Origin of the sequence: Pseudonocardia cypriaca, assembly GCF_006717045.1 — a bacterium.
In the GTDB taxonomy this organism is placed as follows: Bacteria; Actinomycetota; Actinomycetes; order Mycobacteriales; family Pseudonocardiaceae; genus Pseudonocardia; species Pseudonocardia cypriaca.
In genome coordinates this window covers 2,386,427-2,442,529 of sequence record NZ_VFPH01000001.1, presented here as the reverse complement: position 1 = coordinate 2,442,529, position 56,103 = coordinate 2,386,427, and the positions used below count along the sequence as shown (strand labels likewise).

Annotated in this window: 56 protein-coding genes and 2 pseudogenes (2 of these 58 only partly in view); 19 read left to right on the top strand and 39 right to left on the bottom strand. The window is 72.5% G+C overall.

Annotation, left to right across the window (positions count from 1 at the left end; translation table 11 throughout):
- From FB388_RS11695 to FB388_RS11685, 3 genes are all read right to left on the bottom strand, one after another.
- A protein-coding gene (locus tag FB388_RS11695; RefSeq protein ID WP_142100254.1) for an ABC transporter ATP-binding protein crosses the window boundary here: on the bottom strand, positions 1-1,111 show its 5' portion. Its footprint begins 680 nt before the window's first position; 1,111 of the gene's 1,791 nt are visible here — the first part of the coding sequence; the start codon lies at positions 1,109-1,111; the stop codon falls past the left edge of the window.
- Positions 1,112-1,181: 70 nt separating this feature from the next.
- Positions 1,182-1,847, bottom strand: coding sequence for a 3-oxoacid CoA-transferase subunit B (locus FB388_RS11690; protein ID WP_142100252.1), 666 nt, complete (start codon positions 1,845-1,847; stop codon positions 1,182-1,184).
- On the bottom strand, positions 1,844-2,512 hold the full coding sequence (locus FB388_RS11685) for a CoA transferase subunit A (RefSeq protein ID WP_142100251.1): 669 nt from the start codon (positions 2,510-2,512) through the stop codon (positions 1,844-1,846). Before FB388_RS11685 ends, FB388_RS11690 begins: the two co-directional genes overlap by 4 nt.
- Positions 2,513-2,594: 82 nt before the next feature.
- Between FB388_RS11685 and FB388_RS11680 the strand changes: the two genes are divergently transcribed.
- Complete coding sequence (locus FB388_RS11680; protein ID WP_211361859.1) at positions 2,595-3,470, top strand: LysR family transcriptional regulator; 876 nt, start codon at positions 2,595-2,597, stop codon at positions 3,468-3,470.
- 22 nt (positions 3,471-3,492) lie between these two features.
- Here FB388_RS11680 and FB388_RS11675 read toward each other — a convergent pair whose 3' ends face one another.
- A complete protein-coding gene (locus tag FB388_RS11675; RefSeq protein WP_246121840.1) occupies positions 3,493-4,440 on the bottom strand; it encodes an EamA family transporter in 948 nt (315 codons plus the stop codon).
- A gap of 62 nt (positions 4,441-4,502) precedes the next feature.
- Here FB388_RS11675 and FB388_RS11670 point away from each other — a divergent pair, with 62 nt between their 5' ends.
- Positions 4,503-5,681: an aminotransferase gene (locus FB388_RS11670; RefSeq protein ID WP_142100246.1), complete on the top strand. Its 1,179-nt coding sequence runs from the start codon at positions 4,503-4,505 to the stop codon at positions 5,679-5,681.
- A gap of 70 nt (positions 5,682-5,751) precedes the next feature.
- Entirely contained in the window at positions 5,752-6,228 is a 477-nt protein-coding gene (locus FB388_RS11665; RefSeq protein WP_142100244.1) for a CAP domain-containing protein, read from the top strand.
- Positions 6,229-6,261: 33 nt separating this feature from the next.
- Here the strand turns inward: FB388_RS11665 and FB388_RS11660 are convergent, their stop codons facing one another.
- Both FB388_RS11660 and FB388_RS11655 read right to left on the bottom strand, forming a co-directional pair.
- On the bottom strand, positions 6,262-6,828 hold the full coding sequence (locus FB388_RS11660) for a YdeI/OmpD-associated family protein (protein ID WP_246121838.1): 567 nt from the start codon (positions 6,826-6,828) through the stop codon (positions 6,262-6,264).
- Entirely contained in the window at positions 6,825-7,265 is a 441-nt protein-coding gene (locus FB388_RS11655) for a VOC family protein (RefSeq protein WP_142100242.1), read from the bottom strand. The genes FB388_RS11660 and FB388_RS11655 overlap by 4 nt, the downstream gene beginning before the upstream one ends.
- A gap of 94 nt (positions 7,266-7,359) precedes the next feature.
- On the opposite strand from FB388_RS11655, the gene FB388_RS11650 reads away from it, so the two are divergent.
- The gene (locus FB388_RS11650) at positions 7,360-7,947 is read left to right on the top strand and encodes a CGNR zinc finger domain-containing protein (RefSeq protein ID WP_170225578.1); all 588 of its coding nucleotides are present in this window, start codon (positions 7,360-7,362) and stop codon (positions 7,945-7,947) included.
- 10 nt (positions 7,948-7,957) lie between these two features.
- Here FB388_RS11650 and FB388_RS11645 read toward each other — a convergent pair whose 3' ends face one another.
- Entirely contained in the window at positions 7,958-8,254 is a 297-nt protein-coding gene (locus tag FB388_RS11645) for a YciI family protein (protein ID WP_142100238.1), read from the bottom strand.
- A 95-nt stretch (positions 8,255-8,349) separates the two neighbouring features.
- On the opposite strand from FB388_RS11645, the gene FB388_RS11640 reads away from it, so the two are divergent.
- The 3 genes from FB388_RS11640 (at position 8,350) to FB388_RS11630 (ending at position 10,771) form a co-directional block, all read left to right on the top strand.
- Positions 8,350-8,685 carry a YciI family protein gene (locus FB388_RS11640; protein ID WP_142100236.1) on the top strand — a complete coding sequence of 112 codons (336 nt, stop codon included), beginning with the start codon at positions 8,350-8,352 and terminating at the stop codon, positions 8,683-8,685.
- Positions 8,682-9,902, top strand: coding sequence for an RNA polymerase sigma factor (locus FB388_RS11635; RefSeq protein ID WP_170225577.1), 1,221 nt, complete (start codon positions 8,682-8,684; stop codon positions 9,900-9,902). The genes FB388_RS11640 and FB388_RS11635 overlap by 4 nt, the downstream gene beginning before the upstream one ends.
- Before the next feature lie 80 nt (positions 9,903-9,982).
- Complete coding sequence (locus tag FB388_RS11630) at positions 9,983-10,771, top strand: DUF899 family protein (protein WP_142100234.1); 789 nt, start codon at positions 9,983-9,985, stop codon at positions 10,769-10,771.
- 47 nt (positions 10,772-10,818) lie between these two features.
- On the opposite strand, the gene FB388_RS11625 is transcribed toward FB388_RS11630, so the two are convergent.
- Together FB388_RS11625 and FB388_RS11620 are read right to left on the bottom strand one after the other, a co-directional pair.
- The gene (locus FB388_RS11625) at positions 10,819-11,172 is read right to left on the bottom strand and encodes a VOC family protein (RefSeq protein ID WP_142100232.1); all 354 of its coding nucleotides are present in this window, start codon (positions 11,170-11,172) and stop codon (positions 10,819-10,821) included.
- A gap of 417 nt (positions 11,173-11,589) precedes the next feature.
- Positions 11,590-12,168 carry a VOC family protein gene (locus tag FB388_RS11620; RefSeq protein ID WP_142100230.1) on the bottom strand — a complete coding sequence of 193 codons (579 nt, stop codon included), beginning with the start codon at positions 12,166-12,168 and terminating at the stop codon, positions 11,590-11,592.
- A 200-nt stretch (positions 12,169-12,368) separates the two neighbouring features.
- On the opposite strand from FB388_RS11620, the pseudogene FB388_RS41195 reads away from it, so the two are divergent.
- Positions 12,369-12,596 (top strand): annotated as a pseudogene (locus FB388_RS41195) (transposase family protein); the annotation flags it as partial.
- Positions 12,597-12,801: 205 nt separating this feature from the next.
- Here the strand turns inward: FB388_RS41195 and map are convergent.
- The gene (gene map / locus FB388_RS11610) at positions 12,802-13,554 is read right to left on the bottom strand and encodes a type I methionyl aminopeptidase (RefSeq protein WP_246121836.1); all 753 of its coding nucleotides are present in this window, start codon (positions 13,552-13,554) and stop codon (positions 12,802-12,804) included.
- Between map and FB388_RS11605 the strand changes: the two genes are divergently transcribed.
- Positions 13,462-15,660, top strand: coding sequence for an MFS transporter (locus tag FB388_RS11605; protein WP_246121834.1), 2,199 nt, complete (start codon positions 13,462-13,464; stop codon positions 15,658-15,660). The genes map and FB388_RS11605 overlap by 93 nt on opposite strands.
- A 3-nt stretch (positions 15,661-15,663) precedes the next feature.
- Positions 15,664-16,101, top strand: a complete 438-nt coding sequence (locus FB388_RS11600) for a universal stress protein (RefSeq protein WP_142100221.1) — start codon at positions 15,664-15,666, stop codon at positions 16,099-16,101.
- A gap of 32 nt (positions 16,102-16,133) precedes the next feature.
- On the opposite strand, the pseudogene FB388_RS11595 reads toward FB388_RS11600, so the two are convergent.
- The 3 genes and pseudogenes from FB388_RS11595 to FB388_RS11580 form a co-directional block, all read right to left on the bottom strand.
- Positions 16,134-16,813, bottom strand: a pseudogene (locus tag FB388_RS11595) (SDR family NAD(P)-dependent oxidoreductase).
- Between the two features lie 89 nt (positions 16,814-16,902).
- The gene (locus FB388_RS11585) at positions 16,903-17,973 is read right to left on the bottom strand and encodes a class I SAM-dependent methyltransferase (protein WP_142100215.1); all 1,071 of its coding nucleotides are present in this window, start codon (positions 17,971-17,973) and stop codon (positions 16,903-16,905) included.
- Between the two features lie 96 nt (positions 17,974-18,069).
- Complete coding sequence (locus FB388_RS11580) at positions 18,070-18,822, bottom strand: AfsR/SARP family transcriptional regulator (protein WP_142100213.1); 753 nt, start codon at positions 18,820-18,822, stop codon at positions 18,070-18,072.
- A gap of 49 nt (positions 18,823-18,871) precedes the next feature.
- On the opposite strand from FB388_RS11580, the gene FB388_RS11575 reads away from it, so the two are divergent.
- Positions 18,872-19,036 (top strand): DUF1059 domain-containing protein, encoded by a 165-nt coding sequence (locus FB388_RS11575; RefSeq protein WP_142100211.1) that lies wholly within the window; start codon positions 18,872-18,874, stop codon positions 19,034-19,036.
- A gap of 40 nt (positions 19,037-19,076) precedes the next feature.
- Here FB388_RS11575 and FB388_RS11570 read toward each other — a convergent pair whose 3' ends face one another.
- The gene (locus FB388_RS11570; protein ID WP_142100209.1) at positions 19,077-19,712 is read right to left on the bottom strand and encodes a TetR/AcrR family transcriptional regulator; all 636 of its coding nucleotides are present in this window, start codon (positions 19,710-19,712) and stop codon (positions 19,077-19,079) included.
- An 80-nt stretch (positions 19,713-19,792) separates the two neighbouring features.
- Between FB388_RS11570 and FB388_RS11565 the strand changes: the two genes are divergently transcribed.
- Complete coding sequence (locus tag FB388_RS11565; protein WP_142100207.1) at positions 19,793-21,244, top strand: MFS transporter; 1,452 nt, start codon at positions 19,793-19,795, stop codon at positions 21,242-21,244.
- Positions 21,245-21,252: 8 nt separating this feature from the next.
- Positions 21,253-22,440, top strand: a complete 1,188-nt coding sequence (locus FB388_RS11560) for an FAD-dependent monooxygenase (RefSeq protein ID WP_142100205.1) — start codon at positions 21,253-21,255, stop codon at positions 22,438-22,440.
- A gap of 51 nt (positions 22,441-22,491) precedes the next feature.
- Here the strand turns inward: FB388_RS11560 and FB388_RS11555 are convergent, their stop codons facing one another.
- Both FB388_RS11555 and FB388_RS11550 read right to left on the bottom strand, forming a co-directional pair.
- On the bottom strand, positions 22,492-22,875 hold the full coding sequence (locus tag FB388_RS11555; RefSeq protein WP_142100203.1) for a VOC family protein: 384 nt from the start codon (positions 22,873-22,875) through the stop codon (positions 22,492-22,494).
- A 58-nt stretch (positions 22,876-22,933) separates the two neighbouring features.
- Entirely contained in the window at positions 22,934-23,494 is a 561-nt protein-coding gene (locus FB388_RS11550) for a TetR/AcrR family transcriptional regulator (RefSeq protein ID WP_246121832.1), read from the bottom strand.
- A 60-nt stretch (positions 23,495-23,554) separates the two neighbouring features.
- Here FB388_RS11550 and FB388_RS11545 point away from each other — a divergent pair, with 60 nt between their 5' ends.
- Positions 23,555-24,295 (top strand): SDR family oxidoreductase, encoded by a 741-nt coding sequence (locus FB388_RS11545; RefSeq protein ID WP_142100199.1) that lies wholly within the window; start codon positions 23,555-23,557, stop codon positions 24,293-24,295.
- A 12-nt stretch (positions 24,296-24,307) separates the two neighbouring features.
- On the opposite strand, the gene FB388_RS11540 is transcribed toward FB388_RS11545, so the two are convergent.
- Entirely contained in the window at positions 24,308-24,796 is a 489-nt protein-coding gene (locus FB388_RS11540; protein WP_142100198.1) for a MarR family winged helix-turn-helix transcriptional regulator, read from the bottom strand.
- 78 nt (positions 24,797-24,874) lie between these two features.
- Between FB388_RS11540 and FB388_RS11535 the strand changes: the two genes are divergently transcribed.
- Positions 24,875-25,225: an antibiotic biosynthesis monooxygenase family protein gene (locus FB388_RS11535; protein ID WP_142100195.1), complete on the top strand. Its 351-nt coding sequence runs from the start codon at positions 24,875-24,877 to the stop codon at positions 25,223-25,225.
- A gap of 272 nt (positions 25,226-25,497) precedes the next feature.
- On the top strand, positions 25,498-27,261 hold the full coding sequence (locus FB388_RS11530; RefSeq protein ID WP_142100193.1) for a dihydroxy-acid dehydratase domain-containing protein: 1,764 nt from the start codon (positions 25,498-25,500) through the stop codon (positions 27,259-27,261).
- A gap of 26 nt (positions 27,262-27,287) precedes the next feature.
- On the opposite strand, the gene FB388_RS11525 is transcribed toward FB388_RS11530, so the two are convergent.
- The 11 genes from FB388_RS11525 to FB388_RS11475 form a co-directional block, all read right to left on the bottom strand.
- Entirely contained in the window at positions 27,288-28,403 is a 1,116-nt protein-coding gene (locus FB388_RS11525; protein ID WP_142100191.1) for an MSMEG_0565 family glycosyltransferase, read from the bottom strand.
- Between the two features lie 9 nt (positions 28,404-28,412).
- A complete protein-coding gene (locus FB388_RS11520; RefSeq protein ID WP_142100189.1) occupies positions 28,413-29,228 on the bottom strand; it encodes a carbon-nitrogen hydrolase family protein in 816 nt (271 codons plus the stop codon).
- Entirely contained in the window at positions 29,225-30,511 is a 1,287-nt protein-coding gene (locus tag FB388_RS11515) for an MSMEG_0569 family flavin-dependent oxidoreductase (protein WP_246121830.1), read from the bottom strand. The genes FB388_RS11520 and FB388_RS11515 overlap by 4 nt, the downstream gene beginning before the upstream one ends.
- Positions 30,504-31,523 carry a carbon-nitrogen hydrolase family protein gene (locus FB388_RS11510; protein ID WP_142100185.1) on the bottom strand — a complete coding sequence of 340 codons (1,020 nt, stop codon included), beginning with the start codon at positions 31,521-31,523 and terminating at the stop codon, positions 30,504-30,506. The genes FB388_RS11515 and FB388_RS11510 overlap by 8 nt, the downstream gene beginning before the upstream one ends.
- Positions 31,520-32,989, bottom strand: coding sequence for an MSMEG_0567/sll0787 family protein (locus FB388_RS11505; RefSeq protein WP_246121829.1), 1,470 nt, complete (start codon positions 32,987-32,989; stop codon positions 31,520-31,522). The genes FB388_RS11510 and FB388_RS11505 overlap by 4 nt, the downstream gene beginning before the upstream one ends.
- Positions 32,986-34,077 (bottom strand): MSMEG_0568 family radical SAM protein, encoded by a 1,092-nt coding sequence (locus FB388_RS11500; RefSeq protein ID WP_142100183.1) that lies wholly within the window; start codon positions 34,075-34,077, stop codon positions 32,986-32,988. The genes FB388_RS11505 and FB388_RS11500 overlap by 4 nt, the downstream gene beginning before the upstream one ends.
- Before the next feature lie 7 nt (positions 34,078-34,084).
- Positions 34,085-34,642 (bottom strand): MSMEG_0572/Sll0783 family nitrogen starvation response protein, encoded by a 558-nt coding sequence (locus FB388_RS11495; RefSeq protein ID WP_142100181.1) that lies wholly within the window; start codon positions 34,640-34,642, stop codon positions 34,085-34,087.
- Positions 34,639-35,508: an amidohydrolase family protein gene (locus FB388_RS11490; protein ID WP_142100179.1), complete on the bottom strand. Its 870-nt coding sequence runs from the start codon at positions 35,506-35,508 to the stop codon at positions 34,639-34,641. The genes FB388_RS11495 and FB388_RS11490 overlap by 4 nt, the downstream gene beginning before the upstream one ends.
- 271 nt (positions 35,509-35,779) lie before the next feature.
- Positions 35,780-36,838 (bottom strand): ferritin-like domain-containing protein, encoded by a 1,059-nt coding sequence (locus FB388_RS11485; protein ID WP_142100177.1) that lies wholly within the window; start codon positions 36,836-36,838, stop codon positions 35,780-35,782.
- A gap of 106 nt (positions 36,839-36,944) precedes the next feature.
- Positions 36,945-37,868 carry an RNA polymerase sigma-70 factor gene (locus tag FB388_RS11480; RefSeq protein WP_246121828.1) on the bottom strand — a complete coding sequence of 308 codons (924 nt, stop codon included), beginning with the start codon at positions 37,866-37,868 and terminating at the stop codon, positions 36,945-36,947.
- Complete coding sequence (locus tag FB388_RS11475; RefSeq protein WP_170225409.1) at positions 37,799-38,242, bottom strand: hypothetical protein; 444 nt, start codon at positions 38,240-38,242, stop codon at positions 37,799-37,801. The genes FB388_RS11480 and FB388_RS11475 overlap by 70 nt, the downstream gene beginning before the upstream one ends.
- A 103-nt stretch (positions 38,243-38,345) precedes the next feature.
- Here FB388_RS11475 and FB388_RS11470 point away from each other — a divergent pair, with 103 nt between their 5' ends.
- Positions 38,346-41,741: an AfsR/SARP family transcriptional regulator gene (locus tag FB388_RS11470; RefSeq protein WP_170225575.1), complete on the top strand. Its 3,396-nt coding sequence runs from the start codon at positions 38,346-38,348 to the stop codon at positions 41,739-41,741.
- On the opposite strand, the gene FB388_RS11465 is transcribed toward FB388_RS11470, so the two are convergent.
- From FB388_RS11465 to FB388_RS11445, 5 genes are all read right to left on the bottom strand, one after another.
- Positions 41,722-42,561: a class I SAM-dependent methyltransferase gene (locus tag FB388_RS11465; protein WP_142100171.1), complete on the bottom strand. Its 840-nt coding sequence runs from the start codon at positions 42,559-42,561 to the stop codon at positions 41,722-41,724. The genes FB388_RS11470 and FB388_RS11465 overlap by 20 nt on opposite strands.
- 190 nt (positions 42,562-42,751) lie before the next feature.
- Positions 42,752-43,084 (bottom strand): YkvA family protein, encoded by a 333-nt coding sequence (locus FB388_RS11460; RefSeq protein ID WP_142100169.1) that lies wholly within the window; start codon positions 43,082-43,084, stop codon positions 42,752-42,754.
- Between the two features lie 254 nt (positions 43,085-43,338).
- Positions 43,339-43,749 carry an ester cyclase gene (locus tag FB388_RS11455; protein ID WP_170225574.1) on the bottom strand — a complete coding sequence of 137 codons (411 nt, stop codon included), beginning with the start codon at positions 43,747-43,749 and terminating at the stop codon, positions 43,339-43,341.
- Between the two features lie 20 nt (positions 43,750-43,769).
- The gene (locus FB388_RS11450; protein ID WP_142100166.1) at positions 43,770-44,132 is read right to left on the bottom strand and encodes a cupin domain-containing protein; all 363 of its coding nucleotides are present in this window, start codon (positions 44,130-44,132) and stop codon (positions 43,770-43,772) included.
- Between the two features lie 79 nt (positions 44,133-44,211).
- Positions 44,212-47,691, bottom strand: a complete 3,480-nt coding sequence (locus FB388_RS11445) for an ATP-binding protein (RefSeq protein WP_170225573.1) — start codon at positions 47,689-47,691, stop codon at positions 44,212-44,214.
- 56 nt (positions 47,692-47,747) lie between these two features.
- Between FB388_RS11445 and FB388_RS40850 the strand changes: the two genes are divergently transcribed.
- Positions 47,748-47,882, top strand: coding sequence for a hypothetical protein (locus FB388_RS40850; protein ID WP_281290394.1), 135 nt, complete (start codon positions 47,748-47,750; stop codon positions 47,880-47,882).
- On the opposite strand, the gene FB388_RS11440 is transcribed toward FB388_RS40850, so the two are convergent.
- Positions 47,855-48,814: a DUF5996 family protein gene (locus tag FB388_RS11440; protein ID WP_142100162.1), complete on the bottom strand. Its 960-nt coding sequence runs from the start codon at positions 48,812-48,814 to the stop codon at positions 47,855-47,857. The genes FB388_RS40850 and FB388_RS11440 overlap by 28 nt on opposite strands.
- 322 nt (positions 48,815-49,136) lie before the next feature.
- Complete coding sequence (locus FB388_RS11435; RefSeq protein ID WP_246121827.1) at positions 49,137-50,441, bottom strand: serine hydrolase domain-containing protein; 1,305 nt, start codon at positions 50,439-50,441, stop codon at positions 49,137-49,139.
- A 141-nt stretch (positions 50,442-50,582) separates the two neighbouring features.
- On the opposite strand from FB388_RS11435, the gene FB388_RS11430 reads away from it, so the two are divergent.
- Positions 50,583-51,485, top strand: coding sequence for an alpha/beta hydrolase (locus FB388_RS11430; protein ID WP_142100160.1), 903 nt, complete (start codon positions 50,583-50,585; stop codon positions 51,483-51,485).
- A 163-nt stretch (positions 51,486-51,648) separates the two neighbouring features.
- On the opposite strand, the gene FB388_RS11425 is transcribed toward FB388_RS11430, so the two are convergent.
- From FB388_RS11425 to FB388_RS11410, 4 genes are all read right to left on the bottom strand, one after another.
- Complete coding sequence (locus FB388_RS11425) at positions 51,649-52,659, bottom strand: PDR/VanB family oxidoreductase (protein WP_142100158.1); 1,011 nt, start codon at positions 52,657-52,659, stop codon at positions 51,649-51,651.
- 11 nt (positions 52,660-52,670) lie between these two features.
- Positions 52,671-53,927 carry an aromatic ring-hydroxylating dioxygenase subunit alpha gene (locus FB388_RS11420; protein ID WP_142100156.1) on the bottom strand — a complete coding sequence of 419 codons (1,257 nt, stop codon included), beginning with the start codon at positions 53,925-53,927 and terminating at the stop codon, positions 52,671-52,673.
- Positions 53,928-53,983: 56 nt separating this feature from the next.
- Entirely contained in the window at positions 53,984-55,477 is a 1,494-nt protein-coding gene (locus FB388_RS11415; protein ID WP_142100153.1) for an MFS transporter, read from the bottom strand.
- A 302-nt stretch (positions 55,478-55,779) separates the two neighbouring features.
- A protein-coding gene (locus FB388_RS11410) for an LLM class flavin-dependent oxidoreductase (protein WP_142100150.1) crosses the window boundary here: on the bottom strand, positions 55,780-56,103 show its end. The gene runs 660 nt beyond the window's last position; 324 of the gene's 984 nt are visible here — the last part of the coding sequence; its start codon lies beyond the right edge, outside the window; its stop codon occupies positions 55,780-55,782.

Genomic DNA, 56,103 nt, shown 5'->3' with positions numbered 1-56,103 from the left:
CGGTCAGGTCGAGGCCCGCGAAGAGCGGCGGAGCGCCGTCGTGGGCGAACGTCACGTGCTCGAACCGCACGTCGGCCGCCGTGGCGCGCAGCGGCTCCGGGGAGAGCGGGTCACGCACCGTCGGCGGGGTGAGCAGCAGCTCGGTGAACTGGGCGGCCTCGGTCATCGAGCTCTCCAGCTGCCGGTAGATCTGGTTGAACTCGAACATCACGCGGGTGGCACTCCAGTAGTAGGTGACCGTCACGACGATGGCCTCCACGCCGAGCTGCCCACCGCCGACGCCGATGGCGACGAACAGACCGAGCGCGTTGGTGAGCACGTACATCGGCGCGACAACCGTGTCGATGCGCAGGTTGGCGTAGTCCCACGACCGGATGGACAGCCTGCGCTGCTCGGCGACGCGGGTCTTGTGCTCGGCGGCCTCGCGCTCCTCGGCGGCGAAGGCACGCACCGTCTCCATGTTCATCAAGCTGTCGGCGACGTGGCCGGACACCCGAGCGATCGCCGCTTCCCGCTGGTCGACGAGCGCCTGGCGACGCCGCACGAGCGGGGCGATGAGCACACCGGTCGTCACCATGAGGCTCACCAGGACGACGACCAGCATCGGGTCGTACTGCCAGAGCACCGCCGACGCGAACACCAGCGGCACGAGGCTGGCGATGACGGAGAACGCGAGCGTGTCGACGAACTCCTCGAACCGCGTGGCGAAGCTGAGCACCCGTTTCGTCAGCGACCCCGCGAAGTTGTCGTGGAAGAACGCCGCGTCCTTCGCGAGCAGCTCGTTCATGCCGATCACGTACAGGTTCTCGATCCCGCGACCGTCGGTCCGGTTCAGGCAGTGCACGCCGACGCGCCACAGCGCCTCGGCCAGCAGCAGCACGGCGGCGAACCCGAGCACGTGGAGCAGCACGGTGTCCGGGCCGACGTCCTGTCCCCCGGCGATGCGGCCTGCGAGCGCCGCGACGATCAGCGGGCCGACGTAGGCCTGGCAGGTGTTCCCCACCGCCGGCAGCAGCAGGGCGGGAGCAGCTATCAGCCGGTTGCGGGCGAGCTCACGCCCGTAGTAGCGCAGCGCGAGCAGCACCGCCGTTTTGCGCCGCGGCGCAGCCATTGGATTTCCCCCTCACGCGAGGGGTTTCATGCTCGCGAGGCGGATGGCGGAATGCGACCGAATTAGGCGTTCAGTGACCTGCCTGCGGCAGCAGGGCGTCCTCCAGCTCGACGCGGAACGGGGCCGCGGTGTGCTCGTGGACCCAGTCGAGGGTGATCCCCGCGGCCAGGTCGACGAGGACCAGGCCGGCCGAGTCGGTGCGGAACGTCGCCGCCTCGGTGACGACCACGTCGACCGGCCGCTGAGCGGTGAGCGGGAACGTGCACTCCGGCACGATCTTGGGCGAGCCGTCCTTCGCGGTGTGCGTGGTGGCCACCACGACGGTGCGGGCCCCGACGAGCAGGTCCATCGCACCGCCGACGCCGAGCACCGGCTTGCCGGGGATGGCCCAGTTCGCGATCCGGCCGGTGGCGTCGATCTGGAGGGCGCCGAGCACCGCGACCTCGACGTGGCCGCCCCGGATCATCCCGAAGGACGCCGAGCTGGCGAAGTAGGAGGCGCCCGGCTGCGCGGTGACCGGCTGCTTGCCGGCGTGCACGAGGTCGGGGTCGATCTGGTCCGGCGCCGGGGTCGGGCCGACGCCGAGCAGGCCGTTCTCGGTCTGGAGGTGCGCGCCGTGGCCGTCGGGCAGGTGGTCGGCCACCAGCGTGGGGATCCCGATGCCGAGGTTGACGACCGCGCCGGGCGGGATGTGCGGGACCACGCGGGCGGCGATCCGGTGCTGGATGCCGCTCACCGCCTCACCACCACAGCGTCGACGAACAGGTGCGGGGTCACGATGGCCTCCGGGTCGAGGGCGCCGACCGGCACCACCTCGTCGACCTCGGCGATGACGAGGTCGGCGGCGGTGGCCATGTCCGGGTTGAAGTTGCGGGCGGTCTTGGAGTACACGAGGTTGCCCAGCTCGTCGGCCGCGCGCGCCCGCACGAGCGCGACGTCGGCCCGCAGGCTCTCCTGGTAGATGTGCGGCTCGCCGCGGATCGTCCGCTCCTCACGGCCCTCGCCCAGCGCGGTGCCCCACCCGGTGCGGCTGTAGAAGCCGCCGATCCCGGCGCCGCCGGCACGGATCGCCTCGGCGAGGGTGCCCTGCGGCATGAGGTCGATCTCCAGCCGCCCGGCCTGGTACGCCGCGACGACGTCGGGGTTGCTGGTGAAGTAGGACCCGACCGCCTTGCGGACCCGGCCTTCGAGGAGCAGCCGGCCGAGGCCGCGCCCCGGCTCGCCGAGGTTGTTGCTGATGACCGTCAGGTTGCCGACGGCCGTGTGCGCTAGCAGGCCCTCGATCAACGTGAGCGGCGCGCCGACCAGGCCGAACCCGCCGACCATGAGCGTGGCGCCGTCCTCGATCCGCGAGACCGCCGCGGCGACGTCGACGGTGACTCGCTCGACGAGAGTGGACATGTGTCGAGGTGACCACGGCCCGGCCCATACGTCCAACATCTGGTTCGTCTGTACCAAGACGAACCGCATATAGGATCGGCTCGTGCGGTACCGGCGGCTCGGCTACTTCGTGGCGGTCGCGGAGGAGCTGAGCTTCACCCGAGCCGCGCAGCGCCTGCACATGGCCCAGCCCCCGCTCAGCCAGCAGATCGCGCTGCTGGAGAAGGAGATCGGCACCCCGCTCTTCGACCGCTCCCGCCGCAGCATCCGGCTCACCGCCGCAGGCGCGGCGCTCCTGCCCGAGGCCCGCCGGTTGCTCACCGACCTCGACGAGACGGTCCGGATGGTGCGCGGCGTCGGGGACGGCACGGTCGGCAGCCTCACGGTCGGGTTCGTCCCGTCGGCGATGGGTGGGGTACTGCCCGACCTGTTGCGCGAGTTCCGCGCCACGCACCCGGTGGTCGAGCTGACCCTGCGCGAGATGGCCCCCGACGCCCTGCTGCGCGCCGTGCACGAGCGGCGCCTCGACGTCGCCGTGCTCTACCTGCCGATCAGCGAACCCGATCTCGCGCACCGCCGCCTGGCCTCCGAGGACCTCCTGCTCGCACTCCCGGAGGCCCACCCGGCCGCCACGGCGTCCGCGATCGCCCTCGCCGACGTCGCCGGGGAACCGTTCGTCCTCCCCGAACGGCACGACGTGCCCGGCCTGCACGCCGCGATCACCGCCTTGTTCGCCGACGCAGGCGTCACGCCCCGCATCGCCCAGCGCGGGGTGTGGCTGGTCCAGACCGTGCTGGGTCTGGTGGCCGCCGGCATCGGGTTGGCGGTGGTCCCGTCCTCCGCCGCGGCGCTCCACCGGAAGGGGGTGGCGCTCCGGCGGTTGACGGACGCGACCCAGCGGCTGGAGCTCGCGGCGATCTGGCGGCCCGACGCGATGTCGGCGCCCTTGGACGGCCTTCTCGACCTCGTGCAGCCGTAGCGCGGGCCGGGGAAACCGCGGCTCACGCCGCCGGCATGACCTCGGGCTCGACGGCGGCAGGTCGCCGGGTGGTGATCGTCAGGGCGACGCCACCGAGGATCAGCGCCCCGCCCACCGCTTGCACCGGCGTGGGCACCTGGTCCAGCAGCAACCACGACGCCACCGCGGAAGCGATGACCTCGAGCAGCGCCACGAGCGACCCGCGGGATGCGCCGATGCGCCTGATCGCGGCCACGCCGGCCAGGTAGGCGATCACCGACGAGACGAGCACCAGCAGCGCCGCCGTAACCGGCCAGCCGACGTCCACGCCGGCGAGGAACACGCCGGTGGCAGCGGTGTCGATCACGACCGGCAGCACGCCGACGAGCCCGAGCAACGCCACGACGACCGTGCCCAGCGTCATCCCGACCCCCGCGAGCACGAGCGGTGGCGTGGAGCTGCCGGCGCGGTCGGCGAGCAGGAAGTACGAGGCCTGGCACACCGCGGCGGCGAGGCCCCATGCGATGCCCTCCCAGCGCAGCTCCACCCCGGTCCAGACCTGCACCACCAGCGACAGCCCGAAGAGCGCCACCACGGCGCCGAAGATCGTGCGCGCTCCGAGCGGCTCCCGCCGCACCAGCCACACCCAGGCGAGCACCAGGATCGGGCCGAGGAACTCCAGCAGGAGGGCGATCGCGACCGGCACGTACAGCAGCGCGTTGAAGAACGCCACCTGCACGCCTGCCACCGCGAGGGCTCCGTACAGAACCAGCGCGGGAGCGTCGGCGCGGATCGCCGCGAGCACGCCGGGGCGGGTGAGCGCGAGGATCACCAGCAGGACGGCCGCGGCCCCGCCCATCCGGACGAGCACGGCTCCACTGGCCGACCAGCCCGCATCCGTCAACGCCTTCGCGAAGGGCCCCGACAGCCCGAACGTGGCGGCGGAAACCACCGCGAGCGCAAGGCCGACCCCCGTCCGTCCCCCTGTCACCACACGCACAACTCGGACTGCAGCAGCGGCATTCCGCCGGGCGCCCATGTAGGAAGGAGCGCGTGCGACTCAACCACTGGACGGTCCAGGCGACGGACTCGCCGATCGGCATGGCGTACGCGCTCCTCGACCGCCGGGCGAAGGAGCGCGAGCTGCTCGACCTGGCCCAGGCGGCGCCCCAGTACCCCGCCGCGCCGGAGGTGCTCGAGCACGTCGTCGCAACCGCCCGCCATCCCCGCGGCGCCGACTACGTCGAGATCGCCGGGCTCCCGCACCTGCGAGAGGCGTTCGCGGCCGAGCTGTCCGCCTCGTACCGCGGGCGGGTGCGGGCCGAGCACGTGATCGTCACCGCCGGCTGCAACCAGGCGTTCTGCCTCGTCGCGTCGGCGCTCGCCGCGCCAGGCGACGAGGTGGTGCTGACGCTGCCGTACTACTTCAACCACGACATGTGGCTGCGGATGTCCGGGATCGTGCCGGTGCACCTCGAGCCGGGCCCCGACCTGGTGCCCACCCCGGAGGCCGCGGAGGCCGTGATCACCCCGCGGACCCGGGCCATCGTCCTGGTGACGCCGGGCAACCCGAGTGGCGCCACCGCCTCGCCGGAGCGGATCGCGGCGCTGGCCGACGTGGCGGCGCGGCACGACGTCGCGCTGATCCTCGACGAGACCTACCGGTCGTTCCGCGACACCGACGAGCCGCCGCACGCCCTCTTCGCCGACCCGGAGTGGTCCAGCACCGTCGTCAGCCTGCACAGCTTCTCCAAGGACTTCGCCATCCCGGGCTACCGGGTCGGCGCCCTCGTCGCGTCCCCCGACCTGGGCCGGGAGGTCACCAAGCTGCTCGACTGCGTCGCGATCTGCGCGCCGCGGATCGGCCAGGAGGCCGCGTGGGCCGGCCTCACCAAGGCCCAAGACTGGCGGCGCGAGAAGGCGGGCGAGATCGCCCACCGCCGGCACTGGTTCCGGACGGTGATGGCCGACCGGCCCGGCGGCTTCGAACTGCTGTCCGCGGGCGGCATGTTCGGCTGGCTCCGGCACCCGTTCCCCGGGCGTCCCACCGAGGACGTGGTGCGCGAGCTCGTCGTCGACCACGACACGCTCGTCATCCCGGGCACCGCCTTCCTCCCGGACGACCGCGGCACGTTCCGCGTCAGTCTCAGCAACGCCGACCAGGACGCGCTCAGCGACTTCGCCGACCGCCTCACAGCGGCCGGAGAGCGTGCCGACCGTCACGCGCAGTGACCACCGGCGCTCCTTTCCGGATGACGCCCGATTCTCTTTCGGGTCGGAACGCCGCTGCTAGCTTTCCGCCATGGCCAGCCTCGGTCGCCGAACCGTTATCGGCATCGCGCTCGTTCCGCTGCTCTTCTGCGGGGCCGCCGCGGCCGCCGTTCCCGCCGCCCACGCCGCGAGCTCGGCCGGGAACGCCGCAGCAGACGTCATCGCGCGCACCAACGCGATCCGCCAGGAGGCGGGATGCGCCCCGGTGAAGGTCGATGAACGGCTGCGCTCCATCGCCCAGGAACACGCCACCGACATGGCGCGCCACGGCTACCTCGAGCACGAAGACCGCGACGGGACGTCGTCGGACGAGCGGATCGGATCGGCGGGCTACGACACCGTCACGGGCGAGAACCTTGCGCACGGTTATGCGAGTGCCGCCGAGGTCATGAATGTGTGGATGCGTTCCGCGGGGCATCGCGAGAACCTCGAGGACTGCGCATTCACCCACATCGGCGTCGGTTACTCGCCGAACGGCCATTACTGGGTGCAGGACTTCGGCGGCTGATCGTTCGCACGCCGCAAACCGGGCGCAACGCCCTCAGACGGCCCTCGCCCTGGCGACGGTCGCGGCTACCCTCCGTTGCCGGGTCTGCGGGCGTACCGCCCGCGCGATCGACTCCAGCGCCGCCCGACGCACCGATGGGGACAGAGCGGCGAAGCCGGCGGCCGCCGCCGGATCGGCGTCGAGCGCGGCCCGCAGGTCGTCGGGAACCACCCCGTCCTGTGCGTCGGCGAGCATCGACCAGGTGCCGGTCCGCTTCGCCAGGTCGACCATGGCCTGTCCGGCGGGCGTCATCCGGCCCTGCGCGGTGAGCTGCTCGACCAACTCACGGTTGACCTTGCTCCAGGCGGCGGTCGGCCGCCGCGGGCTGAACCGCTGCCGCCACGAGGAGTCGTCGTGGCGGCGGGCCAGGCTGTCGATCCAGCCGAAGCAGATGGCCTCCTCGATCGCCTCCCGGTGGCTGATGCCCGGCCGGCCGCTACGGGCGTGGGGGATGACGAGCCATACCTCCGCCGCCGATGCGGCGTGGGTCGAGAGCCACTCCCGCCACTGCTCGCACGAAGCCGGCTCGATGACGTCCGCTCCCATGACGGCGGCGCTCACGACAACGAGGCCGTTGCCTGCTCGCGACGCGCGAACACCTCGAGGTAGTGCGGGTTGTGCATCACCCCGAGCACGTTCCCGAACGGGTCGACCACCGACGCCGTGACGAAGCCGGAGCCGTCGCCGTGCTCGGTGATCGGCTGGTGCTCGGTGGCACCCAACGCGAGCAGGCGGTCGACGGCGCCCTGCAGGTCGTCGACGTGCCAGTGCATGACCGCGCCGCCGGGCGACCCGGGCTCCCCGGGCGGGGCGTAGCGGCGGTCGATGAAGCCGATCTCGTCCCCGTCGTCGCCGATGCGGAACTCGACGTATGCCGGCTCGGCCGGGGCGGGCGGGTAGGCGTAGTAGGCCTCGACGCCGAAGAGCTGGGCGTACCAGTCGCGAGCCGCGGCGATGTCGTCGGCGTAGAGGTTCAGGGTGGCGAATCCACGGAACATCGGTTCTCTCCCGGCTCGGACGGTGTTACCAGTGAAGGACGTTAGCCGGTCACAGTGTGACCAGTCAATAACAAACACTGGTAACATCGGCGACGTGAGCAGACCAGACGCCCCCGCCCCACTCGTCCTCGTCCAGGCACTCGTCAACACCTGGTTCGGGCGGCTCGCGGGCGGCGGAGACGAGGGCCTGCAGACCCCGGCCGACCTCGCCCGCTGGTGCCGCGAGCACGGCGCGCCGGTCGCCGACGAGGCCGTCACGGCGACCGAGCTGGCGCTCGCGCTCACCGTCCGCGAGGGCCTGCGCGCAGCTCTGGCGCGCCACAACGACGCCGAGCAGCCCGTCGACGACGCCGCACTCCAGCGGCTGGAACAGGTCGCACCCGAGCTCGCCGTGCACGTGTCCTTCACCGACGGCGAGCCGGAGCTACGGCCTCGGGACGAGTCCCCGGTGCGGCGGATGCTGGCGAGCATGCTGGCCGCGACCGTCCCCGCGAGCCGGGACCGGACGTGGCAGCGGCTGAAGGTGTGCCGGGAGCCGCGCTGCCGCGCCGCCTTCTACGACGGCTCCCGCAACGGTTCCGGCGTGTGGTGCTCGATGAGCGCCTGCGGGGCCGCGGCCAAGCAGCGCGCGTTCGTCGAACGGCGGCGCGCCCGCAACGCCGCGCGCCGTGCGAGCGCCTAGCGGCCCGGCGTCACGAGATGCCGGAGACCAGCGGACCGATCAGCGGAGTCCACTCCGCGATCTCGGCGGAGGTGATCACGCCGGTGATCTTGAACGGGTCCTTCTCGATCAACCCGGCCACCTCGGCCTCGTCCTCGCCGCGGAAGATCAGCAGTGCGCCGGCGGGCTCGTCGGGGCCGAACGGGCCGGACAGCAGGATGACACCGCGGTCGGCGAGCCCGCGGAGGTACTCGCGGTGCTCGGGACGCACCCGGTCGCGCGTGGCGACGTCGTCGGAGTACCGGTAGGTGACCGCGTAGATCGTCATTCCCCCATTCTGGTTCGCCGGCACGCGGTGGGACAGCCCGCGGGCACGAGCATCTTCGACCTGCCCTGCCGATGGCTTCTGGGCAGACTCGCGTCATGAAGTACGTGCTGCTGATATGCGACGACGAGTCGGACCCGCCGTCGAACGAGGAGCTGCGGGCCGATCCGGTGCACCAGGCGTGGTGGGAGGACGTGCAGCGGCGCGGCGGCATGCTCGCCGGTCAGCGGCTGCGGCCGGTGGTGGACGCCACCACCGTGCGGGTCCGCGACGGCGAGACGCTCGTGTCGGACGGCCCGTTCGCCGAGACCAAGGACTTCGTGGGCGGCTTCGTGGTGGTCGACTGCGACAACCTGGACGACGCCATCGCGATCGCGGCCGGTCACCCCTTCGCGCGCCGGGGCGGCGTCGAGATCCGCCCGGTCTGGGAGTGAGCGGGCCCGGCGGGCCCGTCGGCGCGGCGGTCGAGGCGGCGTACCGGGACGAGTGGGGCCAGGTGGTCGCCACCCTGATCGGGCTGACCGGCGACTGGGACCTCGCCGAGGACTGCGCGCAGGAGGCGTTCGCCGCCGCCGTGGCGACGTGGCCGCGCGACGGCGTGCCGCGCCGTCCGGGCGCCTGGCTCACGACGACCGCGCGCAACCGGGCGACCGACCGGCTCCGTCGGGCCGCGGCCGCTGCGGCGAAGCTGCGCGAGGCCGCGGTCCTGGAGCGCGATCCCGGCGACGAGCCGCAGGCGGAGGAGATCCCCGACGACCGGCTGCGGCTGATGTTCACCTGCTGCCATCCCGCGCTGCCGTTCCCGGCCCGCGTCGCGCTCACCCTGCGGACGCTGGCCGGGATGAGCACCGGCGAGATCGCGCGCGCGTTCCTGTCGGCCGAGCCGGCGATGGCGCAACGCATCGCACGGGCCAAGCGCAAGATCCGCGAGGCCGGCATCCCGTACCGGGTGCCGCCCGCCGAGCTGCTGCCGCAGCGGCTCCACGCCGTCCTCGCGGTGCTCTACCTGATCTTCAACCAGGGCTACGACGAGGACGGCGACCGGGATCTCACGGGTGAGGCGATCCGGCTGGCCCGCGTCCTGGTCGGGCTGATGCCGCACGAGCCGGAGCCGCGCGGGCTGCTCGCGCTGATGTTGCTGCACGGAGCGCGCCGAGCGACGCGCACCGAGGACGGGGTGCTGGTGCCGTTGGAGGACCAGGACCGATCCCGCTGGGACCGTGCGCTCATCGCCGACGGGGTGGCGGTGCTCGACCAGGCGCTCGCGATGCGGCGGGCCGGGCCGTACCAGGTGCAGGCCGCGATCGCGGCCTGCCACGCCACCGCGCCGGACGCGGCGAGCACCGACTGGCCGCAGATCGCCACCCTGTACGCGGAGCTGGCGCGGCTCGCGCCGTCCCCGGTGGTGGAGCTCAACCGGGCGGTGGCGGTCGCGATGGCCGACGGCGTGGAGGCCGGCCTTCGCCTGGTCGGCGAGCTCAGCGCGTCGGGCCGGCTCGAGGGCTACTACCTGCTCCCCGCGACCCGTGCCGACCTCCTGCGCCGGGCGGGCCGGCCACACGAGGCGCGCGCCGCCTATGCCGAGGCCATCGCGATGGCGCCGACCGACGCCGAGCGCCGCTACCTGACGGGCCGCCTGCGCGCGCTCTGAAAATCCTGGGGCCCGATGTCGAAGCCGGGCCGAACCCTTCGTCGGTGGGACGACGGACCACCGAGACGAGGGAGAGAGACATGAGCACCGACCCGACCCGGCCGGCGCCCGAGGTGGTCGACCGGGCCACCTGGCAGGCCGCGATCGACGAGCTGCGGACCCGGGAGAAGGCGCACACCCACGAGGGCGACGCGATCGCGGCGGCGCGGCGGCGGCTGCCGATGGTGGAGGTCGACCCGACCACCGCCGTGGTCGGCGCGGATGACCCGGTCCCCCTGCTGGAGGTGTTCGAGGGACGCACCCAGCTCATCGCCTACTACTTCATGTGGCACCACGGCCGCCCCGCGGCCGAGCAGTGCGAGGGCTGCACGTTCTACACCCACCAGGTCGCGGAGCTGTCCTACCTGCACTCCCGCGACATCTCCTACGCCGTCTTCTGCCAGGGCCCCTACGCCGAGAGCATCCGCTACCACGACTTCATGGGCTGGACGATGCCCTGGTACTCCGTGCAGGACTCGGCCGGCACCCTGCTCGCCGGCCGCGAGGTCGGACGGATGTACCTGGCGTGCTACCTGCGGCAGGGCGACCGGGTCTTCGAGACCTACTGGACCACCATCCGCGGCGTCGAGACCATGGACTACAGCTACGCGCTGATGGACCTCACCGCGTACGGCCGCCAGGAGCCGTGGGAGGACTCCCCTGGCGGATGGCCGCAGCAGTGGCTGGTCGACGGCACGAACCTGCGGACCGACGGGCGTCCCATCGCCCACTGGTCACGCCTCGGGGCCGGCCACTCCGACGACCTGACCGGCGGTGGTGCCGAGGCGCACCCCGCGGCCTCGCCGACGTCCGGGTGCTGCCATTCCTGACATCACCGATCGCGGGCGCCTGAGCAACGGCGCGACGGTCACCCGGGTCAGGACAGGTGGGCGAGCACGTTCACCACGGTGCCGCTGGGATCCTCCACGAAGAAGCGACGGACGCCCCACCACTCGTCGGTGAGCGGGTACACGACGCGCAGTCCGCGGCGCACGGCCTCGGCATGCGCGGCGTCCACCGCGTCCGGGTCGCCGACGTCGATCCCGAAGCGCGGCGGCGGGTTCTCCATCCCTCGTGGAGGGATGAGGATCTGGGCCGTGGGGTTGGTCGGCGAGGTGAGACCGAGGATCGGGTCTTCCATCGCGACCTGGAGCCCGAGGACATCGACGTAGAAGTCCCGGGACGCGGCGAGGTCGTCCCCGTCGGCGTAGGCGACGATTCTTTTGATCATTCCGACAGCGTGGCAGCTGCGCAGTCCCGGGGGCTTGGACGAATCGGAAGCTCTGCCACCCGGCAGCCCCCTCGATCACGAGCCGGCGGCGCCGTGCCAGGGGCCCGGCAAAGTCGAGCCGAACGGCGTGCCGGAGCGGTGACACGCCGGTGACGATGTAGGGCGGACACGGCCGCCTCGGTGATCATCACGGGTTCCTACGCCGGCTTGATCACCGAGAGTTGCCGTGTCCGCCTGCCCACTTCCCCGATCACCGTGCCGGCCGCGTGTAGCGACTCGGCAGCGGTGCCGACCGACGCCACTGCCGACCCGGCCGGTGAGGATCTGCACGGCGGCTTCCTGCGCGCCTCACTCCCCCCTTCGGACGACCTACGACCCCGAGGTGGCCAGGGCCGCGCTCAAGTGCCTGGACGCGGCTCAGACCCCTTTGACCCGTTCGACGAGCTCGTCGCGGTACTCCCGCACCGCCTGAAACTCCGGTTCATCGCCGGTCGCCCGCTTCAACGCGCCTTCCAGGATCTTCAGCCCCTGGCGTTCGTCGCCGCGCGCATCCGCCTGCCTCGCGGCGTTTTCCATGGCTCTGGCGAGCTTGGTCTGCGCCTCGGGTTCCTTGGCGGCCTTGTGGATCCGGATCCAGTTGCCACCCGGATCGACGATGGTGAACCCGGTGTACCGGTCGTTGCGCACCCGCGGCCGGGTCATGCGCGGGATGCCGGAGACGAGCAGTTTTCCGTGCACGGACCGCATCCCCGCCGCGAAGGCCTCGAACAGCTCGCTGGTGTCCGCCACGATGACCAGGCACGAGCTGTACGACTGCGCCGGGTCGTAGTCGTCCATCCCGAAGAAGTGCAGATTGATGTCTTCCCGTCGCACCGCGACGTGCGGGTTCGGCCGCGTCTGCCGATAGGTGATCTCGAAGCCGAGCATCTCGTAGAACGACGTGATCTCGTCGATGGATGGACAGGGCAGGAGCGGAATGGTCAGTTCGTTCGCCACCGCCCGAACCTAAGCCCGGACCTGCCGAAACGACACCGAGCTATTTGCCCATGCGAACAGCACTACAGCCCCCAGGGCCTGGCCAAGTCGCGCAGAACGACGCGTTGGAGCGGTGACACGCCGGTGATGATGTAGGGCGGACACGGCCGCCTCGGTGATCATCACGGGTTCCTACGCCGGCTTGATCACCGGAGGTTGCCGTGTCCGCCTGCCCACTTCCCCGATCACCGTGCTGGCCGCGTGTAGCGACTCGGCAGCGGTCCCGACCGACGCCGCTGCCGACCCGGCCGGTGAGGATCTTGCTGTTCGCGCTGTCGGTGGTGAGCGATCCGCGCAAGTCCCGCGACGTGCGCCACCAACTGATCACCGTGCTCGCGACGGCGGCGTGCGCGGTCCTGGCCGGGGCACGCTCCTACGTGGCGATCTCGGAGTGGGCCGTGCTCGGCCAGGCTGGCGGAGATCATCCGCGGGCACTGGCACATCGAGAACCAGCTGCACTGGGTCCGCGACGTGACTTTCGCCGAAGACCTGTCCCAGATCCGCACCGGCACCGGCCCCGCTGCGAGCCATCGAACTGCTCACATAACTGCAACATCAACTAGGCCGGGGCCCTGGGCGCCGTGCCGTACCGGCTCAAGCGTCCGGGGGTCGCTCGTCGTCCCGCCGCGTGAGCACGAGCGGGCCGTCTTCCGTGATCGCGATCGTGTGCTCGGAGTGCGCGGTGCGTGAGCCGTCGGCCGAGCGGATCGTCCACCCGTCCTCGTCGAAGGCGATCCGGTCGGTCGTGGCGGCGAACCACGGTTCGAGCGCGAGCGTGAGGCCCGGCCGGAGGACGAGACCCCGACCCGGGCGCCCCTTGTTGGGGACGTGGGGATCCTCGTGCATGGTGCGGCCGAGTCCGTGGCCGCCGAACTCGAGGCTCACCGGGTATCCGTGCGCGTCGGCCACGGCCCCGATCGCCGCCGAGACATCACCCAACCGGTTCCCCGGCCGGGCCGCCTCGACAGCGGCCTCGAGGGCCAGCCGGGTGGCGCGGACCAGCCGCACGTCATCCTCCGCAGCGGTTCCGACGATGACCGTGATCGCCGAGTCGGCCACCCACCCGTCGATCCCCACGGCCAGATCCATGCTCAGGACGTCGCCGTCGCGCAGCGTGTAGTCGTGCGGGAGCCCGTGCAGGACCGCGTCGTTGACCGACAGGCAGACGACGTTGCGGAACGGGCCGCTGCCGAAGGACGGCGCGTAGTCCCAGTAGCAGGACTCGGCGCCGCGCTCGTCGATGCGGCGGCGAACGTGGTGCTCGAGATCGAGGAGGTTGACACCCACCTGCGCCAGGCCCTGGAGCTCGGTCAGGACCTGGGCCACGAACTGGCCCGTGATGTGCATCTTCTTGATCTCAGTGGGCGTTTTCAGCTCGATCATGCGCGTCTCTCCCGGAAGGACGAGGCCAGCCGACGGTATTTTTATACCGCAGCAGGTCGGTATACTAATACCACCCCAACGGGGGCGGTCGGCAGGCCCGGACGCCGGAGCACCAGCTGCTATGTGTGGCGCACAACACACTGCCGGGTTACCGTGCAGGACGACGGCGCCGTCGCATCCGCTTCGATCCGACTGGCCGCTTCGTCGCGCTTTCGATCCGACCGCAAAGGAGCGAGTTCGATGGCCGTGAACGTTGCGGAAGTCACCGAAGTCGGATCGGACGACGAGCGCCGTCCGCTGATGTCAGCCGGCAACATCGCGTGGATGAACCTCGGGTTCTTCGGCGTGCAGTTCAGTTTCGGGCTCACCCAGACCGCCGTGAACCCGCTGTTCCTGCTACTGGGCGCCGATGCTCACAGCCTGCCGATCCTCAACATCGCCGGCCCGATCACCGGACTTCTGATCCAACCGTTCATCGGCGCGATGAGCGACAAGACGTGGAGCCCCCGGTGGGGCAAGCGGAAGCCGTTCGTGCTGGGCGGCGGCCTGGTGTGCGTCATCATCTTGTTCCTCTTCCCGGTCGTGACCGCGCTGTGGATGGCCGTGATCTGCCTCTGGCTGGTCGATGCCGGCAACAACACCGCCATGGAGCCGTACCGGGCGCTGATCTCCGACCGGCTGCGCAAGACGCAGATCCCCCGCGGCTTCCTGACCCAGAGCCTGTTCACCGGCGCCGGGGCGGTGCTGGCGAACGTGTCGCTGTACGTCTTCCAGCAGGCCATCACCGGTGCCACCGACGCCGGCGTGCCCTACTGGGTCTTCGTGTGCTTCTGGCTCGGAGCGGTCTGCTGCCTCGTCACGATCTCGATCGCCATGGTCCGGACCAAGGAGATCCCGCCCACCGACGAGGAGCTGGCGGAGATCCGGTCGAAGTCCAAGGGTCCCGTCGCCACGATCGCGGAGATCGCCGAGGCCGTGAAGGTGATGCCGATCGGCATGCACAAGATCGGCTTGGCATTCCTGTTCCAGTGGTACGCGATGTTCATCTACTGGCAGTTCGTGAGCGTCAGCGTCGCCGAATCGGTCTTCAACGCCGCCCCGGACACCCCCGGTTACGAAGAGGCTGCCGGCTGGACCGGGCTGATGAACGGCGCGTACAACTTCGTCACGATGATCTCCGCCCTGTTCCTGCTGCCGTTGTGCCAGCGTTTCGGCGGCAAGCGGGTGCACGCGGGAACCCTGGCGCTGGCCGGATTGTCACTGGCCGCGTTGTCACAGATAAACAACCAGATCCTCACCCTCGTGCCGATGATCGGCCTCGGTATCTGCTGGGCCAGCATGGTCGGCGTGCCGTACCTGATGGTCGCGAGCATGGTCCCCAGGGAACGCACCGGCGTGTACATGGGGATCCTGAACATGATGATCGTGGTTCCCATGCTGATCCAGACGATCACATTCGGCTGGATCTTCGAGAACTTCCTCGACAGCAGGGGCACCAACGCGATCATGCTCGCCGGGGTACTGCTCCTCTTCGCGGCCATGGCGATGCTGTGGGTCAACGCGCCGCGCGCGGACGAGGAGTCCCCCGTCGTGCCGCTCGCCGGGCGCCGCGAGATCACGGTGTACGACCGGGTCGTGGTCGGCTCCGACGGCTCCCCCTCCGCGCTGTACGCCGTGGCCAGGGCGCACGAGGTCGCGGCCGCCGCCGAAGCCAGGATGGTGGTCGTTTCGGCGTACGACCCGGGTACCGATGCCCAGCGGAAGGAGCAGGTCGACGGTCGCCGGCTGCTGTACGGCGAGAAGGCGGCGAGGGACGCCATGCGGACGTCGGTGAAGGAGCTGACCTCGGAGCGGATCCGGGACATCGAGCAGGTCGTCGTCGCCGCCAAGCCCGCCGAGGCCCTGCTGCGGGTGGCCGGCCGGAACCCGGCCAGCCTGATCGTCGTGGGCAACCGCGGCCTCGGCGCCAGGGAGGGCGAGGTGCTCGGGTCGGTGCCCGGCGAGATCGTGAAGAAGGCAGTCTGCGACGTGCTCGTCGTCCAGACCTCGGCACTCCACGAGGAGGTCTGAGCCATGCCCGAGATCAAGCTCATCATCGTCGGGGTCGACGGGTCCGAGAACAGCCGAGTCGCCCTGCAGTGGGCCTACGACGAGGCCACGCACCACGGCGCCTCCCTCACCGCGGTCACCGCGTGGCACCGGCCTGCGCTGTTCATGGCCCCGCCCTACGGGTCGCTCGCCCCGGAGGGCTACGAGACCCAGCCGAAGGACGACGCCCTCGCCATGCTCGAGCGGCTCACCACAGAGCTCACCCCGAGGACGCCCGCCGTCGACGTGCGGACCTCGATCGCGGAGGGCAGCCCCGCGAAGGTGTTGATCGAGCGATCCAAGGAGGCCGACCTCTTGGTGGTCGGGGCACGGGGTCGCGAGGGCTTCGCCGGGATGTTGCTCGGCTCGGTCAGCCAGCACATCGTGGCCCACGCGGAATGCCCGGTGGTGGTCGTGCGCTGACCTCTCCTCCGTTCTGCGGGTGAGTTCGGAGGTCAGGCGGCGGTCCAGCCGCCGTCCACGGTGAGCACGTGCCCGGTGACGTAGCTCGCCGCATCCGACGCCAGGAACAGCACCGGTCCGTCGAGCTCGGCGATGTCGGGGACCCGCCCCAGCAGTGTTCGGCCGCTGATCCGCCGGCGCTGGTCGGGATCGGCGAGCTCGCCGGTGAGCGGGGTCGGGAAGAACCCGGGCGCCACGGCGTTGACGCGCACGCCGCGCCCGCCCCACTGCTCCGCGAGGTGACGGGTGAAGGTGATCAGGCCGCCCTTCGCCGCGTGGTAACCGGCCATCCCGCCCCCGGAGCTGATCATGCCGAAGATGGACGCGATGTTGATTATCGCGGCCCCGGGGCGGCCGAACAGCAGTGGCCCGGCGAGCCGGCACACATCGATGACCGCGACGAGATCGAGGTCGACGATCTCGGTGACGTCGCTCAGCGACTGGGTCTCCAGGGCCCCGTCGTCGCAGACGCCGGCACTGTTGATCACACGTCGAGGTGTCCGTGCCGGTCCCGGACGGCGTCGATCAGGGCGCCCCGGAACCCGGGGTCGCGGAGGTCTCCCGGGAGGACCAGCGGCGAACCGGTGAGAGTGGACGCCCGGTGCCGCAAGCGGTCGGCATTCCGCGCGGTGAGCACGACATCGGCCCCTGCGGCGTCCAGGGTGCCCGCCATCCGCGCACCCAGGCCCGACGAGGCGCCCGTGACCAGCGCGACTCGGCCGTCCAGCCGGAACGCGGCCAGCGGGTCCGGACCGGTGCCACTCATGCCCGAGCCTCGTAGACGATGTTGAACGGGGTCTCGGCGACGCGTTCGACGTGGCCGAAGCCCGCCTGCTCCGCCACTCGGGAGACGGCCCCCTCCCCCGCCTGGTTGCCCAGCGCGTCCTCGGCGCCCTCGGACACCGCGTGCGGGACGCACAGGAAGCTGGAGAACGAGTAGTAGACGCGTCCGACCGGCGTGAGGTTCTCCGAGACCGAGGCTCCGGCGTACGGCTCGACGATCATCCAGACGCCGTCCGGCGCGAGCGCCGCGCGGACCCGGCGGGCGGCCGCGACCGGATCACCCATGTCGTGCAGGCAGTCGAAGCTGGTCACCAGCCCGTACCCGGTGCCGGGGAACTCCTGCGCCCGTGCGACCTGGAAGCTGCAGCGGTCGGCGAGCCCGGCCGCTGCGGTCATCGAGCGGGCCAGCTCGATCGACTCCGGATGGTTGTCGAAGCCCACGACGGTCGATGCCGGGTACGTCTCGGCCAGGATCCGGGTCGAGGCGCCCAGACCGCACCCGATGTCCGCCACCGCCACGCCCGATGTCAGCCGCTCGGTCAACCCGGGGATCGCCGGGACCCACGAGCTCACCAGGTTCGTCGAGTAGCCCGGCCGGAAGAACCGCTCGCACCCGGTGAAGACCTCGGGGTGGTGGTCGCCCCACGCGACCCCGCTGCCCGTGCGGAACGCTTCGGTGATCGCCGGGAGATCGGCCAGACACGCGACGGCCAGCTGGAACGCGCCCGGCAGGACCAGCCCGTCCGGGTCGGCGAAGGCGAGCGCCTGCTCGGGCGTCATCCAGTACTGGTCGGTGTGGCCACGGTAGGAGATCGCGCCGCCTGCGGCCTGGCCGCGCAGCCACTCGCGGACGTACCGCTCGGACGTGCCGGTGTAGCTCGCCAGGTCGGCCGAGGTGAGCGGACCGGCGTCGGCCAGTGCGCGGTAGAGGCCCAGTCGGTCGCCGATGACGACGTTCCCGGCCGCCATGGTCGCGCCGAGATCACCGACGAACTGCGCGAGCAGGTCGTCCAGGCTCTGTGTCGAGGTGCGGGGCGAGGTGGTGGTCATGCTGCCTCTTCGGTGCTCGCTGGAGTGGTGACCCCAGCGTCGCCACCGACATTGGTCGCGGGTTGGCCACACCTTGTCCGAACGTTGCCGCCCCGGTCAGCGGAGCAGCTCGACGTGGTAGCCCTGCACCGCCGGGCCGGGCACGGTGCCCAGCTCGTCCCGGAGCAGGATGCGCAGCTGCTCGTAGGCCGCCAGCGCCTCGGCCTCGTTGCCCCGTGCGGCCAGCGTTCTCATCAGGAGCAGGTGCCCGGTCTCACGCAGCGGCGCGGTCGCCACCAGCTCGCGCGCGGCCCGCTCGGCGGCCGGCAGCTCCGAGCCGCCCAGCTGCAGGCAGGCGGTCGTGTAGCTCTCCAGCGCGCGGACCCCCGCATCGGCCAGCCTCCGGCGCCAGTCCTCGACCCACGGGTTCGTCGCCTCCGGTAGCAGCGTCCGGCGCGTCACGAAGTGCGCGGTCAGTGCCGCGAACCAGGCCCGCCGCCAGTCGCCCGACGCCACAGCCGACTCGGCGGTGTGCAGCGCCGCCATCGCCTGCTCGACGTCGACCACCGCCGGTTCGGGCAACACCGCCGACAGCTGCCCGCGACCCCGTACGACGTCCGCGCCGATCGCCGCGCGCAGCTTCGAGATCACCACCGTCAGCGCGGCGCCGGCCGACGGTGGCGGTGCATCGGCCCACAGCGCATCGACCAGCGCCTCCCGCGGGACCGCCTGCGGGCGCCGCAGAACCAGGTACGCGAACAGCAGGCGCGCCTGGCGGCTGAGCTGGCGCGGGTCGATCTCGTGCCCGCCCAGCACCACGGCGAAGAGGCCGCACAACTGGACCCGCGCGCCGCCGGCGACGTCTTGCACCGCGCTCACCTCCGCGCTAGACCGGGGACGATACGGCCGAAGGAGCCCGATGACCCGTCAAGTGCGCTGCGAGTGCGGATACACGGCTCGCGGACAGGACGACGACGAGGTGATCGCACTCATCCTGGCTCACGTCGCGGCCGAGCACCCCGAACTGGGCGCCACCGAGACGGCCGACGACGTGCGGGACTGGATCGAGCTCGTTCCGGACTGACCGGGCTTCCGGTCCAGCCGCCCGCCCCCGGCGCTGCGGGTCAGCGATAGGCGCGGAGGAACGCGTCCACCCCATCGGTGACGATCTCCTGGAGCTCCGGCCTGCTCACCGTGCCGGCCGGGTCCTGGTCCATCGCGTCCAGGGCGAGGCGCATCGTCAGGGCGACGAAGTGCTGAACGGCACGACGCGGATCGCGCACCGCGAGCTCGCCCTTCGCCGCGAGCTGCGCGAACCGCTCCTCGAGCATCCGTTGCGCCTCCTCGCCCGCCGCCTTCGGCAGTCGCGGCGCCGGGGACGTGCGGGCGCTCAGGCGCCGGTAGGCCGCGTACGTCGACGACGGGATGGCCTCCATCGTCAACCGCTGCGCGAAGGCGAGCAGGGCGTCGCGCAGGTCGCGACCTTCGGTGAGCTCCTGTTCGGTGGCGGCACGCACGGTCGCGACCAGGGCGTCGTTGACCCGCGCGAGCACGCTGCGGAAGAGGGTCTCCTTGTCCCCGAAGTGGTCGTAGACGGTGCGCTTGGACACCGTGGCCCGCGCCGCGATCGCGTCGACGCTCGTGAGCTCGTACCCGGAGGAGACGAACAGCTCCTCGGCCGCGTCGAGGATGGCCGTCCGCTTGGTCTCGGCCTGCCGACGCCGGCTCGGCGTCAGCCAGGCCGATCTCGGGGTCGCCACGCCCTCATCGTATTCTCAGGCACTCCACACCGCACGGTGTAGTTTCGCTTTTGCGAACCCACCTCAGTGAGGAGCCCTTCATGCAGGACAGCAGCACCGGCAGTACCGGCCGTACCGGTGCCGGACTGCACACCGGATGGAGCGGGCGCCTCGTCGGCGTGGTCGCCGTCCTGGCCCTGGTGAATTTCATGGTCGACTCGGCGATCACCGCCCCACTGCTGGTGCTCCCCGAGATGCTCGACCACTTCGACACCGATCAGGCGGCGTGGCTCAACGCCAGCGCGTTGCTCGCCGGAGTGCTGTGGGCCCCGCTGCTGGCCAAGAGCGCCGACATCCACGGCAAGCGCAAGGTGCTCGTGCTGACGTTGCTCGTCAGCTGCGCGGGCGCCGTCGTGTGCGCCGTCGCCCCCAGCATCTGGGTGTTCGTGCCGGGACGCCTGTTGCAGGGCGCGGCGGTGGCCGCCATGTTCCTCGCCGTCGCGATCGTGCGCGACGTCTTCGCGCACCGCACCGCGATGGTCGTCGTGGGCATCGTGACCTCCGGCTCCGCGGTGCTCAACATCGCCTCCCGCTTCCTCGTCGAGCGGCTGGCCGCGGAGTTCGGCTTCCAGGTCCTGTTCGTGGTCGCGGCCGTCGTCGCGGCCGCCATGGCGATCTGCGTGGTCCTCGTCATCCCCGAGTCCCGGGTCAGGACGCCAGGCCGGATCGATGTCGCGGGTGCACTGCTCCTCGGCAGCGGTCTGGCCGGGGTGCTCAGCTACATCAGCCTCGGGTCGGCGCTCGGCTGGCTCGCGGTCGGTCCACTGGCGCTCCTCGTCGCCGGCGCGGCGGCACTGGCCCGGTGGTTCCTGGTGTCGAGCCGCAAACCCGAACCCCTGATCGACGTCCGCAACCTCGGACGACCGCTGGTGCTCACGCTGCTCGTCCTCTTCCTCGCCGCCGGTTCGTACCAGAGCGTGCTGCAGCTCATCCCGCTCATCGCTGACGTCTCGGCGGGCCAGCAGCTCGGCTACGGGCTCGCCGACCAGGGATCGGTGGCACTGCTGCTCGCCCTGCCCGCGATCGGCGTCACGCTCGGGGGCCCGCTGTCCGGTCTGCTCGCGACGCGCATCGGGCCGGCCGCGACGCTGGCCGGTGCCGTGCTGCTCGGGCTGGTGGGCATCCTCGGGATGTTCCTCGGGGCATCCCAGCTACCCGCCGCACTCGCCTCCGCGTTCCTGCTGGGTCTCACGGTCGGAGCGCTCGGGACGGCCGGCTTCAACATGGCGGGCAGCCTGGCGCCCGCCGACCGGCAGGGCGTCGTGGCCGGCCTGGTGATGGTCGTGATCGCGATCGGTTCGGTGGTCCTGAACTTCGTGGGTGCGGCGGTGCTGGCCTCCACCGCCGTGGTCGTCGACGGCGACCCGGTGAACACGGCCGCAGGGGTGTTCGGCTGCATCGCGATCGCTGCCGTCGCGTTCGCGGCCGCCGCGGTGCTGGCCGTCCGGTTGGTGCGTGGACCGCGATCGGTCCGCGCGGAGTCGAGGAGTTGAGGAGAGACATGGCAACGACGAAGGGCACGGTCCTGGTCTCCGGCGCGAGCATCGCCGGCCCGGCCGTGGCGTACTGGCTGCACCGCCACGGGTTCGCGGTCACGGTGGTGGAGAAGGCCACCGGGGTCCGCGGCGGCGGGTACCCGATCGACGTCCGGGGCACCGCGTTGGAGGTGACCCGGCGGATGGGGCTCCTGCCGCAGCTGCAGGAGGCGCACATCGAGTCTCGGCGGTTGACCTTCCTCGACGCCGACGGCAGCACGGTGGCGGCGGTCCGTCCCGAGGCGGTGACCGGTGGGGTCGAGGGAAGTGACCTCGAAGTGCGGCGGGGGGACCTGACGAGCGTCCTGTACCGGGCGGTGGCCGACGACGTCGAGTTCGTATTCGACGACTCCGTCGATGTCCTCACCCAGCACGAACACGGCGTCGACGTCACCTTCCGCAGCGGCGCCCACCGCGGCTTCGACCTCGTGGTCGGCGCCGACGGCCTGCACTCGCGGACCCGGGAGCTCGTGTTCGGCCCCGAGCAGCGCTTCCACCACTACCTGGGGTACTGCTTCGCCGGGTTCACCATGCCGAACGGCTTCGGGCTCTCCCACGAGGGGATGCTCTGGAGCACGCCCGGCCGGGGTGCTGCGCTCTACGCGGTCCGCGACAGCGACGAGCTGCACGGCTTCCTGATCTTCGCGCGCCCGGACCCGCCCTACGACGCCTTCCGCGACCCAGCGGCCCAACGCGACCTCGTCGCCGCCGCCTTCGCCGACGACGGTTGGGAGATCCCGACGATGGTCGCCGCCATGCGCGACGCGGACGACCTGTTCTTCGACGTCGTGAGCCAGATCCGCCAGCCGCGCTGGACCAGCGGCCGGGTCGCGCTCGTCGGCGACGCCGCCGCCGCACCGTCGTTCCTGACCGGGCAGGGCTCCAGCCTCGCGCTCGTCGGCGCCTACATGCTCGCCGGAACGCTTGCCACCCACCGCGACCACACCGCCGCCTTCGCGGCCTACGAGCGCGACACCCGCGCGTTCGTCGAGCTGAACCAGGCACAGGTCGGCAAGGGCGCCGCCGCGCTCTTCCCGGTCACCGCCGAGGACCTCGCGCGACGCAACGAGCGGCTCCGCGGTCTCACCAGCCTGCCGCCGCAGACCGGACGGCCTGCGCACACCGCCCTCGCCCTGCCGGCCTTCCAGGGGTAGGCGCCGGACGGTCCCGAGCAGCTCGCCGCCGGCCCGGGCCGTCGGCCTCGGTCAGTTCGCGGAGGCGGCTGACTGATCCACCGTCCAACAGAGGCAGAAGGGGTGGCCGGCAGGGTCGGCGTAGACCTGGAAGTCACCGCCCGGCGAGACCTCTTTCAGGACGCGGGCGCCCAGGGCCGTGACCGCCTCATGGGCCGACGGGAAGTCCTCGACCCACAGGTCGAGGTGGATCTGTTGCGGCGGCGCACCGTTCGGCCAGTCCGGGGGGACGTGATCGGGCGCCAGCTGTACACCGATCCGAGGTTCCCCGCCGACCATCACCATGTGCCAGTCACCGTCGCGGTCGACTTCTCCGTCGAGGACCCCGGCCCAGAATGCGCTCTCGGCCTCGATGTCCGCCGCGTCGAAGGTGACGACCTGCCACTTGATCCGCATGCCGGGATCCTGGCAGCACCTCAGCGGTTGCGGCTCGCGCGACCTGCGAGCGCCGGACTCAGGGGCGACGCGCGCGAAGGCCGTCGACGATGATCGCCAGCAACCGCGGCCCCCGCGCGTCGAGCTCGGCGTCGTCCAGCCGTGACAACCAGCTGATGAGCACGATGACGTCGCGGGCCTCGGCGTCGACGCGCACGCTGCCGGCCTCGCGACAGGCGGCCAGCAGCAGTTCCACCGCCTCGCCGATCGGGCCGAGGCTGTGGGCGGCGAGGTCGCGCCAGATGCCCGCCTCGACGGCGGCGAACACGTCGCGCTTGACCCGGGCGTACGCGGCGACCCGGTCGAACCACGCCGCCAACGCGTCCAGCGGCTCGTGGGTCTCCAGCAGCCGCGGAGCCGCGGCGACCAGCTCGTCCATCTCCCGGCGGTACACCTCGGCGAGGAGGTCCTCCCGCGTCGGGAAGTGCCGGTAGAGGGTGCCCTGTCCGACGCCGCAGGCCTTCGCGACCGCGTTGAGCTTCAGCTCTCCCGGCTCGTGCACGAGCTCGCGGGCCGCTTGCAAGATCCGCTCGCGGTTGCGCTGCGCGTCCGCACGCCGCCCCTTGACTGAATCGGACACGTGTCCGCTATGGTCGTCGGAGTAACCGGACATGTGTCCATTCTACGCAGGGGGATCGTCATGACCACCCAGGGCAAGGTCGTCGCCATCACCGGCGCCAGCAGCGGGATCGGTGAGGCGACGGCTCGCCACCTCGCCGCGCTCGGCGCACCCGTCGTCCTCGGCGCCCGCCGCACCGACCGGCTCGACCGCCTGGTCGCCGAGATCGAGGCCGCAGGAGGCGAAGCGGTCGCCGTTCGCGTGGACGTCACCGAGCCCGGCGACCTCCGGTCGCTCGTCGACGTCGCGGTGGAGCGCTTCGGCCGCCTGGACGTCCTGGTGGGCAACGCCGGGGTGACCAGGATCAGCACCGTCGCCGACCTGGACGTCGAGGGCTGGTCGGCGATGGTCGACGTGAACGTCAAGGGGGTCCTGCACGGGATCGCGGCGGCGCTGCCGGTGTTCCGCCGCCAGGGCAGTGGCCACCTCGTCACCGTCGTCTCGACGTCCGGCCTGAAGATCGTGCCCACCCAGGCGGTGTACGCCGGGACGAAGAACGCGGTGCGCACCCTCCTGGAAGGCCTGCGGCAGGAGAGCACGGACGGGGTCCTCCGGACGACGTCGATCTCCCCTGGCTACGTCCGCACCGAGCTCATCGACAACGCCGTCGACGATCCGGCCGTCCGTGAGGAGGTCAAGCGGAACATGGCCGATCTGGGCATCGACCCCACGGCAGTGGCCCGGGCGATCGCGTTCGCGATCGACCAGCCCGACGACGTCGAGATCGGGGATCTGACCATCCGGCCGACCCGCCAGGGCTAGAGCCCGCGCCGGTCATCGCTCGTCCTGGCCGAACACCGGCACCGGTCCGGCCTCGCCCACCGCCTCCGCCATGTGGTCGAGGTCAGCGAGCAGGTCGCCGAGGCGGTGCCCGGGAACCACGTCGGTGATCCGCTGGTCGATGGCGTACACCGCCGCGCGGGCGCCGGCGAGCCGTCGGCGCCCCTCGGGCGTCAGCAGAGCCGGCAGGGCGCGGCCGTGTTCAGCGGTACTCGGTCGGGACACGAGCCCGCTGTCCACCAGGCCGCGGAGCACGACGTTCATGGACTGCCGGGTGACGAAGGCGCCCCGCGCGAGCTGGGCGTTGGACAGGCCTGGCTGCTGGTCGAGCAGCTCGAGGGTGGCGTACTGCGGAACCGTCAGCCCGTGCTCCCGCAGCGCCTTGTCCATCGCGGAGCGGAGCGCCGCGGCGGCGCGTTTGAGGCGGTACCCCAAGCGCTCCGTGACGTCCGGGAGCTCGCCGGCCGGTGCCACATCTTCCATGTCAGGACTTTGACATAGCTGCGCGCCACTGTCTACGCTGATGTCAGAGTCCTGACATAGCCAATGAGGAGATCCGCCATGACCAGCCCGGAAACCACGATCACCGTGACCGCGAGTACTGACGAGGTGACCCTGGTCAACGTCTTCACCGTCGAGCCGCAGCGTCAGGACGAGCTCGTCGCCGCTCTCGAACGCGCCACGACCGCCGTCTTCGCGACGACGCCCGGCTTCATCTCCGCGAACCTGCACGCGAGCCTGGACGGCACGCGTGTCATCAACTACGCCCAGTGGGCCAGCGAGCGCGCCTACAAGGCCGCGATGCAGCTCCCGGACGTGCGCGAGCACATCGTCGAGTCGGCGGCGCTCGCCACGTCGTACGACCCGACGCTCGTGCAGGTTCGCGCGATCCACCACCGGCGCCAGAACTGACGTCAGCACAAGCAGGCCGAGGGCCTGCGGCGCCATCCGGCGCAGCAGGTCCTCGATCGGTTGCTCGTTCACGCGTCCGCCGAGAACGTGAACATCACCTGCCGGACCTCGATGTGCTGGCCCAGCGGCTTCCCACCGGGCCCCGGGGCGGCGGGGACCGCCGCCGCGATCCCCGCGGGCTGCACCATTGGCGTGGTCGAGGCGGGGCCCCCGAACGCCCCGCGCGAGGGTCGGGGCGATGATGTCCTGGCCGAGAACGAGGAGATGTACCGATGAGTGAGCCGAACGGCCAGGACGTCTGGCGGCCCGGTCAGGACTGCCAGGCCGTGGCCACCGCGAAGGCGCTGGGCCAGGACGTCGACCGGATCCACGGGGCGCCGTGGGGTGTGGTCGGCACGCTGGGCGACAGCATCTGCTACGTGGGCGTGAACGAGAAGGTCGAGGCCGTGCACGCGGCGATGGGCCGCCGAATCTCCGAGCGCGACCTACCGGTTCGCCTGCTGGCCCCCAACTACTCGGGCGGCATCTCCGACGGCCAGCGCAACGGCACGCCGCAGATGCGGTACTCGCTCATCGGCCGCGAGACCACGAACGACGGCCTGTCCCTGCACTTCGAGGGAAGCGACATCCGCGGCCTGGTCGCGGTCGTCGCGTGCGACAAGCCGCCGGTCGGCGCCACCGCGGCGATCATGGAGCGCAACGTGCCCGCGGTGGTGCTGTCGGACGGCTCGATCCGCCCCGGCACCGACCCGCTCACCGGCGAGACGATCGACCTGGTGAGCTGCTTCCAGGTGGCGGGTGACCCGGACCCGGAGAAGCGCGAGCGCTGGGCCCGCAACGCCTGCCCCGGCTACGGCAGCTGCGGCGGCATGTTCACCTACAACACGATGCAGTCGTTCATCGCCCTGCTGGGGCTCGAACCGCTGCACATGGTGTCGCCAGCGTCCGAGGACCCGCGGCGCACCGAGGTGTTCCCCGAGCAGGTCGTCGACTGCCTGGAGATCATGACGCAGCGCGGGATCACACCGCGCGACATCGCCACCCCCACCGCGTTCCGCAACGCCACGATCGTCGCCATCGCGATGGGCGGCTCGACCAACGTGGTGCTGCACGCTCCGGAGATCGCGCGCGCCGCGGGCATCGACTTCTGGACCGAGGTGATGTCCCAGCAGGAGTTCAACCAGCTCTCCCGCACGGTGCCGGTGCTGATCAACGCACGCCCGTTCGGGAAGTACAGCATGGTCGACATCGACGCCGTCGGCGGTCTCCCGGTCGTGGTCAAGGAGCTGCTCGACGCCGGCATCCTCGACGGCTCGCCGATGACGTGCACGGGCGAGACGCTCGCCGAGCAGGTCGCCCGGATCGACCCGCCCGCGCCGGACGGAGAGGTCGTCCACCCGGTTTCGGCGCCGTTCAAGCCGACCGGCGGGCTGCGCCTGCTGTCGGGCAACGTGGCCCCCGAGGGCGGCGCGGTGCTCAAGCTCGCCGGCGTGGAGACCGGGATCGTGGACAACCGGTTCGTCGGCCGGGCGCGGGTGTTCAACAGCGAGCAGGACCTGCTGCACGCCCTCATCGACACCCCGGACGTGTTCGCCGACCAGGACATGGTCGTGATCCGCTACGAGGGGCCGCGCGGCGCACCGGGCATGCCGGAGATGCTCGACCCGACGTCCCGGATCACCACGCTGTGCCGGCAGAAGGGCATCTCGATCGCCCTGATGACCGACGCCCGTTTCTCCGGCGGCTCGGTCGGCCTGGTGATCGGCCACGTCGGTCCGGAGGCGGCACTGGGCGGACCGATCGCCCTGATCGAGGACGGCGACACGATCGTCATCGATCTCGACGACGACACCCTCGACTGCGTCGAGCTGGGCGACGCCACGACGTTCGAGGCGCGCGCGGCCGCGTGGCAGGAGGCGGCGGCGGCGAACGGCGGCCAGCACCCGCTGGTGCGGCCGGTGACGTCACGGTTGCTGCGCCGCATGCGCGCGGCCGCGTCGCCCGCCATCGCCGGTGGCGGCATGGCGACCCTGTAACCGTCTGCACCCGCACCTCCCGCCACTCACACACCGGCTCGCTGCTCGGCGGTACGAGTGCGCTCGTAGACGTCCAGGTGTGCCGCCGCTGCGGCGTCCCAGGTGTGCCGGGCGGCGAGCGCCCTCCCGGCGGCGAGCCGTCCCGGGTGGCCGCCGCCCGCCGCCGCGAGCAGCTCCCCGGCGAAGCCCCGCGGGGTCGTGGCGAACGCCGCGGCGCCGTCGAAGACCTCGCGGAGCACCGGCAGGTCGCGAACGACCAGCGGAACGCCCGCTGCGAGGGCCTCCATCGCCGCGAGGCCGAACCCCTCCTTGGTGGACGGGAAGGCGAACACGTCGGCGGCGGCCACCAGCTCCGGTAGGTCGGTGTGCGGGACCGGGCCGAGCACGATCGGCGCGACGCCCAGCTCGGCGGCCCGGGAGTCGACGCGGGCTCGGTAGTCGCGGTAGTCGAACAGCGTCTCGCCGCCCGCCACCACCAGCGCGAGGTCCGGACACGCCTGCCGGACGAGCGCCACGGCCTCGACGAGGTCCAGCGTGCCCTTGCGCGGCTCGATCCCGCCCACGGCGAGGACGTAGCGGCCGAGCCGCTCCCGCCACCGCATGCGGCCGGCGGCCCCGGCCGGCCCTGCGGCCGCGGCGAAGCGGGCGGCGTCCACGCCGTTGGGGATGACGGTGGGCCGACGGCCCCATCCGCGCTCGACCTCGGCGGCCACCGCGGCCGAGACGCAGACGAGCGTGCGCGGCCGGGCCACCGCCCGGTCGTGGCAGTCGGCGAGCGCAGGCGTGGTGAAGGTGTCGAGGTGGTGGACGGTACGAATGCAGCCCGGCACCGCGTTGGCGCTGATGCAGTCCTGCGCGTGCACGACGTCGTAGCTCTCGCCGCTGCCGGCGAACGCGGCGCCGAGGACGGCGATCGAGCGCAGGATGCGGTCGCCGACGTCCTCGTCCGGCAGGTCCGGGAACGGCACCAGCCGCACGGTCACCGCGGGGTCGACCGGCCGGAAGAACGCGGCGTCGCCGCCGCGGCCCAGCGACCAGACGGTGACCTCCTGCCCGGCTCGGGCCAGCGCCTCGGCGAGCGCGAGCGTGTGCACCACCCCGCCACGCGGCTTCGTCGAGTACGTCAGCAGTGCGATCTTCATGGGCGATCCTCATGCGTACGTCTCGGGCCGCCGCTCGGCGAGGTGCGAGAGCACCGTCCGCGCACGGGCGACCTCGCCGGCCACGTCCAGCTCGGTGAGCGCGAGCCCGGCCTTCGCCCACGTGCGGGCGAGCACCTCCCCGCCCGGCCCGACCACCTTCGACTGGCCGAGGAACCGCAACCGGCCCATCGTGCCGGTCTGGTTCGCCGAGACCCACACCACCTGGTTCTCCGCGGCGCGGGCGCAGTCGTAGAGGTCGAACAGCCGCGTCTGCCGGTCCTGCACCAGCCGCGGGGCGCGGTTGGTGAGGCTCGCGGGCCACGCGGAGAGGCAGGCGATCATCAGCGCGCCGCCGGCGGCCAGCGTGCGGGCGGCCTCGGGGAAGGTCTTGTCGTAGTCGATCAGCATCCCCAGCCGCCCGACCGGCGTGTCGAAAGCGGAGAACCGGTCGCCCGCCCGGTACACGCTCGCCTCGCCGACCGGCTGGTGCACCTTGCGGTGCCGGCCCAGCACGCCGTCACCGGTCAGGCACACCGAGGCGTTGTAGGGCAGGTCGGGGCCGAACTCCCGATAGCCGAGGCAGACGACCATGTCCCCGGCCGCGGCGGCCACCCGCTTGAGCTCCGGCGCGTCCTCGGTGAGCACGGGCGGCAGCCCGGTCTCGTCGGTGCCGGCGAAGGTGCCGAGGTAACCGCCGATCGTCGCGTCCGGGAACACGAGCAGGTCGACGTCCTGGGACGCCGCCGCCCCGATGATCATCTCGATCTTGGTGAGGCACTGGTCGATGTCGCGGCCGAAGTGCGCTGCCACCGCAGCGATCTTCATCCGGCCGCCGCCAGCGCCGGCTGCACAGCGGTCGCGATGTGCTCGGCGAGGTACTCCGCGTCGCGGGCGATCCCGGCGAACCGGCCCGAGCCCCAGGTGTGCAGCCACGGCAGCCCGAGCACGGACAGGCCGGGCACGCTGGTGAGGCCGCGGGAGTGGGTCGGGTAGCCGCGCCCGTCGAACGCGGGCACGCGAACCCAGCTCCAGTTGCTGCGGAAGCCGGTGCACCAGACGACACCGGAGATCCGGTCCAGGTCGAGCGCTGCTGGGTGATCCGGCCGCGGTGCCCACACCGGCCGGTACCGCGGTTCGGTGGGCGCGTGGAGTCCGGCCTCGGCGATGTGCCGGTCGACCAGGTCCTTGGCGTTCTCGCTGACCCGGTCGGCCGCGTCCAGGTTGGCGGCCAGGTCGTGGGCGAACGCCAGCACCCCGCCACGCAGACCGGTGAGCCTCCCGTAGAGCCGCATGCCGTCGCGGGCGAACGCGCGCAGGTCGATGTCGCGCCCGCCGTCGCGGCCGGTGACGTAGTGGTTGGTGCCCAGGCGCGCCGCCTCGCCGTTGCGGTGCTGTTCGACGGGCATGTCGTAGTGGCCCATGTCGTGCAGCCAGGCCACCATGTCGCGGCCGCGGTAGAACCGCGCGATGCGTGGCGCACGTCCGACGGCGAGGTGCACGGAGCGGCCGGCGAGGTGCAGGTCCTCGGCGATCTGCGCGCCGGACTGCCCGGTACCGACCACGAGCACGTCGCCGGCCGGGAGCTGCTGCGGGTTGCGGTAGGCCGAGGAGTGCACCTGCGCGATCCGCTCGGGCAGCCGGTGGGCCCAGGCGGGCACGAAGGGCCGGTGGTAGCCGCCGGTGGCGAGCACGACGTGATCCGCGGAGAGCGTCCCGGCCGGGGTCGTGAGGACGAACCCTCCGTCCGGTCCGGCGGCGAGCCCGTCCACCGGGGTGTGCTCGAGCACCGGCGGGTCGAACGAGGCCGCGTAGGCGCGGACGTACGCCACGATCTCGTCGCGGACCATGAAGCCGTCCGGGTCGTCGCCGCGGTAGGGCCAGCCCGGCAGCCGGCACTGCCAGTTCGGGGTGACCAGGCAGAAGCTGTCCCAGCGGGCGTCGGACCACTCGTGCGCGATCGTCTTGCGCTCCAGCACGACGTGGGCGACCCCTCGCCGGCGCAGGCACCACGACATCGCGAGGCCGGCCTGCCCACCGCCGACGACGGCGACCGGGATGTGGGAGGGGAAGGGCACCCGGGGTGCGCCCCACGTGGTCTGCTCATACACCGGTGGGCACTCCGTATGTCTCGGGGCGGCGGTCGCGCAGGTGCGCCATGGAACGGCGGGCGCCGGCGAGCACGGCGGGCACGTCGACATCGGCGACGGCCATGCCGGGTGCGACGCCGGTGGTGGCCAGCACGTCGCCGCCGGGGCCGACGACCTTCGCGCTGCACACGAACCGCAGCGAGCCGAACGTGCCGGACTGGTTGGACGCCACCCACACCACCTGGTTCTCCAGCGCTCGGGCGCGGTCGAACAGGTCGAAGCGGTGCGTCCAGCGGTCCTCGGCGAGGTCCGGGCTCGCCGCCGTGCGCGCCGCGGGCCACGCCGAGACGCACACGATGATCTCGGCCCCGTCCAGGGCGAGGGTGCGGGCGGCCTCGGGGAAGGCCTTGTCGTAGCAGATCAGCATGCCCAGCCGGCCCACCGGAGAGTCGAACGCGCAGAACCGGTCGCCCGCGGCGTAGCTGTTGGACTCCCCGAGCGGCTGGTGCACCTTGCGGTGCACGCCGAGCACCCCGTCGCCGGTCACGGCGACGACGGTGTTGTAGCGCGAGGTGCCGTCGGACTCGCAGAAGCCCGCGGTGACGACCACGTCGCCTGCCATCCGGGCGAGCCTGGCGATCTCGGGCCCGTCGACGTCAAGGGCGGGCGGCAGCGCGTCGCGGGGCAGCACCCGCTTGACGCCGTGATCGCCTAGTGCCCCCCGCCGGGAGTCCGTTGCGGATATCGGCGGATCCAGGTTTTCGCTGGGTGTGCCGGCGGGGCGTCCCTCGTATTGGACATACTCGGGCGGCTCGCCGGTGCGCCCAGCGGGAAGCTGGGCCGTCGAGATACGTGGCGGACTTCCGGCGGGGGGCACTAGGTCGGCGAGGTATCCGCCGAGCGCCGCCTCGGGGAGCGCGAGCAGCTGGACGCCGCGCGCGCGGGCGTCGGTGAGCAGCTCGTCGATGCGGGCGAAGCAGGCGTCGAGATCGCGCCCGAAGGGTGCGGCGACGGCCGCGAGGGTGGTGGTCATGCGGTTTCTCCAGTCGCGGGACCGAGCCCGGTGACCGCCCCGGGCAGGGCGGGGGTGAGCGAGCCGTCCGGCCACCGCAGGGCCACCCCTGCGCCGGGCACCAGCTCGCCGCACGTGGCGGTGGTGGCCGGGCCGGCGGGGGCGACGGCGCGGTCGGGAGCGTCAGCGGTGAGGAAGGCCGAGCCGGGGAAGCAGGTGAACCAGTCCCCGACGGTGGCCGCGGCCGGGCGGGGCACCGCGGCGACGTCGAGCACGGCGCCGCATCCGCTCGCCTCCGCGAGCATGCCGAGCGTGCCGACGAGCCCGGCCATGCTGACGTCCTTGGCGGCCGCCGGTGCCGTGCGGGCGACGGCCGAGCCCATGAGCCGCAGCTCCTCGGTGGTCCGCCCGGTCGTCGAGTCCCACTGCCGTCCGGTGTGGTCGCGCCGCCAGCCGCCGCCGAGGTCGGCGGTGAGCCGCACGGCGTGCCCCGGCCGCCCACCGCCCGCGGGCACGGGCCGGTCGGTGCGGCCAAGCGCGGTGACGGACAGGGCCGCGGGCACGCCGAGCTGGGTGTGCCCGCCGAGCACCGGCACGGCCCATGCCGTGCTCGCCGAGCGCAGCCCGGCCAGCACCCGCGCGGTGAAGGACGCATCCCGGCCGGCCACCGCGTCGAGCAGGCCGAGCGGGGCGGCGCCCATCGCGGACAGGTCGTTCACGTTCACGAGCACGCCGCACCAGCCGGCCCATTCGGGGTCGCGCTCGACCATCGACGGCAGGATCGCGTCGCACGCCGCGACGACGTCCGTGCCGGGCACCGGCGCGCCGTCGTCGCCGACGAACCCCGCCCCGCCCAGGTGCATGCCGGCGAGCAGCCCGCCCAGCGGCCCCTTGGTGGCGCGGGCCAGCGCGGCGAGCCGCCCGACCGGCCAGGTCATCGCAGCGTGCGGGCGCCCGCTGACGACCGCCGCTCCGGTGCGGCTCCAGCCGAGCCGGGTGAACATCCGCTCGTAGCGGTCCTGGACGGTAGCGTCGAAACGCAGCGCCCCGGCCGCCTCCGCGGTCGCGCAGGCCGCCCGGACCAGCGCCGGCCCCACCCCGCGCGGCGCGCCGGGCGCCGCCACCAACCGGGAGCCGGTCCACCAGCCCACGTCGGACCCGCCCGGGTCGACCGGGCCCAACCGGACCCCGCCGAGCACGGCCCCGCCCACGGCCCGGGCCACCAGCACCCGGGTGCGCGGATCGTCGTCCGCTGCGTCGCGGTCGGTGCCGGCGAACAACCCCTGTTCCGCGACGAACGCCCGGTGCCTCAGCGCGGTGTGCGCGCGGCGCCCGGCGCCGTCGGCCTCCTCGATCCGCCACGCCGGCACGTCCGGCGCGGCCCGGTGGTCGACGAGCAGGACGTTGCGCACGAGCGATGCGGTATCCGCAGCGCTGCCCCTGGCGATCGGGGCGCCGGCGCCGACCAGCAGGACCTCGCCGGTCACGCCCCGGCCGCCTGCAACGCGCTGCACGCCCCGCAGGCCGCGCACCCGGCGCCCTGGTCGGCGCCGAACATGCCCCGGGCCCGCAGGCCGACCGCCACCCGCCTGGTGACGCTCTCCAGCACGACCGGGTCGGGCGGCCCGACGCCGTCGGCCATCGCGAGGGTGCCGGCGAGCGGCCGGTAGGGCACCACGAACGGGTAGACGCCGCGGTCGGCCAGCCGCAGCGCGCCTGCGACGAGGTCGTCCGGGTCCTCGCCGAGGCCGACCAGCAGGTAGGTCGACACCCGGTTGCGACCGAAGACACGCACCGCCTCGTCCCACGCGGCCTCGTACTGCACGAGCGGCACGGTGGCCTTGCCGGGCATCCACCGGGCGCGCACGCCGTCGTCGAGCGACTCGACGTGGATGCCGATCGCCGTCGCCCCGGCGTCGTGCAGCTCTCTGATCGCCGCGAGGTCCTCCGGGGCCGGTGGCTCGCACTGCACCTGGATCGGCAGTCCCGGCACGGCGTCCAGGACGCCCCGCACGCAACGGGCGAGGTGGCGGGCGCCCCGGTCGCGACCGTTCGTGGTGCCGGTGGTCAGCACCATCTGGCGCACCCCGTCCAGCCGGACCGCGGCCTCGGCCACCTCGGCGAGCTGCGCCGGGCTCTTCACCGCGGTGGTCGCGCCCGCCGCGAGCGACGCCTCGATCGCGCAGAACCGGCACCGCTGGTCCTCGGCGTAGCGGATGCAGGTCTGCACGACCGTGGTGGCGAGAACGTCGCGCCCGTGCAGGCGAGCGAGCTGCTCGTACGGCACCCCGTCGGCCGTTACCAGGTCGTAGAACCGCGGCCGCCGGACCGGCTCGGCCTCCAGCCCGAGGTCGGCACCGTCGAGCAGCAGCCGCCCGCCGCGGATCGTGTACGGGCTCGCCGGGTTGATCGGGAGCGCGGTGGCGCGACCGTCCAGCAGGACGTGTCCGTCGTCGCTCGGGCCGGCCCCCGCGCGGCGGGAGACGGGGGCGTCGACCCTGACGCCCAGGATCGCGACGTCCACGCGGGTGGACGCCCGTTGCGAGCAGGGCGCCGCGGTGTCCTGGGTCGTCACGGCCGGATCAGAGGTTGTAGGTGGAGTTGATGATGGCGCCCTTGCGCGCGTAGTGGATCAACGCGTCCTGGACGTCGAGCGGGTGGCTCGGGATGCACCCCGCGATCAGGTCCTCCTCGCGCAGGCCGTGCAGCGAGAGACCGAAGCGGCAGACGTAGACGGTGCCGCCTTCCTCGATGAACCGCTCGATCTGCGTGTTGATGTTGTGCTCGCCCGGGAAGGCGGAGTCACCGGTGGTCGGGAACCCGCGGGTGGCCATCGCGTTCATCGCGGCCGGCCCGTAGAAGTACAGCACCGAGTCGAAGCCCTTCCGCAGCGCGCGCAGGGCCTGCAGGACCGCCACGAAGCTCACCGACGACTCGTGCGCGATGCCGTGGACGAGGGTGAAGTAGGTCTCGCCCTCGCGGGCCTGGTAGTCGGGGAAGATCTTGGTGGAGCCGTAGAGGTTGGTCCCGGCGGGCAGCGACGGGTGCGGGATCTCGGCGAGGCTCGCCTGCTGGTTGGCCGCGAGCTCCTCATCCGAGATCAGCGGCGTTCCGGTGGTGGCGGGGGCGGTCTGGGTCATGGTGACTCCTTCTCGTTGCTGGGTCGGCCGAGGCCGTGGAGGGCCTCGAAGTTGCGGGAGAAGACGAGCTCGGCGAGCTCGCCGTCGCCGGTGGCGGCGGCCAGCCGGGCGTGCTCGCCTGCGAAGTCGCCCCACGGCTGGTCGGAGGCGAAGAGCACCCGGTCCGCGCCGATGCCGCGGCGCTCGATCTCGGCGGCCAGCCAGCGGGGCGCGAACCCGATGGCCCAGCTGGTGTCGGTGTAGACGCGCTTGCCGGCGGCGACCCAGTCGAAGAACCGGTGGCCGATGAGCTTGATGTGCCCGCTCATCCCGCCGCCCAGGTGCACCAGGTGCAGCGGCACGTCGTCGGCGTAGCGCTCGACGAGCAGCCCGACCTCGTCGATGTCGCTCGCGGCGCCCGGGCTCGTGTGGACGTGCACGACGAGGCCGTGCGCCCGGGCGGCCGCGAAGATCGCATCCAGTTGCGGCCGGCAGGCCTCGTCGTCCGCCCGCCCGCCGAGCAGGAACGACAGCTTCAACGCTGCCACCCCGCGCTCGCCCGCGAGGGCGAGCGCCTTCTCGGTGGCGGCCGCGTCCTGCGGGCGGGGCGAGGTCCACAGCCCCGCGAGGACGCGCTCGTCGCGCTGCGCCGCCTCGATGACGAGGTCGTTCAACGCGAACGACGTGCTCGGGTCCGGCACGCCGTAGTTCGGCAGCACCAGCGCCCGCTCGGTGCCCTCACGGTCCAGGTCGCCGAGGAGCTCGTCGATGGTCGCCCGCGCCGTGGTGTCCGGGTTGACAGCCGGACCCCCGTAGAAGGGATGCGCCGGCAGCACCCCCAGGTGCCGGTGCGCGTCGTGCACCCGGGCCGGACCCCGCGTCGTCATGGGGAAAGCGTCGAGCCCGCGCGTGTCCTCCTGGTGACGTCCGGAACGAGTTCGTGTTGCCCGGAGCGACGCAGCGTTGCGCCGCGGTTGCGGGGTGTTGCGCGGCAGTGGCACGGGGGGTCGGCTCGCCCACGCTGCCGGTGGTGACGCCGGCCTGGCCGAGGGCGAACCACCTTCGCGACGTCACGGGGATCGGCGGGGCTACCGGACTCCGGACGAGACGGCGCAGATGTCCGTGACCCGGCCGATCGCGCAAGCGGGCGTGGAGGACTTACCCGTGCGTGCTCGCGCTGCGCCGATCCCTCGGCACCCACTCGAAGGTGGGACCCGCCGTCGAGCCGCCGTTGCCGTCGGGCATCCGCAGCAACGCCAGCGCCTGCTCCCGCACCGCGTACATCGTGCCGACCGCGGCCCCGAGTCGCGACGGGCTGCCGGTGCAGGCTTCTTCCAGCTGTTGCAGCAGCAGGCAGTAGGTGCGGTTGAACTCCTCCTGCGCCTGCCGGACGGGGCTGCCCGGCGCGTGGTCGGTCGTGCGCGGGTTCGGCCGCATCGGTGCGATGCCGTCGAGGTCGACGACGAGGGCCTCGCCCGTGGGACCGGACCGCGGCGTGTCTCCCGCCTGGAACCGCCTGCCCTCCTTCAGCTCCACGAAGCGGTAGTAGTGGGCGACCTCGTCCCGATCCGGGTGGACGACGTCCCGGTCGCCGTCCCAGACTTCCGTGCGGGTCGCGCCCTCACCCTGCTCGACGATCTCGCCGAGAGCGTCGAGCGCCGACGCGAGGTCCACCACGGCGATGACCCGGCCGCCGCCCCGCCGGAAGTGGACGTCGCTGATCTGGCGCGCCGGGTCGCCGCTGAACACGGCCTCTTCCCCGAGGGTCGCGCACATCTCGCGCAGCCCGTTCTCGATCGCCGTGTAGAACTGGCCGATCGTGGCGTAGCCGTCGGCCTGCGCCGGGCCGTCCACCCGGGCCGGCTGCTCGATCCGCAGGAACAGGTCCAACGCCTCGGGACCGAACGGGCCGAGCCCGACCTGCACGGATCCATCGCTGTGCGGCAACGGGTGCGGGTAGGAAGGCAGCAGGTGCGGCGCGTCGAGCACCGGGTCCGCGCCCACGGCGTTCACGAGATTCGCCGCCAGCAGCAGGTGCAGCATCTCCTCGGCGAACACACTGCCCACGACCTGTGCGGCCTCGGCGTTCCGGTCGGGATCGAGGGAGTACAGCGCACAGAGGTACGGCGGGAGGGTGGAGTGCTCGAGCTCGAGCGCCCACTGCAGATGCGTGCGCAGCTCGTCGAGCGTGCAGATGCCGGTGGTGGAGAGCGTCACGGTCGTCCTTCCTCGGTCGGACGGGGCACACGCCCGTCCCGAGGAAGGACCGGATCCCACCCTCGTCTGTGACACAGGACCGCGACGCCCCTCGCAGGCGGTCGCCCTACCCCGTGCCCCGGGCCGAGACCGCGGCCGAGATGTGCGCGAGCTTCGCCGGGTGCATGACCCAATAGAGGTGGTCGATACCGTCCGCGGTCGCGGTCGCGGTGAGCCAGGCCACCGCCTCGCCGTAGCGGGTGACCAGCACCGACGGGCCCCCGTTCGCCTCCACCCAGTCCACCCGGACGTCCGCCCAGAACCTCGCGGCGAACGACGCGACGAACTTCGCCACGCGCGTGCGTCCGAACACCGGGATGCGCGACGCGTCGCGCACGGCTCCCCCGCCGTCGGAGTAGCTGGCGACGTCAGCGGCGAACAGCGACTCCAGCTCGTCGAAGTCACCTGCCTGCGCGGCGGAGAGGAACGCCGAGAGCAACCTGCGCTGCTGGACCACGTCGACGGAGGTCCTCCGCTCGGCCGCGACGGCCTGCCGAGCGCGGCTGAGCAGCTTGCGCGCGTTGACCTCCGAGGTCTCCAGCACCTCGGCGATGCGGCCGTAGGGGTAGTCGAACGCCTCGCGCAGCACGAACGCTGCCCGCTCGGTCGGGGTCAGCTTCTCAAGCAGGACGAGCACCGCGACCTCCAGGGCCGCGCCCCGCTCAGCACCCAGAACAGGATCGGCGGTTGTGTCGACCGGTTCGGGCAGCCACGGACCCGCGTAGGTCTCGCGCCGCGCACGGGCCGTCTGCGTCGCGTTGATCGCAAGCCGGGTGGTCATGGTGACGAGGAAGGCCATGGCGTCCCGCACCGATGCCCGGTCCTGCGCCTGCCACTTGACCCACACGTCCTGCACGATGTCCTCGGCGTCCGCGACGCTCCCGAGCATCCTGTAAGCGATCCCGAACAGCCGGGGCCGCATCAGCGCGAACTCGTCGGCCAGCTCGGCCAGCTCGTCGCGAACGAGCGGCTCTCGGCCGGCACTACCCACGCCGCACCCGCCGCCCGAACGGAGCCTCCTCGGCCGTTCCCGGGTGCGCAGCCGAGGTGCTCGGCGTCGACATGGCCCTCCTCGCGTACGGCCGGTACCGCAACGAGCCTACGCATGGTGTTTCCGGCGCCCTGCGGCAACTGCACTTGCTCGAACGCCTCGGGGGACCGGCCCGCTGGTATGGCGGTGGCGAGCAGGCCGGGCATGGTGGCCAGGCCCGCCCAGACGAGCTGGTCGAAGTACGGGTACTCGACGCCGTCGATGTCGATGCGCCGTTTCAACGCTCGCCTCTGCCGCAGGTCGGGTTCCTGGCCGTGACCGACGATGCGCCGCCGGCTCGGCAGGAGCCGCAAAATGTCAAAGGTCCTGGTCACGGGGCGGGCCGCTGGGCAGACTGGACGGGCGAGGACCCTCGCTCCCGTACCCCCGGCCGCCCCGAGCATCGGGCGTCGCGTCGGGCGACGTCCCGGTCAGGCGGTGAGCAGCGTGACGGTGGAGTTCAAGCTGCTCGGGGGCGTCGCGGTGCGCCTCGACGGGCGCGACCTCGAGGCCGGGCACGCCCGCCAGCGGTCCGTCCTCGCGGCCCTGCTGGTCGACGTCGGCCGCCCGGTGCAGGCCGATCAGCTCATCGACAGGCTGTGGGCGGACCGGCCCCCGTACCGGGCCCGCAACGCGCTGGCGGCCTACCTCTCGCGGCTGCGCCGGGTGCTGGCGGACGCCGACGGCGTGCGCATCTCCCGCGAGCCGGGCGGCTACGTGCTGGCTGCCGACCCGCTGGCGGTTGACCTGCACCGCTTCCGCCACCTGGCCGCCCGGGCACGGGGCGCCGGCGATGCCGCGGCTGCGGCCGCACTGTTCGACGAGGCCCTGGGCCTGTGGAGTGGCGAGCCGCTCGCAGGCCTCGACACGCCATGGGCGCACGGCATTCGGGCCGCCGCCGAGGCCGAGCAGATCGCCGTCGTGCTGGACCGCAACGACGCGGCGCTGGCCGCCGGCCGGCACGCGGAGCTGCTCGCCGGGCTCACCGCGGCGCTGCGTGCCCATCCGCTCGACGAGCGCCTCGCCGGGCAGCTGATGCTCGCCCAGCACCGCAGCGGACGGCAGGCCGACGCGCTGGAAACACACCGGCAGGTACGGGAACTGCTCGTCGAGGAGCTGGGCGCCGACCCCGGGCCCGCGCTGCGCGCGGTGCACCAGCAGATCCTCGACGGCGACCCGGGATGGGTCGGCCCGCTCCCGCCCGCACCGCCGCCCGCACCCGCCCACGCACCCGCCTCCCGCGGCCCCGGCCTGCCCGCTCCGCTGACGACGTTCGTCGGCCGGGCGGCCGAGCGTGCGGCGCTCGCGGCCCTGCTCGAGGAGCAGCGGATGGTGACCGCCGTCGGGCCGGGCGGGGTCGGCAAGACCCGCCTCGCGCTCACCGTCGCCGCCGACGCCGCCGACCGGTTCGCCGATGGCGTCCGGTTCGTCGACCTGGTGCCGGTGACCGACCCCGCGATGGTCGCCCCGGCCGTCGCCGCGGGGCTCGGGCTGGGCGAGCAGCAGGCCCGCTCGCCCGACGAGACCGTCGTCGGCTGGCTCGCCGACCGGCAGTGTCTGCTCGTCCTCGACAACTGCGAGCACGTTGTGGACGGGGTGATCGAGCTGGTGGAGGGGCTGCTCGCCGGAGCCCCCCGGCTGGTGGTGCTCGCGACCAGCCGGGCCCGGCTGCAGGTGCCCTACGAGTGGGTGTTCCCGGTGCCGGGGCTCTCGGTCGCGGACGACGGCGACGCGGTGGCGCTGTTCCGCGCCCGCGCCGCAGCCGCCGGGAGCCCGCCGGACCTGGCCGACCTCGCGCGCGTCGCGGCCGTCTGCGATGCGCTCGACGGGACAGCGCTGGCCATCGAGTTGGCCGCCGCGCGGCTGCCGGCGGTGGGGCTGGACGGCGTGGAGGCCGGTCTCGCCGACCGGCTGCAGCTACTCGCCGGCGGGGCCCGCGCCGACGATCGGCACCGCTCGCTGCGCTCCGCGCTGGACTGGAGCTACGCGCTGCTCAGCGAGTTCGACCAGGCGCTGCTGCGCCGCACGTCGCTGTTCGCCTCTCCCTTCACCGTGGAGGCCGCACGCGCTGTGGCCGGGGACCGGCCGCTCCCGGCCGTGGAGGACGTACGGGGCGGGCTGGCGCGGCTGGTGGACCAGAACCTGCTCTCCACGGTCGCCGACCCCGGCGGCACGCGGTACCGGATGCTGGAGACGATCCGCCAGTACGGCACGGGGATGCTCGTCGCGGCGAGGGAGCGGGACGCGACCGCTACGCGACACCTGGCCTGGTGCCAGGAGGCGGGAGAGGCGCTCGCCGCTACCTCGGGGACGGACCCCGTGGCCTGGGGGGCCGCGTTCGATCGCATCGCCGACGACATCCGCAGCGCCTTGACCTGGGCTGCAACCCGCAGCGGGCACCTCGGGGAAGCCCACCGGCTCGCGGTCGTACTCGCAGACCTCACGTTCGCCCGCGGGATGCCCGGCGAGGCGCAGCGGCGCTACGAGCAGGCGGCGGCCTGGGCCGGCGACGACGCCGCAGCCGCGGCGGCCCTGCGCAGCGCCGCCGGTGCCGCGCTGAGCCGGCACGGCGGCGACGACGCGCTCGCGCTGTTCCGCAGGGCTGCCGACGCGGCGCTGGGGGCAGCGGATCCGGCAGGTGCCGCGCGTGACCTCGCGCAGGCGGCCGACGTCCTCAACCGGTTCCCCGGCCTCCTCAGGACCGTCGCCCCGGACGGGGCCGCCGAGGCGTTGTTCACCGAGGCGCGGCCGCTGGCCAGCGGGAACCCCGCTGCGGAGGCCCAGGTGCTCGCAGCCGAGGCGGCCCTGATCCCCGACCTCGACCCGCGCAGCCGCGCCGTCGCCCTGCGGGCGATCGAGCTCGCCCGCATCATCGAGGACCCGGTCGTCGAGAGTGCCGCGCTGGACCAGCTCGCCACGATCCAGCTGGCCAGCGGCGACATTCGCGGCGCGACGGAGAGCGTGCTGCGGCGCACCCAGGTGCTCGCTCCACTGCCGGTGCGGGCGGAGATCGGGGTGGAGCTGGCCGACGCCTACCACTTCGCCACCGAGGCCGTACTGGCCGCGGGCGATCTGGTCGCCGCCCGCCGGCTCGCCGCGGCGGCGCGCGACCTGCCGTTCCACCGCGAGGAGGGTCACCTCGCCACCAGCCGGCTCATCGTGGTGACCGCGCTGGCCGGGGACTGGGACGAGACGGTGGCACTGGCCGAGCGGTTCCGCGAAGGATGGGAGCGGGCGGGCCGCCCTGCGGCGGGCAGCCACGGCGTCAGCGCCGCCGCGGCGGCCGCGGTACACGGACTCCGCGGCGACGAGGCCGCCCGGGCCGCATGGCTGGACCTGGTGAGGGTGCTCGAGATCCCGAAGCCCGGATGGCGGCTGGCCGAGCAGAACTTCGGCGCCTTCTTCGACGCCTGGCTGCTGCTGCACCGCGGCCACCCGGCGGAGGCGGCCGCTCTGCTGCGGACCCCGCCCGAGGAGTTCCGCACCTGGTTCACGGTCCGCTGGCGCCCCTGGTACGCGGCGCTGCGAGCGGAGGCCGCCGTGCTGTCGGGGCAGGCCGGAGCAGCGGCGGTCATCGCCGTCGCCCGGGTCACCGCCGCCGACAATCCGGTCGCCGCGGCTGTCGTCGACCGGGCGGCCGCCCTCGCCGAAGGCGACCGCCCCGGGCTTCTTGCGGCCGCGGCCGCACTGGAGCCCACCGGGTGCCGCTACCAGTGGGCGCGCACCCTCGTCTTCGCAGGCGGCGCCGAGCGAGACGCGGGCCGCGACGTGCTGGCGGCGATGGGGGCAACCCCGATGGCGGAGTCCGCGCCTGTCACGCCCGCGTCGCGGTGACCAGCAGGTACTGCGCCTCCCAGCGGGCGGGTCGGCCCACCGGAGCGACGTTCCAGCTCTCCAGGAACTCTAGGAACGCGGAGTCGAGCGCCGCGACGCGCTCGGGGTCGGCGGCGCTCGCCGCATACAGCGCGATCGTCGGGCCGTGGTCTCGTTTCCAGTACTCGCGGAACTCGAGCGGACTGGCGCACTGGTCGAAGGCGGTGATGCGGTGCCGCACTGCGAGCGTCGTGACGCCGTCGCCGAACAGCTCACGCACGCGCTCCTCGCTGCCCCACAGTGGCGGCGGCGCGCCGGGCGGGGGCGGTGGGGCGAAGCGGGCCATGGTCGCGAAGAGGCCGCCGATGAATCCGTCCGGCGTCCAGTTCACCAGCGCGATCGTCCCGCCCGGCCGGCAGACGCGCAGCAGCTCGTCGGCGGCCGCGCGGGGGTGCGGGGCGAACATCACGCCCACGCACGAGATCACCGCGTCGAAGCCGCCGGTCGGGAAGGGCAGCGCCTCGGCCTCCGCCTCGACCCACTCCACCGCGAGCCCGCGCTCGGCGGCGGCGCTCCTGCCGCGCTCGATGAGCTCGGGAGTCGGGTTCGAGGCGACGACGTCGGCCCCGGTCGCGGCGGCGGGGAGCGCGGCGATCCCAGCGCCCGCGTCGACGTCGAGGACGCGCTGCCCGGCGCGGATCCCGCAGGCCGCGACGAGCTCGGGGCCAAGGTCCGGGATCAGCTCGGCCGCGACGCCCGGGTAGTCACCCGAGGCCCACACCGCGCGGTGTTTCGCCTCGAGCTGCCGGCCGGCGGACGCGCCGGCACTGGTGGTGGCCATGTCGTCTCCACGGGACTCGCGGAAAATGGGTGCGGTCCCGAGCGTGCGGCCAGCGGTATGCGCCGGTGCTCGGCGCACGTGAAATCCTCTGGTCAGCGCTCTGTGGATGACCAGCAGGCGAGTTCTCCCCGCCCCGTTGAGGCGCCCGAACGCGGACGCCAACAGCGGCACAGTCGATGACGAGGCGGGATCAGGCCGAGTCGCGGTCGCGGTGCAGGGTTCGCCGACCCAGTCGACCCAGGTCCACCCCACCATCACTGAGGATGCGGTGCGCCTTCACCAACTTGTAGACGAACAGCACCACCGCGACGGTGACGCCGGCGTCGTCGACCAGCCCGAGCGGACCGAGGACCGCCTCCGGCACGACGTCGATGGGCAAGACGAGGTAGACCGCCGCGGCACCCATGGCTATCAGGCCACGCGGCGGGATGCGGTAGCGCCACATCACGTACCCGAGCACCATGACGACGAGCAACCCGAGTACACCGACGATCAGCAGGGTGGTGCGCAGCCAGTCGGGCATGGCCCCAGTCTGCCGGGTCCTGGGCCACCCCGCCGGATGCCGGGAACTGTTCCGCAAGGCGAACGAGCCACTCACCTTGCTCCGCCCGGGCCCGGCCCGGTCTGCCTGCCGCCCGATCCGAGGCGCACCCGTCGACTGCCGACCGGCGTTCCATTCCGCCGACGCTTGCAACTCGACCTGACGTCAAGTCGCTCGAACCTGACGGATCGGCAAGAGGTCAACAGGCCGAAGATCGAAAAGAGGGCAGCCGAGCCCTACGTGAAGGCAGGCAGCGCGGCGAGCACCGAGAGGATCCCGAGTTGGTGCCGTTCGGTGACGAGCCGGCCGCCGTCCCAGGTCAGCGAGACGGAGTCACCGATGCGGATCCGCTTGTAGGACGGAGCCCGTGGGCCGGCGGGGGTCTGCACCGGGGTGGTGTGGGTCGCGCGCCAGACCAGGCCGACGACGCTGGTGTCGCCGTGGGCCAGCACGTCGGCGATCTCGGCATCGACGTCGGGGAAGACGGCCCGCAGTCGGCGCCAGTCGGCCACCACGGCGTCGATGTCGTCGGTCCGTCGGCCGGAGGTGGCCTCCTCGTAGCGGTACGCCGGCGCTGCCAGCGCCCGGCAGGCGGGCCAGTCGGCGTGGTTCCAGGCCTCGACGAGGGTGCGAGAGAGTGCCGTCACCCCGGTTGTGCGGGCGGCGGTCACCGCACACCCGTGAGGTGCGCGAGGACCGGGGCGAGCTCGGAAGTGGGCGAGAAATCGACGTACTCGGAGTCCTCCAGCGCGATGGGAGCGTGGCCCGGCGCCCAGTAGAAGGCCTCGCCCGCCCGGTACAGCTCGGCTCCCTCGGCCGTGCGCAGCTCTATCAGGCCGGAGAGCAGGTAGCCCCGGTGCGGGCACTGGCACAGGTCGCCCGGCAGGCCGGCGAGCGCGGGGCCGAGGTCGGTGCCCTGCGGCAACCGCACGAACCCGACGGTCAGGTCACCGCCGATCTCGGAACCGGCCAGCCGGACGCCGTCACTGTCGATCACAGTGGGAGCGGACTCCCGCGTCGTCGCCGTCATCGCGCACCCTCCTCGGGCAGTGTGCGCACAGCGTGGAACTCGGCGGTCTCGGCGCTCTCAACGCCGGCTCTCGCGGTGGTCAGCTCGACAGCGGCGCCCGGTCCGGGGCGCGAGCGGCGCGCCGTGTCCACCCGATCATCCCGAGCGCGGCGAAGGTGTGCTCGGCGGCCCCCCGCAGCTCGCGCGCGCTCCGCGGGTCGCCGGCTCGGGCGGCGACGCGGGAGGCGTCGAGGTCGGTGATCGCCCGCAGTGGTCGTGCCCCTTGCTCGGCCAGCACTGTGCCGGCCTCGGCGAACCAGCGCATCGCCTCGTCGTAGCGGCCATCCAGTGCGCAGACCCGTCCGAGTGCGAGACGGGCATCCATCATGGGGAACCGGAAGTCGGCGGCGAGTGCCTTCCTGAGCAGGGCCTCCTCCAGCACCGGCAGGTCCGGGTGTCCGCTCCGGCCCGGTCCGTGGACGATCCACAACGTCTCCACGGCGTCGCACAGCGTGCGCAGGTAGTTCATGGCCCACGCCGGCGCACGCTCGATCGCGGGTAGGACGGCACGGTAGCGCCGCAACGCATCGTCGATTCTGCCGAGGCGGGCGGCCGCCTTCGCGCCACAGGCGATGGCGGATGCCTCGAGCCGGTGTCCGGCCTTGTTCCCGGCCCCGTACGCCTCGTCGAGCTGGGTGAGGACGTCGGTCCAGCCGACGTCGGTCGCGTGCGCCAACGCATCGAGCGTGCCGATGTCGTGGATGCGCTGCCATCCCCAGCCCCGCCGGTCCGCCCCGCCGACGGCCCGCGCGCCCGCGAGGGTGGCTCGACCACCGGCGAGATCGCCCAGCGCGATCTGCGCCCGGGCGGCGAGCGTCAGGTAGTAGCTGCGCAGCGCGATCTGTCCGCGCTCCCGCGCCGCCTCGGCGGCGTCGGTCAGCAGCGGCAGGGCCACCGCGATGTCGCCCAGCACGAGCAGCCGGACGATCGGGTCGTCGGCGACCTCGTCCGGGATCAGATCGCGCCGGCGGTAGGTGGCCGGGACGGCCAACCTGGCCAGATCCGGCCGGCCGGTGACGCCGTCGGCGAGCAGGATGCGCAGCGCCTCCCGGCGTTCGGGTACATCCATGGTCGTCCCGGGGGAATCCGGGTCTTCGGCCTCGCGCCGGTCGAGCTCGTGGACCATCAGCGACGCCCAGACGTGGTCGCGGCGGGGGGCTGCGAAGCGCAGACCCTGCGCGGCGAGACGCCACGCGTGGGGCGCGCCGTCGGCGCTGGCGAGGGCGGAGGTCACCGTGGCCAGGTAGGCCGCTGCTCGCTCGGGGCCATCGGTCGAGGCGAGCAGATCGGCAGCGCGGGCCGCGGTGTTCACCGCGTCGTCGAACCGGCCGGCCCAGGCCTGCGCCGCCCCGAGCCGGGCCACCAGCGCAGGCGCCCGCTCGTCCCCGGCGGGGACGAGGTCCACCGCCATGGCGAGGAACGTCGCCGTCTCGTCGTGCGCGGCCGCGGCGTCCGCCCGCTCGGCGGCCTCCAGTGCGGCGCCCACGCCCGCCTCAGCGCCCGGCAGGTCGCGACCGGCGTGGTACTGCGCGGCGACCTCCGCGGCGGTCACATCGGAGGACCCGCTGCGCGCTGCCGCCAACGCCTCGGCCAGCCGCCGGCGCATCCGCAACCGGCGGGACGGGTTCACCTCGGCAAGGACAGCGTGCCGGATCAGGGTGTGGCAGAACTGGTACCGCTCGGGCGCCGCGGCGGGTTCCACCAACCCGGCGGCGAGGACCGCGTCGACCGCGGCGAGCCCGGCCGCCTCGCCCAGCCCGGCCGCCGCCACGACCGGCGCGAACGGGAACGGCCCGTCGAACGCGGCCGCGTGCGCCAAGAAGGACGCGCAGGAGGTGGACAGCCGGGCCCGCCTGCGGGCGAGCACCTGGCGGACCCCGTCGGGGACGACACCGGGGAACGTGTCGGTCCGCAGGCTGCCGTCGACGGCAGCGTGCAGCGCGCCCTCCTCGGCGAGGTGGCGGACCACCTCGCGCGCGAAGAAGGGATTACCGCGGGTCTCGGTGAGGATCGCCGAGCTCAGCTCCGCCGACACGGGCGCGGCAGCGACGTCGTCCAGCACGGCCGACAGCGCCGGCAGATCCAGCCCGCGCAGGCGGACGGACGACACGTCGAGGTCGGTGCGGACCGCGCCGAGGACGTCGAGCAGGCCAGGTCCGATCTCGTCGGCGCGGTAGGCGGCGACGATCAACACCCGGCGGTCAGCGACCACCCGCGCGAGGTGGCGCAGCAACACCAGCGTGCTGGCGTCGGCCCAATGCAGGTCGTCGAGGGCGAGGACGACCGGTGCGTGGTCGGCGAGCCCGCCGACGAAGCGGGCCACCCCGTCGATCAGCCACATCCGTTCCTCGTCGGGCTGCCGTCGCGCCCGTGACGCGGCATCGGGCGTTCCGAGCCGGACGGCCAACTCCGGCGACAGCCGAGCCAGCGGCTCGCCGAACGGTCCCGCCGCGCTCCCCGCGCGCTCTCCCGAAAGGGTCCCGAAGTGCCCGGTGACGGCCTCGGCGAACGCGTGGAACGCCGGCTGCCACTCGCCTTCCAGACAGCGGCCGCGCAAGACCGTGGCACCGCGGCGCGCGGCCGCTTCGCTGAACTCCCGCAGCAGGCGGGTCTTGCCGATGCCGGGCTCGCCCACGATGGTCGCGAGCCCGCCACACCCGGCCGCGGCCGTGTCCACGCGGTCGAGCAGCCTCCGCAGCTCGCTGTCGCGACCGACGAACCGGGCGACGCCGGCCGGACGCCCCCGCGGCCCCGGCTCAGCGCGCAGCACCGGGTCGTGCCGGAGGATCCGGGCGTGGAGCTCGTTCAGCGCAGGCCCTGGCGCGATGCCGAGCTCTGCGGCCAGCGTTGCCCGGCAGGCGTGGAACGCCTCGAGGGCGTCGGCCTGGCGGCCGTCGCGGTGCAGCGCGAGCATCAGCTGCGCCCAGCGCCGCTCCCGCAGCGGTGCCTGCGCCACCATGGCCCGCAGCTCGCCGCACAGGCGCCGGTGGCCGCCCCCGGCGAGCTCGAGGTCGACGAGATCTTCGCGGGCGGACTCGCACAGCTCGTCGAGCCTGCGGGCTTCGGCCTCGGCGAAGGGGCGCTCGGCGAACTCGCAGAGCGCCGGGCCCCGCCACAACCCGATCGCCGAGCGCAACGCGGTCGCGGCCCCGTCGTGGTCGCCGGAGACCGCCGCCGCCCGGCCCTCCGCCACGAGGCGTTCCGCGCGGTCCGCGTCGACCCGATCGGCGGCGGCCTCGAGCCGGTAGCCCCCGGGCACCGTCGAGATGCGCAACCCCGCCGTCGCGCCGAGCGCGCGCCGCAGCCGCAGCACGTAGTTCTGCACCGCGTTCACGCCCGACCGCGGTTGCTGGTCGCCGTAGAGTTCGTCGATCAGTCGGTCCCGGCTGACGCTCCGACCACGGTCTACGGCGAGGACAGCGAGGAGGAGACGTTCCTTGGCGGCGCCGAGCGTGATCGGGCCGCCTGGGCCGCACACCTCCAGCTGGCCGAGCAGCCTCAGCTCGACACCGTCCCGCACCCGAGCAGTGTGAACCACCGAGCGCACCCGATGCGACGATTCGGTCCGTCGAGCCCGTGAGCGGCAACGAGACGAGCCGCCTGAGCAGCGACGCGCTGCCCGCAGCGGGTGGCGTAGGCGGGCGGCAGCGCGCCCCCGGGGGCGGCCGGGCGGTGCCGGGGTCCTACCTCGACCGGTGCCTCGACTGGTGACCGCTTTCTGCCCGAGCGACCGGATCGGTGATTCCGTCCGCACAGGCGAGGCGCTCGACGTCCCATCCGGCCCGCGTCGCGCCGGCGCGGTAGGCCATTTCGTAGAACTCGAGCACGGCGGCCCGCCGGTCGGCGGCGGCGCGGGCCTGCCCGTAGGGCAGGACCGCGAGGTGGCTGCCGCCGCGGGGGTGCCAACGGGCGCCGGCGGGGAGCGGCGCGTCGGCGAGGCCCGCCGGCTCGGGCGCGGTGTAGGAGTAGAACGCCGGCTCGGGGAACGTCGGGTCGCCGAACCAGAACCCCGAGCTGATCACCTCGCGCGAGTACGCCTCCCGGGTGACGGCGTCGGTCGAGGGCTGGTGGTCGACCTCGGTGTCGGCGAACCGGGTCAGTGCGATGTCGAAGGTGTGCCAGAAGTGGTGCACCGGGCTGGTCTTGGCGGAGAACCGGCCCGCGAACTCCTCGAGCACGAGGTTCACCTGGCTCAGGACCTGCCAGTACCGGGTCACCGCGGCCGGGTCATAGGTGGCGTGCTCGGTGTCGTCGGCGAACGGACGGTCCGAGTCGGGCAGGTCGAAGGGGCGCGCGCCGGCCAGGCCGGCCGGCTCGACGCCGATCGTGTGCAGCGCGTGCAGGACCTCCGAGTGGAAGCTTGCGACCGAGTGCCCGGCGATCGAAAACGAGACCGAGCGGCCGTCCACGGAGTTCACCAGCAACCGGTGATCGAGGAAGTCGAAGTCGATCGTGAAGGAGGGGTCCAGCCCCATCGGCCGGGTGGTGATGCCGCGCCCAGTGAGGTGGAAGGGCACGTTCCACCAGTGGTTGCGCCGCGGGCTGGCCGCGAGCCGCACCTTCCCGACCACCTGGGCGAAGCGGTGCAGGGTGGGGATCGTGTCCGACCAGCCCTCGTATGGGATCGACGGGAAGAGCTCCATCAGCGGGTACCTCCGGCGAGGATGCGATCGGACGCGGTGCAGTAGTTGCACCAACAACCACACTCGGTCCACATTCCCCGCTCAGTCGGTTCGCCCCCGGGTGCAGAGGAGGCCGTTGCTGCGCCCATCATGCTGGCGCTGTGAACCATCCCCGCTTTCGGTGCCGCACCGCCGGGGGACGCCGCGCTGGGCCTCGGGTAGCGCCGACGGCTCCCCTCTCCCGTGGTCGGGATCACCGAGGTCGCGCCGAGCCCCAGCAGCGCAACAGCACGGCGGTCGTCATTGCACCACCAGAACCCGGCGGGAGCGCACAGGTTGAAGATCAAGCTCGGAGCGAGGCGTAGAGCGCCGTCTCGAAGTCGCCGTACAGCTTCCAGGCCTCGTGCTCGGTGATGAACGGCAGTGAGTTCGTGTAGATCGAGGCGCACACCCCTGTGGTGCGGTCCACGAAGAAATGCGTGTTGAACAGCCCGGCCCACGCGCCGGTCCAGGCCCGCCGCCGCCCGGGGATGTCCTGGGTGTTGAGCAACAGGCCGTAGCCCCACTTGAAGCCGGGTCCTACCCGCAGCGTGTCCGTGATTGCCGGGTCGGCAGTCGGGATCTCAGCGGGAAAGTCCAGGTCACCGATCTGGTTGCGGAATGCGGCGTCGACCGTCTCCTGCGTCAAGATCCGCTCGCCGTCCAGCTCGCCACCGCGCAGCAGGGCCCGCTCGAAGCGGATGAAATCACGCGGCGTCGAGTACAGGCCGTGGCCGCCCGCCCACCAGTCCGGTTCCTGGTTCAAGAGCTCCCCGGCCGACGTCCAGGATCCGTCCTCGCCTTTCACGTGAACCGTGACGCAGTTGTCGAGGCGCGCCGCGTCGAGGCGGAACATCGTGTCCCCCATGCCGAGCGGGCCCGTGATCCCTTCCTTGATCACCACGTCGAGCGTCTTCCCGGCGGCGGCTTCGACGACCTTGCCGAGCCAGTCGGTGTTGATCCCGTAGACGAACTGGGTCCCCGGGTCGGCGACCATCGGCGCCTTGAAGGCCTCCGCCGAGCCCGGCACCACATTGGGTAGGCCGGTCACCTTCTCGAACCTGACCAGGTCCGCGTTCCAGAACCAGTAGCCGAGGCCGGTGGTGTGTGTCATCAGCTGCCTGACGGTCGCCCGGCTGCCGGCCGGGCGCAGCTTCGGATGATCGCCGTCGAAGCCCTCCAGCACGCGGACGTCGGCGAACTCCGGGCAGTAGATGTCGACCGGTGCCTCCATTTCCAACTCGCCGCGCTCGACCTGCTGCAGGGCGGCAGCGGTGCACACCATCTTGGTCATCGACATGATGCGGAACTGCGTCGATGTCGAGACCGGGTCGCCGCTCTCGCCGACGATGCGTACGCCGGCGCCGCCCTCGTAGATGATCCCGTCGCGGTCCGCCGCGATCGCCGCGACATGCGGCACGGCGCCGGCCTCGACCGCCTCCCGCAGGACCTTGTCGACAGCGCTTCCGTCGATGACAGGGCTCATGCTGACCTCCATAGGTCGACGAGCGAGAAGCAACACCCGAGACGCGCATGCAAATCGTCCCACCGCCCGGCCGGCGCGACACCGACGATCGCGCGGAAGTTTCCGCAGCGCGACGCCCGCCATCTGGCGTCACCGGGCATCTGACCGACAACGCACGGCCTCCAGGCTCGGATGGCGGTTGACGCGTCCGGCGGGCGGAGCAGGATCGGGAACCGGACGGGGTCACAGGCCGCAGGCTGGGCCGATCGGACCTGAGGAGGCGCGATGACCAGGCGTGACATCGCTTTCGACGCCGAGGGCGTCACATTGCGCGGATGGTTCTACCCGGCGGAGGGCACCTCGGGTCGCCGCCCGACCGTGGTGATGGCCCACGGGTTCTCCGCGGTGAAGGAGATGTATCTCGATGCGTTCGCCGAGGTCTTCGCCGCGGCCGGCTTGAACGCGCTGGTGTTCGACAACCGCAACTTCGGCGCGAGCGACGGCGAGCCGCGCCAGGAGATCGACCCGTGGCAGCAGGTACGCGACTACCGCCACGCGATCACCTACGCCGGCACGCTGGACGACGTCGACAGCACGCGCATCGGGGTGTGGGGCTCGAGCTACTCCGGAGGGCACGTGCTCGTCGTCGGAGCGATCGACCGGCGGGTGAAAGCTGTCGTCGCCCAGGTCCCGCTGGTCAGCGGGTCGGCGAACGTCGCCGAGTTGGTCCGCGCAGACTTCCGCGCCAGCTTCCGGGAGCAGTTCGACGCCGACCGCGCGGCCCGCTTCGCCGGCGACCCGCCCGCGATGGTGCCCGTCGTGGCGGAGGACCCGCTGGCGCCGTCCGCCTTGCCGACACCCGACGCCTGGGCGTGGTTCACCGAGACCGGCAAAACACGCGCGACCGCCTGGCGCAACGAAGTGACGCTGCGCACCGTCGAGATGCTCGGCGAGTACGAACCCGGCGCCTACATCGGCCGGATCTCTCCGACCCCGCTGCTGATGATCGTCGCCCGTGAGGACCACCTCACGCCCGCTCATCTCGCCATCGACGCCTACGAACACGCCCGACAACCCAAGAAGCTCGTGATCCTGCCCAGCGGCCACTTCGACGCCTACACCAGCGGCTTCACCGGAGCGAGTGGCCCAGCCCGTGACTGGTTCGTCGAGCACCTCGCCCGCGCCTGACAAGCACCGGCCTTGGCGATCCGTCAAGTCCCGCTCGGACCTGACGGATCGTCAAGGGGTCAGGTTCTCGGACGCTCCCCGACCGGCCCGGTACCGCTGCCACTCAGCGTGGGCGATCCTCCAGGTGGAAGTCCTGGTACCTGCTCATCCTCCCCTCCTGGTGTCACGGGATGTCGATGGTCACGGCCGCCTGGCGACCATCGGCGTCCGCCAGCCCGGCGGTGCGCGGGCTGACGACGCGCGATACGCAGCACTGCAGGCGGTTTCCCGCCGCGTGCTGCGCGTCGCTGAGGAAGACGTCGCGGTGGTCGATGGCGCCGGCGATGTCGAGGACCTTCACCTGGCACAGGCCGCACTCGCCGCGGCGGCAGTCGTACATCATGTCGGCGCCGCACGCCTCGAGCGCCTCGAGCATCGACACGTCGTGGGTCACGATCGTCTCCAGCCCGAGCCGCGGGATCCGCACGGTGAACGACTCAGGGGCGAACCGCCCGCTGCTGCCGAAGGTTTCGAACCGCAACTCGGCGGGCCGCCTGCCCGCCCTCGCCCAGGCCGCCTTGATGGCGTCGAGCATCGGGGGTGGGCCGCACACGTACAGCTCCCCGCCCGCGGGGACGCTCGCCACCAGCTCCTCCACGTCGAGGGATCGACCCTCGTCGTCGATGCGCAGCTCCATCCGGTCGCCGTGCTCGGCCACCAGGTCGTCGGCGAACGCCATCAGGTCTCGCGAGCGGGCGCCGTAGACGAAGCGGTAGTCCGCACCGCGTGCCTTGAGCGCCCTTCCCATGGCCACGAGCGCGGTGATCCCGATCCCGCCCGCGGCGAGCACGTAGCCCGAGCGCCCGTACGTCAGCGGGAAGTTCTGCAGCGGCTGGGTTATCGAGACCTCCCGGCCACGCCGCAGGGAGTGCATGAAGGCCGAGCCTCCCCGGCTCTGCCGCGCCAGCTGCACGCCGAGGACCAGCTCCGTGCCGTAGCCGCCCATCCCGACGACGGAGTAGGAGCGCACGTCGGCCCGCCCGTTGACGTAGACGCCGATGTCGATGTGGCTTCCCGGCGGGGCGGGCGCCTCCAGGTGCTCCGGTTCGAGAACGACCTGCTTGACCTCGCGGGCGACGTCGCAGACGTCGAGCACCCGCGCCCGCCGCCACCGCTTGTGGCTCGTGGCTCCCATCGCGAGCCCCGCTACAACCCGCGGCTCATGAGGCCCGCCGCGGGCCGTTCGCGGTGCCGGGCGACGCCGCCCGCGATCTCCGCGCCCTGGCCGGTCTCGCCACCCGCCGGCCGCGGTTCGTTGGCCGCGTTGGTGACAGCGCCCATCGACACCGCGGCGTTCCCCGCGTCGTCGGAGCTCTTCTCGACGTCCGTCCCCGACTCGGCCGCGATCATCCGCTGCACGATGCGCCGGGTCCACATGCTGCCGGCGTCGATGTTGAGGTTGTAGAAGTCGTAGCCGGGGTTGGCCTCGATGCCGCGCTGCTGGGCCTCCAGCATCTGCTCGTCCTCGAAGAACACATTGGACACGCCCTCGCGCAGCCGGGTGGTGATCACCTGCTTGTCCAGGCACCAGTCCCGAGCGAACGCCCACAGGTAGAAGCAGGTGCGGTCGGTCTCGGGGGTCATCGTGTTGATCACCGTGCCGGTGACGCCCTGGCTGCGGTCCCCCTCGGGAGCGCCGGTGCCGGCCTTGGCCACGCCGACGTCGATCGCGATCGTCGAGGGCGCGGTGTAGTGGATGATCTGCCACCGGTCGACGGGGCCCTCGTAGTCGGGGAAGCGGTCGTGCAGGTTCCGTTTCCAGAACGGCGGCGGGTCGATTCCGTGCATCCACTTGGTGACCGTCACCGTCCGGTCGCCGTGGGTGACGTCGAAGTCGGACTCCGACAGCGACTCGTGCCCGATGCTCGATCCGTGCACGAACTGCTCGTGCGTGAGGTCCATGAGGTTGTCGACGATCAGCTGGTAGCTGCAGTTGACGTGGATCGTCCTGCCGTCACCCGCCCACTCGGGGTGCTCGTTCCAGTACAGGTCGGGGACGAGGGCGGGGTCGGCCAGCGCCGGGTCGCCCGGCCACACCCAGACGTAGCGGTGGCGTTCCACGACCGGGTAGGAGTGCACGGTGGCGCTGGGGTTGATCGTGTCCTGGGCGGGCATGAAGGTCGCGCGGCCGTCCGCGTCGAAGCAGATGCCGTGGTAGCCGCACTGGATCTCGTCGTCGCCGCGCAGCCGGCCCATCGAGAGCGGCGCCAGCCGGTGCCAGCAGGCGTCGGCGAGCGCGACGGGCCGCCCGCCGGTCGTCCGGTAGAACACGATGGGCCGGTTCGCGACCGTCCTGGCCATCAGGTTGCGGCCCACCTCGTGATCCCATGCCGCCGCGTACCAGGCGTTCAGGGGGAAGTCCCGGAATGTGGCGTGGCCGGTCTGCTCGTCGGGTCGGGACATGTCGTCGGTCTCCTCGATGGGCCCGTTCTCTCGTGGTGCGGGTCAGGTCAGGGGCGCTAGGCCGGAATCGGGTCCTCGTGGTGTGCGGGCGCCTCCTTGACCGGTAGGTAGAGGAAGAAGGAAACGATCATGATCCCGGCGGCCACGTAGACGCCGGGCGCCCAGCTGCCGGTGGCGTCGCGCAGGATCCCGCTCACCACGGGGCTCAGCACGGCCCCGATCTCGGAGATCAGGTTCAGCATCCCGAAGGCCGAGCCGCGCTCGCTCGCCGGCACCATGTCCCCGGTCATGCCCTGCACGATCGGCTGCAGCGCGTTGAAGAAGACTCCCGAGGTGAACAGCAGCAGCCCCAGCAGCGCCAGCGACGGCGCCCCGCCGCCGGAGATGCTCCATCCGAATATGAGGACGAGCACCGAGTAGACCGCGGTGCAGATCAGGGCGAGCGGCTTGCGGCCCCGGCCGGTGCGGACGGCCCAGTCGGCCAGCCACCCACCGGCCGGGAAGCCGAGGATTCCGGCGCCGGCGTTGAACGCCGCGGTCAGCGCGGCCGCGACCAGGCTGCTCTCCGCCGCCTCCCGGACGATCTGCACGGACCAGAAGCTGAAGAACCACAGGTTCCACAGGATCGCGATGTAGGCGATGTAGACCAGCCAGATGTTCCGGTTGAGCAGCGCGGGACCGCGGCCGGACCGCTGCACCCCGCGCACGATGACCAGGATGTAGACCAGCGCGATGAGCGAGGCGACGGACGCGGTGAGCCACTCCGGCCACCGGAGGGTCTCGGCCAGCAGGAACAGTCCGACGATCACGACGAACGTCGGCGCCGAGAACAGCAGCAGCCGCAGGAACGGCGGGCCGAGCCGCATCGCCCCGCCGAGCTTCGCCCGGAAGAACGCGAACGCGATCACGATGACGACGAACGTCAGCGCGGCGAAGGCGAAGAACGGCATCCGCCAGGCGTCACCGCCCATCCCGAGCGACGTTCCCCAGTTGATCAGTATCGGGGTGAGGATGATTCCCACCGTGAGGCCGACGGAGAGGCCGGCGATCACCACGCCCAGCCCGAGCGTGCGCTTCGCGACCGGGGTGTGGTTGATGATCAGAGTGCGGTCGTTGGAGTAGAAGACGCCCTCGCCGAGGCCCGTCAGCACGCGGGCGGCGACGAACGCCACGAGCCCCGCGACCAGGCCCGACACGATCGTCATCACGCAGGCCGCCAGCAACGACACGATGATCATCTCGCGATGGCCGAAGCGGTCACCCAGCCGCCCACCCGGGTACTGCGTCAGCATGTAACCGAGGAAGAACATCGACCCGACGAGCCCGCCCAGCGTCGCCGGGTTGGCCGCATCCCCGATGAAACCCGCCTTGTTCTGGATCATCCACGCGATCACCGGGCCCGTCAGCGTCCGGTCGGCGTAGCTGACGACCCACCCGAGCAGCAGGACCGACCACAGGGCCTTGTAGGGAACGAGCGGGTGACCTTCGCGGCCTGCCTCGAGCAGCTCCTCGTTCTGGGCGGTTTCGCCCTCGAAGCTCCCGGTCGTCATCGCTCCTCCTCGCGGAGTTCCGCCGCCGTCGCCGGACCGACGGTGGGGATATGGATCTGCGCGTTGTCGCTTCTCCTGACCAGCGGATAACCCGGCTACCACCCGAGTAACGCGGAACGGGGGCGACGGCACGAAAATCCACCGAAGGGCGCAGCGGCACTCCGTGCTCACACGTAGTGCTCCAGCGGCAGTTCGTGACCATCTCTCGGGTCGAGGCTGCGCGCGCCGAGGCCGTCGCGTGGGGCCGGGTCGCGGGCACACCTGAGCACCAGCTCAGCTGGGGCCGTGGGCGCGCGGCGGGTTCAGCTCACGGCCCCGAGCCGGGGGATCACGTCCTCCACCAGCACCTTGAGCTGCCGGCGCCAGTCCCACGAGGTGATCCGCAGGGTCACCTCGGTGGCGCCGTCGGCGTAGAGCCGCTCGATGTCGGCGGCCACCTGCTCCGGGGTGCCGGCGGCGGTCCAGTGCCTCGTGGCCTCCGGGCTGAAGACCGGGCCGTAGTACTCGCCGAGGAAGCGGTAGCTCTCCTCGTAGGCCGCGTCCCGGTCGGGGTCGAGGTTGACGTTGTGGTAGGCCGCCACGCCGAACGCGTCGGGGTCGCGGCCCTCCTCCACCAGGAACTCCTT

Coding starts and splice junctions, on each gene's coding strand:
- FB388_RS11685 (WP_142100251.1), bottom strand. CDS start 2,512: ATGTCCACTCTCGTCGAGCGAGTCACCGTCGACGTCGCCGCGGCGGTC.
- FB388_RS11665 (WP_142100244.1), top strand. CDS start 5,752: ATGGCCAGCCTCGGTCGCCGAACCGTTATCGGCATCGCGCTCGTTCCG.
- FB388_RS11655 (WP_142100242.1), bottom strand. CDS start 7,265: ATGTTCCGTGGATTCGCCACCCTGAACCTCTACGCCGACGACATCGCC.
- FB388_RS11645 (WP_142100238.1), bottom strand. CDS start 8,254: ATGACGATCTACGCGGTCACCTACCGGTACTCCGACGACGTCGCCACG.
- FB388_RS11640 (WP_142100236.1), top strand. CDS start 8,350: ATGAAGTACGTGCTGCTGATATGCGACGACGAGTCGGACCCGCCGTCG.
- FB388_RS11630 (WP_142100234.1), top strand. CDS start 9,983: ATGAGCACCGACCCGACCCGGCCGGCGCCCGAGGTGGTCGACCGGGCC.
- FB388_RS11625 (WP_142100232.1), bottom strand. CDS start 11,172: ATGATCAAAAGAATCGTCGCCTACGCCGACGGGGACGACCTCGCCGCG.
- map (WP_246121836.1), bottom strand. CDS start 13,554: ATGCACATCACGGGCCAGTTCGTGGCCCAGGTCCTGACCGAGCTCCAG.
- FB388_RS11600 (WP_142100221.1), top strand. CDS start 15,664: ATGCCCGAGATCAAGCTCATCATCGTCGGGGTCGACGGGTCCGAGAAC.
- FB388_RS11585 (WP_142100215.1), bottom strand. CDS start 17,973: ATGACCACCACCTCGCCCCGCACCTCGACACAGAGCCTGGACGACCTG.
- FB388_RS11575 (WP_142100211.1), top strand. CDS start 18,872: ATGACCCGTCAAGTGCGCTGCGAGTGCGGATACACGGCTCGCGGACAG.
- FB388_RS11565 (WP_142100207.1), top strand. CDS start 19,793: ATGCAGGACAGCAGCACCGGCAGTACCGGCCGTACCGGTGCCGGACTG.
- FB388_RS11560 (WP_142100205.1), top strand. CDS start 21,253: ATGGCAACGACGAAGGGCACGGTCCTGGTCTCCGGCGCGAGCATCGCC.
- FB388_RS11555 (WP_142100203.1), bottom strand. CDS start 22,875: ATGCGGATCAAGTGGCAGGTCGTCACCTTCGACGCGGCGGACATCGAG.
- FB388_RS11545 (WP_142100199.1), top strand. CDS start 23,555: ATGACCACCCAGGGCAAGGTCGTCGCCATCACCGGCGCCAGCAGCGGG.
- FB388_RS11540 (WP_142100198.1), bottom strand. CDS start 24,796: ATGGAAGATGTGGCACCGGCCGGCGAGCTCCCGGACGTCACGGAGCGC.
- FB388_RS11535 (WP_142100195.1), top strand. CDS start 24,875: ATGACCAGCCCGGAAACCACGATCACCGTGACCGCGAGTACTGACGAG.
- FB388_RS11530 (WP_142100193.1), top strand. CDS start 25,498: ATGAGTGAGCCGAACGGCCAGGACGTCTGGCGGCCCGGTCAGGACTGC.
- FB388_RS11525 (WP_142100191.1), bottom strand. CDS start 28,403: ATGAAGATCGCACTGCTGACGTACTCGACGAAGCCGCGTGGCGGGGTG.
- FB388_RS11520 (WP_142100189.1), bottom strand. CDS start 29,228: ATGAAGATCGCTGCGGTGGCAGCGCACTTCGGCCGCGACATCGACCAG.
- FB388_RS11510 (WP_142100185.1), bottom strand. CDS start 31,523: ATGACCACCACCCTCGCGGCCGTCGCCGCACCCTTCGGGCGCGATCTC.
- FB388_RS11495 (WP_142100181.1), bottom strand. CDS start 34,642: ATGACCCAGACCGCCCCCGCCACCACCGGAACGCCGCTGATCTCGGAT.
- FB388_RS11490 (WP_142100179.1), bottom strand. CDS start 35,508: ATGACGACGCGGGGTCCGGCCCGGGTGCACGACGCGCACCGGCACCTG.
- FB388_RS11465 (WP_142100171.1), bottom strand. CDS start 42,561: ATGGCCACCACCAGTGCCGGCGCGTCCGCCGGCCGGCAGCTCGAGGCG.
- FB388_RS11460 (WP_142100169.1), bottom strand. CDS start 43,084: ATGCCCGACTGGCTGCGCACCACCCTGCTGATCGTCGGTGTACTCGGG.
- FB388_RS11450 (WP_142100166.1), bottom strand. CDS start 44,132: ATGACGGCGACGACGCGGGAGTCCGCTCCCACTGTGATCGACAGTGAC.
- FB388_RS11440 (WP_142100162.1), bottom strand. CDS start 48,814: ATGGAGCTCTTCCCGTCGATCCCATACGAGGGCTGGTCGGACACGATC.
- FB388_RS11435 (WP_246121827.1), bottom strand. CDS start 50,441: ATGGCGGGCGTCGCGCTGCGGAAACTTCCGCGCGATCGTCGGTGTCGC.
- FB388_RS11430 (WP_142100160.1), top strand. CDS start 50,583: ATGACCAGGCGTGACATCGCTTTCGACGCCGAGGGCGTCACATTGCGC.
- FB388_RS11425 (WP_142100158.1), bottom strand. CDS start 52,659: ATGGGAGCCACGAGCCACAAGCGGTGGCGGCGGGCGCGGGTGCTCGAC.
- FB388_RS11420 (WP_142100156.1), bottom strand. CDS start 53,927: ATGTCCCGACCCGACGAGCAGACCGGCCACGCCACATTCCGGGACTTC.
- FB388_RS11415 (WP_142100153.1), bottom strand. CDS start 55,477: ATGACGACCGGGAGCTTCGAGGGCGAAACCGCCCAGAACGAGGAGCTG.